The 57,671-nt window shown below is 39.1% G+C and carries 44 protein-coding genes and 1 CRISPR repeat array (1 of these 45 running past the window's edge); of the genes, 11 read left to right on the top strand and 33 right to left on the bottom strand.

Going from position 1 to position 57,671, the window contains the following annotated elements:
* The first annotated feature begins 165 nt into the window (after positions 1-165).
* From SPD53_RS08525 to queF, 4 genes are all read left to right on the top strand, one after another.
* Complete coding sequence (locus tag SPD53_RS08525; protein ID WP_156855114.1) at positions 166-855, top strand: SDR family oxidoreductase; 690 nt, start codon at positions 166-168, stop codon at positions 853-855.
* A gap of 431 nt (positions 856-1,286) precedes the next feature.
* Entirely contained in the window at positions 1,287-1,946 is a 660-nt protein-coding gene (queC, locus tag SPD53_RS08530) for a 7-cyano-7-deazaguanine synthase QueC (RefSeq protein ID WP_336252274.1), read from the top strand.
* Positions 1,946-2,539: a VUT family protein gene (locus tag SPD53_RS08535; protein WP_156855250.1), complete on the top strand. Its 594-nt coding sequence runs from the start codon at positions 1,946-1,948 to the stop codon at positions 2,537-2,539. The genes queC and SPD53_RS08535 overlap by 1 nt, the downstream gene beginning before the upstream one ends.
* On the top strand, positions 2,512-3,000 hold the full coding sequence (queF, locus tag SPD53_RS08540) for a preQ(1) synthase (RefSeq protein WP_188856202.1): 489 nt from the start codon (positions 2,512-2,514) through the stop codon (positions 2,998-3,000). The genes SPD53_RS08535 and queF overlap by 28 nt, the downstream gene beginning before the upstream one ends.
* Before the next feature lie 185 nt (positions 3,001-3,185).
* On the opposite strand, the gene SPD53_RS08545 is transcribed toward queF, so the two are convergent.
* The 5 genes from SPD53_RS08545 to SPD53_RS08565 form a co-directional block, all read right to left on the bottom strand.
* The gene (locus SPD53_RS08545) at positions 3,186-4,127 is read right to left on the bottom strand and encodes an ABC transporter ATP-binding protein (RefSeq protein WP_156855120.1); all 942 of its coding nucleotides are present in this window, start codon (positions 4,125-4,127) and stop codon (positions 3,186-3,188) included.
* A 1-nt stretch (position 4,128) separates the two neighbouring features.
* Complete coding sequence (locus tag SPD53_RS08550; RefSeq protein ID WP_156855122.1) at positions 4,129-5,187, bottom strand: ABC transporter ATP-binding protein; 1,059 nt, start codon at positions 5,185-5,187, stop codon at positions 4,129-4,131.
* Between the two features lie 18 nt (positions 5,188-5,205).
* Complete coding sequence (gene opp3C, locus SPD53_RS08555; RefSeq protein WP_156855124.1) at positions 5,206-6,225, bottom strand: oligopeptide ABC transporter permease; 1,020 nt, start codon at positions 6,223-6,225, stop codon at positions 5,206-5,208.
* Positions 6,222-7,154: an oligopeptide ABC transporter permease gene (gene opp3b, locus SPD53_RS08560; protein WP_188856203.1), complete on the bottom strand. Its 933-nt coding sequence runs from the start codon at positions 7,152-7,154 to the stop codon at positions 6,222-6,224. Before opp3b ends, opp3C begins: the two co-directional genes overlap by 4 nt.
* A gap of 129 nt (positions 7,155-7,283) precedes the next feature.
* Entirely contained in the window at positions 7,284-9,017 is a 1,734-nt protein-coding gene (locus SPD53_RS08565) for a peptide ABC transporter substrate-binding protein (RefSeq protein WP_188856204.1), read from the bottom strand.
* A 740-nt stretch (positions 9,018-9,757) separates the two neighbouring features.
* Here SPD53_RS08565 and SPD53_RS08570 point away from each other — a divergent pair.
* Both SPD53_RS08570 and SPD53_RS08575 read left to right on the top strand, forming a co-directional pair.
* A complete protein-coding gene (locus SPD53_RS08570; protein WP_188857727.1) occupies positions 9,758-10,087 on the top strand; it encodes a DUF3899 domain-containing protein in 330 nt (109 codons plus the stop codon).
* A gap of 979 nt (positions 10,088-11,066) precedes the next feature.
* A complete protein-coding gene (locus SPD53_RS08575; RefSeq protein WP_336252275.1) occupies positions 11,067-12,860 on the top strand; it encodes a zinc ribbon domain-containing protein in 1,794 nt (597 codons plus the stop codon).
* Positions 12,861-12,918: 58 nt separating this feature from the next.
* On the opposite strand, the gene ald is transcribed toward SPD53_RS08575, so the two are convergent.
* From ald to cudC, 10 genes are all read right to left on the bottom strand, one after another.
* Positions 12,919-14,049 (bottom strand): alanine dehydrogenase, encoded by a 1,131-nt coding sequence (gene ald, locus SPD53_RS08580; RefSeq protein WP_336252276.1) that lies wholly within the window; start codon positions 14,047-14,049, stop codon positions 12,919-12,921.
* A gap of 301 nt (positions 14,050-14,350) precedes the next feature.
* A complete protein-coding gene (nhaC, locus tag SPD53_RS08585) occupies positions 14,351-15,793 on the bottom strand; it encodes a Na+/H+ antiporter NhaC (protein WP_156855136.1) in 1,443 nt (480 codons plus the stop codon).
* A gap of 202 nt (positions 15,794-15,995) precedes the next feature.
* Positions 15,996-16,646, bottom strand: coding sequence for a GNAT family N-acetyltransferase (locus tag SPD53_RS08590; RefSeq protein ID WP_229782700.1), 651 nt, complete (start codon positions 16,644-16,646; stop codon positions 15,996-15,998).
* A gap of 23 nt (positions 16,647-16,669) precedes the next feature.
* On the bottom strand, positions 16,670-18,091 hold the full coding sequence (locus SPD53_RS08595; protein WP_336252277.1) for an NAD-dependent succinate-semialdehyde dehydrogenase: 1,422 nt from the start codon (positions 18,089-18,091) through the stop codon (positions 16,670-16,672).
* Entirely contained in the window at positions 18,078-19,190 is a 1,113-nt protein-coding gene (locus tag SPD53_RS08600; protein ID WP_188857719.1) for a C45 family autoproteolytic acyltransferase/hydolase, read from the bottom strand. Before SPD53_RS08600 ends, SPD53_RS08595 begins: the two co-directional genes overlap by 14 nt.
* Positions 19,191-19,502: 312 nt before the next feature.
* Entirely contained in the window at positions 19,503-20,870 is a 1,368-nt protein-coding gene (locus SPD53_RS08605) for an aminotransferase family protein (protein ID WP_336252278.1), read from the bottom strand.
* 227 nt (positions 20,871-21,097) lie between these two features.
* Positions 21,098-23,161 carry a sigma 54-interacting transcriptional regulator gene (locus SPD53_RS08610; protein ID WP_336252303.1) on the bottom strand — a complete coding sequence of 688 codons (2,064 nt, stop codon included), beginning with the start codon at positions 23,159-23,161 and terminating at the stop codon, positions 21,098-21,100.
* A gap of 175 nt (positions 23,162-23,336) precedes the next feature.
* Positions 23,337-24,140, bottom strand: a complete 804-nt coding sequence (locus tag SPD53_RS08615) for an APC family permease (protein ID WP_188857717.1) — start codon at positions 24,138-24,140, stop codon at positions 23,337-23,339.
* Between the two features lie 711 nt (positions 24,141-24,851).
* Positions 24,852-25,757, bottom strand: a complete 906-nt coding sequence (locus SPD53_RS08620; protein WP_336252279.1) for a glycine betaine ABC transporter substrate-binding protein — start codon at positions 25,755-25,757, stop codon at positions 24,852-24,854.
* A gap of 24 nt (positions 25,758-25,781) precedes the next feature.
* Positions 25,782-26,339, bottom strand: coding sequence for a choline uptake/conversion transcriptional regulator CudC (cudC, locus tag SPD53_RS08625; RefSeq protein ID WP_156855152.1), 558 nt, complete (start codon positions 26,337-26,339; stop codon positions 25,782-25,784).
* A gap of 290 nt (positions 26,340-26,629) precedes the next feature.
* On the opposite strand from cudC, the gene betB reads away from it, so the two are divergent.
* Positions 26,630-28,099: a betaine-aldehyde dehydrogenase gene (gene betB, locus SPD53_RS08630; RefSeq protein ID WP_188857712.1), complete on the top strand. Its 1,470-nt coding sequence runs from the start codon at positions 26,630-26,632 to the stop codon at positions 28,097-28,099.
* 207 nt (positions 28,100-28,306) lie between these two features.
* Positions 28,307-29,515 carry an iron-containing alcohol dehydrogenase gene (locus SPD53_RS08635; protein WP_188857709.1) on the top strand — a complete coding sequence of 403 codons (1,209 nt, stop codon included), beginning with the start codon at positions 28,307-28,309 and terminating at the stop codon, positions 29,513-29,515.
* Positions 29,516-29,767: 252 nt separating this feature from the next.
* On the opposite strand, the gene SPD53_RS08640 is transcribed toward SPD53_RS08635, so the two are convergent.
* From SPD53_RS08640 to SPD53_RS08650, 3 genes are all read right to left on the bottom strand, one after another.
* Positions 29,768-30,166 (bottom strand): hypothetical protein, encoded by a 399-nt coding sequence (locus tag SPD53_RS08640; protein ID WP_188857707.1) that lies wholly within the window; start codon positions 30,164-30,166, stop codon positions 29,768-29,770.
* 147 nt (positions 30,167-30,313) lie between these two features.
* The gene (gene blaI, locus SPD53_RS08645; RefSeq protein WP_156855162.1) at positions 30,314-30,694 is read right to left on the bottom strand and encodes a penicillinase repressor BlaI; all 381 of its coding nucleotides are present in this window, start codon (positions 30,692-30,694) and stop codon (positions 30,314-30,316) included.
* Positions 30,695-30,748: 54 nt separating this feature from the next.
* On the bottom strand, positions 30,749-32,539 hold the full coding sequence (locus SPD53_RS08650; protein ID WP_188857704.1) for a BlaR1 family beta-lactam sensor/signal transducer: 1,791 nt from the start codon (positions 32,537-32,539) through the stop codon (positions 30,749-30,751).
* A gap of 395 nt (positions 32,540-32,934) precedes the next feature.
* On the opposite strand from SPD53_RS08650, the gene bla reads away from it, so the two are divergent.
* Both bla and SPD53_RS08660 read left to right on the top strand, forming a co-directional pair.
* Positions 32,935-33,804: a class A beta-lactamase gene (bla, locus tag SPD53_RS08655; RefSeq protein ID WP_336252304.1), complete on the top strand. Its 870-nt coding sequence runs from the start codon at positions 32,935-32,937 to the stop codon at positions 33,802-33,804.
* A gap of 543 nt (positions 33,805-34,347) precedes the next feature.
* Positions 34,348-36,426, top strand: a complete 2,079-nt coding sequence (locus SPD53_RS08660) for a methyl-accepting chemotaxis protein (RefSeq protein ID WP_336252280.1) — start codon at positions 34,348-34,350, stop codon at positions 36,424-36,426.
* Positions 36,427-36,432: 6 nt separating this feature from the next.
* A CRISPR array of direct repeats spans positions 36,433-37,941; the repeat unit is 33 nt; unit sequence ATTTCAATCCACGCTCCCCATACAGGGAGCGAC.
* Between the two features lie 159 nt (positions 37,942-38,100).
* Here SPD53_RS08660 and cas2 read toward each other — a convergent pair.
* The 15 genes from cas2 to SPD53_RS08735 all read right to left on the bottom strand — a co-directional run bounded on the left by cas2 (position 38,101) and on the right by SPD53_RS08735 (position 56,043).
* Complete coding sequence (cas2, locus tag SPD53_RS08665; RefSeq protein ID WP_156855253.1) at positions 38,101-38,391, bottom strand: CRISPR-associated endonuclease Cas2; 291 nt, start codon at positions 38,389-38,391, stop codon at positions 38,101-38,103.
* 9 nt (positions 38,392-38,400) lie between these two features.
* The gene (gene cas1c / locus SPD53_RS08670; RefSeq protein ID WP_336252281.1) at positions 38,401-39,432 is read right to left on the bottom strand and encodes a type I-C CRISPR-associated endonuclease Cas1c; all 1,032 of its coding nucleotides are present in this window, start codon (positions 39,430-39,432) and stop codon (positions 38,401-38,403) included.
* Positions 39,429-40,088: a CRISPR-associated protein Cas4 gene (gene cas4, locus SPD53_RS08675; RefSeq protein WP_156855254.1), complete on the bottom strand. Its 660-nt coding sequence runs from the start codon at positions 40,086-40,088 to the stop codon at positions 39,429-39,431. The genes cas1c and cas4 overlap by 4 nt, the downstream gene beginning before the upstream one ends.
* On the bottom strand, positions 40,075-40,950 hold the full coding sequence (cas7c, locus tag SPD53_RS08680; RefSeq protein WP_336252282.1) for a type I-C CRISPR-associated protein Cas7/Csd2: 876 nt from the start codon (positions 40,948-40,950) through the stop codon (positions 40,075-40,077). Before cas7c ends, cas4 begins: the two co-directional genes overlap by 14 nt.
* Positions 40,931-42,829: a type I-C CRISPR-associated protein Cas8c/Csd1 gene (gene cas8c / locus SPD53_RS08685; protein WP_336252283.1), complete on the bottom strand. Its 1,899-nt coding sequence runs from the start codon at positions 42,827-42,829 to the stop codon at positions 40,931-40,933. The genes cas7c and cas8c overlap by 20 nt, the downstream gene beginning before the upstream one ends.
* A 2-nt stretch (positions 42,830-42,831) precedes the next feature.
* Positions 42,832-43,551, bottom strand: coding sequence for a type I-C CRISPR-associated protein Cas5c (gene cas5c / locus SPD53_RS08690; RefSeq protein WP_156855174.1), 720 nt, complete (start codon positions 43,549-43,551; stop codon positions 42,832-42,834).
* Between the two features lie 13 nt (positions 43,552-43,564).
* On the bottom strand, positions 43,565-45,925 hold the full coding sequence (gene cas3 / locus SPD53_RS08695) for a CRISPR-associated helicase Cas3' (RefSeq protein WP_336252284.1): 2,361 nt from the start codon (positions 45,923-45,925) through the stop codon (positions 43,565-43,567).
* 1,358 nt (positions 45,926-47,283) lie between these two features.
* Positions 47,284-47,826, bottom strand: a complete 543-nt coding sequence (locus tag SPD53_RS08700; protein ID WP_336252285.1) for a GNAT family N-acetyltransferase — start codon at positions 47,824-47,826, stop codon at positions 47,284-47,286.
* The gene (locus tag SPD53_RS08705; RefSeq protein ID WP_336252286.1) at positions 47,810-47,989 is read right to left on the bottom strand and encodes a type II toxin -antitoxin system TacA 1-like antitoxin; all 180 of its coding nucleotides are present in this window, start codon (positions 47,987-47,989) and stop codon (positions 47,810-47,812) included. Before SPD53_RS08705 ends, SPD53_RS08700 begins: the two co-directional genes overlap by 17 nt.
* 345 nt (positions 47,990-48,334) lie before the next feature.
* Positions 48,335-50,935, bottom strand: coding sequence for a DUF3945 domain-containing protein (locus SPD53_RS08710; protein WP_336252287.1), 2,601 nt, complete (start codon positions 50,933-50,935; stop codon positions 48,335-48,337).
* Positions 50,936-51,187: 252 nt separating this feature from the next.
* Complete coding sequence (locus SPD53_RS08715; protein WP_188857687.1) at positions 51,188-52,351, bottom strand: RNA-guided endonuclease InsQ/TnpB family protein; 1,164 nt, start codon at positions 52,349-52,351, stop codon at positions 51,188-51,190.
* Between the two features lie 179 nt (positions 52,352-52,530).
* Positions 52,531-53,337, bottom strand: coding sequence for a phosphonate ABC transporter, permease protein PhnE (gene phnE, locus SPD53_RS08720; protein ID WP_188857686.1), 807 nt, complete (start codon positions 53,335-53,337; stop codon positions 52,531-52,533).
* A gap of 14 nt (positions 53,338-53,351) precedes the next feature.
* Positions 53,352-54,164 carry a phosphonate ABC transporter, permease protein PhnE gene (phnE, locus tag SPD53_RS08725; RefSeq protein ID WP_336252288.1) on the bottom strand — a complete coding sequence of 271 codons (813 nt, stop codon included), beginning with the start codon at positions 54,162-54,164 and terminating at the stop codon, positions 53,352-53,354.
* Positions 54,157-54,939, bottom strand: coding sequence for a phosphonate ABC transporter ATP-binding protein (gene phnC, locus SPD53_RS08730; protein WP_336252289.1), 783 nt, complete (start codon positions 54,937-54,939; stop codon positions 54,157-54,159). Before phnC ends, phnE (SPD53_RS08725) begins: the two co-directional genes overlap by 8 nt.
* Before the next feature lie 84 nt (positions 54,940-55,023).
* Positions 55,024-56,043, bottom strand: coding sequence for a phosphate/phosphite/phosphonate ABC transporter substrate-binding protein (locus tag SPD53_RS08735; protein WP_156855256.1), 1,020 nt, complete (start codon positions 56,041-56,043; stop codon positions 55,024-55,026).
* Between the two features lie 547 nt (positions 56,044-56,590).
* On the opposite strand from SPD53_RS08735, the gene SPD53_RS08740 reads away from it, so the two are divergent.
* Positions 56,591-57,671, top strand: the 5' portion of a protein-coding gene (locus tag SPD53_RS08740) for a bifunctional metallophosphatase/5'-nucleotidase (RefSeq protein ID WP_336252290.1). 494 nt of this gene lie beyond the right edge of the window; only the first 1,081 of its 1,575 coding nucleotides appear in the window; it begins with the start codon at positions 56,591-56,593; its stop codon lies beyond the right edge, outside the window.

Consider the following 57,671-nt stretch of genomic DNA (forward strand, 5'->3'; position numbering starts at 1 on the left):
AAATAATTATAAACAATTACATTAGAGAGTTGAAATCAAATTAGAAGTATTTTATCATATATGTGTAAAGGGTTACACATTATTCTATTTTGACATAGGCTAGCGTTTAAAAACAAACGTATATTACTTAAAATACTTTATTCACAAAGGAGAATGAATGTAAAGATGAGGAAAAAGAATGTGATCATAACAGGTGCAGGAAGCGGACTAGGTGCCTCTTTAGCAATAAAATATTCGAAATTAGGGTTTCATGTTGTTTTATTAGGACGCACGAAACAGAAGCTTCTTAAGGTTTCAGAGTCACTCGTATCAGATTATACAATTTACGAGCTTGACGTTTCCTCTAAAACAGAGGTAGTAAATGTCTTTAATTCCATTAAGCGTGAAGTCGGTACCATAGATCTGTTAATAAATAATGCTGGGCTAGGTGTATTTGATCTCGCTGAAAATATCGAAGAAACCCATATAAACCAAATGATTGATATTAATTTGAAAGGAACCATCTTTTGTACGCAAGAAGCCCTAAAAGAGATGAAAGCAAGGAACCAAGGAAGAATTATTAACGTTGTCTCAACAGCAGGAAAGACTGGTAAAATAAACGAATCGGTATACTGTGCTAGCAAATTTGGAGTACGAGGATTTACAGAGAGCCTAGTAGCCGAATTAAAAAATACGAATATTCATGTTTATGCTGCATACATGGGAGGCATGAAAACTGAATTTTGGGATGGGATTTATACGGAAGAAGAAACAAAACACTTAATGAATCCGGACGACGTAGCAGAAATTATTATGAACAATGTTGAACCGCGTGATAATTTGACTGTAACGGAGATCACAATTACTAACAAATAGTAGTAGTGGACAGTGTTGTATTTATAAGTTTTTAAAGGAATAGGATTTAATGTTTTAGGAAGGGTTTACTGAACAATCCTTAATTATATAACCAGTACGGATAACTGCGAGATGGTTATCCATACTGAAAAAACGAAAAGAGAATGCTAGGGTTCGGGGCAGACGCAGAAGGTTTGAGTTAGAAATTTAACTTACGACAGCGTCCTCGATAATTCAGTACACCCAACCCCAGAATTAACACAACTGCATACAATTTTTTACTACTATTGCGTTTCCACTTTTCTTTCCTTATAATGGTGAATATAAAAATTTGGTTACTTTATTATCCATCCTATAAAGGAAACGGTTAGAATAGGAAGACCAACAATAATGGATATCTCGTTCTAAATACTCATAGAGGGTTCGAAACCATCCCCTCTTAAATAAAAACTATGGAGGAATGTACAATGGAAAAGGCAATGGTTGTATTTAGTGGCGGACAGGATTCGACCACATGCTTGTTATGGGCATTGGAAGAATTCGATCAAGTGGAAACCGTCACTTTTTTGTATGGGCAAAGACATGAATCGGAGGTCGAATGCGCGAAGAAAATAGCAAAGGATCTCGGTGTCAATCAGAAAATTATTCAGATGGATCTACTGAATCAATTAACTGAAAATTCCTTAACGAGAAAAGATATGGAAATAGAAGAAGGAACAATACCAAATACATATGTAGAAGGAAGAAATCATATCTTCCTTTCATTTGCTGCCATTTATGCAAAATCAATGGGCATAAAAAATATTATCACCGGGGTCAGTGAAACAGAGTCCAGCGGATATCCGGATTGTCGAAATGTTTTTATTCAATCACTCAACACGTCGTTAAATCTTGCAATGGATTTTCCTTTTAAATTAATCACCCCTCTCATGTGGAAAGATAAATCAGAGGTTTGGAAAATGGCAGATCGGATGGATCGCCTAGCGTATATTAGGGAAAACACGTTGACATGCTATAACGGGATTATCGGGGATGGTTGTGGTGAATGCCCTGCTTGTAAACTAAGAAATGATGGGTTAGAAACCTATCTACAAGGGCGACATGTAGTATGATTCGAATAGCTATCTACCTATTATCTATCATTTTAGCCAATGTCATTACTGCAAGATTCGCTCCCTTGGAACTAGGTCCACTCATCATCCCGTATGGTACCTTGCTGATCGGATTAACCCTTGTCATGAGAGATATGGTGCAAAATAGATTCGGCAGATTACGGACCTATCTGCTCATTGGGCTAGCCCTGTTACTCTCAGCTCTTTCAAGCTATTTAATAGGGGATCCATTATGGGTCGTTTTTGCAAGTACATTAAGCTTCATTATTTCCGAGACAGCCGACACCGAAATTTATACACGGTTTAAATTACCATTTGTAAAAAGGGTCATGTATTCAGGTATCGTTGCAGGATTTTTGGATTCAGCAATCTTTGTCATTATCGGTATTGGACCGCTTGGACTGGAATTCGTTCCGTGGAATCTAGTGCCCTATGCCATATTAGGTCAATGGGTTGCCAAGGTTGTGATGCAATTAGTAGTTGCTGGTGGAATTAGGAAAGTCGTTATAAAAATGGATCTGTATGAACCGAATATTACGGATAGGAAATTAGAGGAGGATAAAGCATGCGAAAAAGTGACACAAACGATTTAACATTACTAGGAAATCAAAATACGGAATACAATTACAAATACAATCCCGACATTTTGGAAACATTTGAAAATCAACATAGAGAAAATGATTATTTCGTTAAATTCAATATCCCTGAATTTACAAGCCTTTGTCCGATGACAGGACAGCCGGATTATGCCACGATTTACCTTTCGTATATGCCTGATGTTAAGATGGTGGAAAGCAAATCACTGAAACTGTATATGGTCAGTTTCAGGAACCAACCAGGATTTCATGAAGACTGTGCAAATATAATCATGAAAGACTTGATTAAATTATTAGATCCGAAGTATATCGAAGTCTGGGCAAAATTCACCCCACGCGGCGGGATCTCCATTGATCCGTATTGCAATTACGGAAAGCCCAATACGATATATGAAGAAATGGCAAGAGAACGAATGTTTAAGCATGATATGTATCCGGAGAAAGTAGATAATAGATGAAGTGAAATCCCCATTTATTATTCTACATGCAGTTAGATATAGAATCTGCTTAAATATAAAATACCCCCATCATCCCGCTGATGGAGGTATTTTATATTTAGCGAATTAACTTCAAAGAATCTAGCTAACAATCTAGTATACTAAAATGTGACGTGGATCATAGTGGATACCACGCTCAAAGCTTATTAAATTTTATAGTCTTTCTGGATCTGTTCAAATTCTTTTTCCGAACAATTGACAAAGTGTCCTGGAGCAACCTCTCGCATGGTCACTTCTTCACCTTCAGCGTACTGATGAATTGCAGGATTGTATGATTGCCGTTTACGGGTGCGTTCATAGTCCGGATCCGGTAACGGGATTGCGGAAAGTAATGACTGTGTATATGGATGCATCGGATTGCGGTATAAATCCTCGGCAGGCGCAAGTTCGACTAATTTACCAAAATACATCACACCGATTCGATCACTAATATATTTCACCATCGATAAATCGTGGGCAATGAATAAATAAGTTAGTCCTTTTTCCCTTTGTAGTTTTTTGAGTAAGTTAACTACCTGGGCTTGGATTGATACATCCAAAGCCGAAATGGGTTCATCCGCGATAATAAATTCCGGTTCCACTGCTAATGCCCGCGCAATACCTATTCTTTGCCTTTGTCCCCCGGAGAACTCATGCGGGAAACGGTTCGCGTGTTCTCGATTTAAACCAACTGTTTCCAAAAGCGAATGAACTTTTTCCATACGCTCTTTAGGCGATTTGGCTAGACGATGGATATCAATCCCCTCAGCGATCAGGTCTGATACCTTCATCCTTGGATTTAATGAGGCGTAAGGATCCTGGAAAATCATCTGCATTTTACGGTTGAATTCCTTCATTTCCGAATTTGACTTTTTCCCATGTACATTTTTGCCTCTATAAAGCACTTCACCGTCTGTTGCGTCATACAAACGGATAATGGTCCTTCCAGTAGTTGATTTGCCACATCCTGATTCGCCAACAAGTCCTAATGTTTCTCCTTTATATATATCAAAAGTGACATCGTCCACTGCTCTGACTTCACTTGGTTTGCCAACGTTAAAGTGTCGCTTAAGATTTTTAACTTCTAACAACTTTTCTGATTCCGCCACTTCACTGTCCCCCCTTTAAAGAAGCCGCTTGTTTCGCTTGGTATATAGCCTTTCTTTCTTTGACTGCTGCTGGAGGGTCTACTTTAGGTGCATCGGGATGAAGCAACCAGGTAGCAGCAAAATGGGTATCCGAAACTTGAAACATTGGCGGTTCTTCCTCCAAGTCTATTTTCATAGCATATGGATTTCTTGGAGCAAACGCATCTCCCTTTGGCGGATGCAGTAAATCTGGTGGTGTACCAGGGATTACAAATAACTCCTCATCTCCTGAATCCAAGCTTGGCATGGAACTTATTAACCCCCATGTATAAGGATGTTGTGGATTATAAAATATCTCATCTACGGTGCCAATTTCTACAATCTTACCCCCGTACATGACAGCTACACGATCAGCAACATTAGCAACAACACCTAAATCATGTGTGATAAAAATAATCGATGTTTCGATTTGTTTTTGCAATTCTTTCATTAAATCTAATATCTGCGCCTGAATGGTAACATCTAAGGCCGTTGTTGGCTCATCCGCAATCAACACTTTCGGAGCACAAGCAAGTGCAATCGCAATTACAACACGCTGTCTCATTCCACCTGAGAATTGGTGCGGGTATTGTTTAATACGAATTTCCGGTTTTGGAATACCTACAAGATCAAGCAGTTTCAAAGCCCGTTCCCTTGCCTTGTCTTTACTCAACTTTTGATGCTTTAAAAGTGGTTCCATAATCTGCTTTCCAATTGTCATCGTTGGATTTAACGAGGTCATGGGATCCTGAAAGATCATTGAAATATCTTTTCCACGAATTTTTTGCATCTGTTTTTCCGTTGCTTGAGCAATATCTGTATCTTTAAAAAGAATTTTTCCTTTTTTTATTTCCGAGTTGTCAGGTGGTAACAATCGCATGATCGACTTCGTTGTTACCGATTTTCCAGATCCAGACTCTCCAACTATAGCAAGTGTTTCTCCTTCAAAAAGATCAAAGTTCACGCCACGGATGGCCTGCACTTCCCCTGCGAATGTATGGAAAGAAATATGCAGATCTGAAACTTCCAATATCTTTTTCATGTCGTTTCACCTCATTTATTAATCACGCATTTTTGGATCAAACGCGTCACGAAGTCCATCTCCCATTAAATTACAAGCTATTAAGATAATACAAATAACAATACACGGAATAACCATTAAATGAGGTAAGAACTGAAATGTTTTATATCCATCCTCAATTAGTGTACCAAGAGATGCCTCTGGTGCTTGTAAACCAATTCCGATAAAGCTTAGGAAGGCTTCAAAAAAGATGGCACTAGGAATCGTGAACATGGTATTAATGATAATAACCCCGGATAAATTGGGTAGTAAATGTTTGAATAATAATCTGAAGTTACTTGCTCCGAGTGTCCTTGAGGCAAGTATATACTCCTGATTCCTCAACTTAAGCACTTGTCCCCTTACAACCCTTGCCATACCTATCCAGCCGGTGATAACCAAAGCTATTGTAATCGACATAATACCTGGCTTTAAGATTAAAAGCATTAATATGACGACAATTAGGTTAGGAATACCAGATATTACCTCCAGGATACGTTGCATCACGTTATCAACTCTGCCGCCTTTGAAACCGGAGATTAATCCGTAGACAACACCAATTACCATGTCAATTACTGCCGCTAAAAGGGCAATATAAAGTGACACCCTTGTTCCTACCCAGACACGGGAGAACAGGTCACGTCCCAGACTGTCCGTTCCAAACCAATAATACTCTTCTATACCAAGTTCTTCATATTTATTTGTTTCTACACCGCCGATTTTTTGACTGCCATCAAATATCCCAATATCCTCTAAAACAGGCACACGAGGAGGAAGATTCCCATGGGCAACGTTTTGCGCATAGGGGTCAAATTTTGAAAGGGACGGTCCAATAATTGCCATCACAACTATAAGCAATAATAAGACTGCACTAACAATTGCTGCTTTATTTTTCCGGACCCGTAGCCATGCATCTTTACCGAATGAAAGTTGTGGTTTCTCAATCTTTTCTAAATCAGAATGATCCTTTGGAGCGGGATCAAATCGATGTTTTTCAATTTTTTCCGGAACATTCATCATGATTTATCCCCTCCTTGTAAACGAATCCTTGGATCAATAATTCCATATAATATGTCCACGATTAAAATAATCACTGTCAACAAGAAGGCAAAAAAGATGGTTGTTCCCATGATAATTGGAAAATCATTTGTCATAATTGATTTTACAAACTGTTCTCCGATTCCCGGAATCGCAAATATCTTTTCTACGACCATCGACCCCGTCATCAATCCTACAGCCATAGGTCCAAGTACGGTTACAAGAGGAATTAATCCGTTGCGGATAGCATGTTTGAAGGATACTTCCATTCTTGAGTTCCCTTTTGCTTTTGCGAGAGTAATATAATCCGAGCTAAAGACCTCAATCAGCTCTGTTCTCATAAAACGGGCCGCGGTTGCAATAGGGAATATCGCCAGAGCAATCGTTGGCATAATTGACGAAGCAAATCCATTCCAGGATGCAACAGGCAGCCATCCGAGCTTAACTCCGATTACATACTGCAAGAGTGCTGCAAATACGAAAGAGGGAATTGATTTCCCTAAGACTGCTAAAAATGTACTGCCATAATCAATCCATGTATTTTGAAACATAGCAGCTAAAACGCCAAGTAATATACCAATAATGGTTCCAATAAACATCGCCTGAAAACCAAGCTGTAAGGATGGCCCCATACGATTCTTTAAAAGTTTTGTCACGGGTTGATTGTCGAACTGAAACGACACACCTAAGTCACCCTTCACAACATTCATCATATAATTGGCGTATTGCACAGGAATCGGCTTATCTAGCCCATACTTCTCATCTAAGATTACTCGCTGATCTTCCGTGAGCTTTTCTTCATTTTGGAATGGGCTACCAGGCAAGAACTTCATTAAAAAGAATGTTAATGAAGCTATAATAAACAGCGTAATAACCAAATAAATTATACGCTTTATGAGATACTTCGCCATTGGTGTTTCCTCCTATATGCTAATAAATAGAAATTTTCTAATAAAAAAGGTGCATACATGAGGAAAAGAGAGTATCTTTACGGAATACTCTCTTTTCCTTTAACCGTTGCTGTTCACTTGATAGCAAAATTAGTTTTCCATATACACGTTCTTCAATGTATAGTCCGGTCCGAATAAATGCTCTTCAAAACCTTTTACATTTGGTTTAATAAGAACAAGTCGTCCTCTTTGATAGATTGGAGCCACTACAGTATCCTCTTGAATCAATAGCTTTTCAGCTTCTAACATTGCTTCCCAACGTTTTTCAGGGTCATTCGCATATTTCACTTTCGCGTCTTCAATTAATTGATCATATTCTTCATTTGAATAACCAGTATTGTTGTTCGTTCCATCTGTAACGTATAGATCAAGGAATGTCATTGGGTCTAAGTAGTCTGGTCCCCAACCATGCATGACAATGTCATAGTCCTGATTGGTCGTATCTTGCAGACGCACTTTAAATGGTACGTTTCTTAACTCAAGTTTCAAACCTTCTAGATTTGTTTCGAGTTGGCTCTGGAAATATTCACTTGTTTTCTTAGCGTTTTCTGTATCATCACTTAAATAATCAAGCGTAATTTCTTCCACTCCTAACTCTTCTAAACCTTTTTCCCAATACTCTTGTGCTTTTTCTAGGTCAAATCCAATCAAGTCGCCGCTTTCTTCACGGAAATCTTCGCCAGTTTCAGGATTTTTCGCCAAACCTCTTGGTACATATCCATCACTTGGAACAGAACCGTTTGCTAAAACTGTTGTTGTATATGCTTCTTTGTCAAACGCCATTGCTATTGCTTTACGAATATTCTCATTCGCTAATGGAGTTTCTTCGCCATCACGTACCTGGTTGAACTTCAAATACCAAGAACTACCTTCTTCAAATGTAGAAGCATTCTCATCATTTTGATATTGTTGTGCATATTCAGCGCTTAAAGCAGCTGTACGATCTGCTTCGCCTGTTTCAAATAAATTGACCGCTGTACTTGGTTCTTTTACAACTTGTACGTTAACTTCATCTAAAGCAACGTTTTCTTTATCATAATAATGGTCATTTCTCACATACTTCCAAGTTAGACCGCTTCCGTCCCACTCTGTTAGTACGAATGGTCCGTTTGCAAGCATCGTGTCACTATTTGTTCCAAAGCTGTCACCTTGCTCCTCAACAAACTCTTCATTAAGAGGTAAGTATGTTCCAAATGCCAATAGGGAATCCAAATATTCAACAGGTTGTTCCAATGTTACTTCTAGCGTGTAATCATCAATAGCTTCGACTTTTAACTCTTCTGGATCTTTATCCCCATTCATAATTTCTGTTGCATTTTCAATAATTCCGGAGAACATATATGCATACTCTGATCCAGTCTCAGGATTTACTGCTCTTTGCCAAGAATATACAAAGTCATTGGCAGTGACAGGGTCACCATTAGACCACTCAGCATCTTCTCGTAATTTAAATGTATAGACCTTACCATCTTCACTTATCTCTGGTTCGCCATCTGCAATCGCAGGGACAGGTGTATCATTCTCATCTAAAACATAAAGACCTTCCATTGTTTGCCCAAACACGATAAAGCTAGCTGCGTCTGTAGCAAGTGACGGGTCACCCGTAGGAATCTCAGCTGTTTCAATCATATTAAACACTTGCTCACCTGTGGCTTCTCCACCATCTGAACCTTCATCAGTTTCCTCGCTACTTGTGTCCGAGCTTGAATCCGGCTCTGATCCTGAATCTGCACCTGAGTCTGAGTCAGAACCGCTACAAGCTGAAAGAGCGAGTACCAGCATCAAGGCTAGTACAATAAAAAGATAATATTTTGACTTTTTCATTCGTAAACCCACCCTTTTCTTTATATAGTTTCAGGATATATTATACTACAATTTAAATAATTGTACATTACTTTTTTTACAAATTATTGCAAAGTTCTTTATCGGAATTGAGCAATTATTCTTATAAAACCCTCTCCTTCTATGTAGATAGTATGAACGAAATCAATGGCTTCCCTTCTATAAAACCAGACCTTTCACCTATACTTCTGTCTCCTCCTTACTTTTTAGTATATTGCTTTCATGCAGGTTCGTAATCTCCAAGTTAATTGCATACGTAGCCGATCAGGAATAAATTGGCATAAAGAATTATCCAATGATAAGCTGATATTGCAGGCATAACTTTAAGATGTTCAGATAAGAGGAGTTAAATAACCCTGTTTTTGGGGTTAGCCACTATAATTGATTATCGTTTTTTATGCTACCTTTCAGTTTAATTCTTGCATGAATGCGTTTTCATAATATAATATACCAGTAGATTTATAATTCGGCAAGACTTTTTTAAAGATAAGAAAGTATTAAATAAAAATACTATGGTAACTTAGGTATCCAGGACTAGCCAAGTCCGCTCTGCGTCCAGAAACACAGTTTGTACGTTGCTGCGACTACTGGATGTGCTAGTACAAACGCCCTTTAGCGGGACGATCTCTGTCCCAGGTGTTGCGAAGATGATCGCGTTTTTTACCTGCAAGGGCGCTTGCCTTTGTTCTCGTATCCATTTTTTATAAAGGATGTTAACCTACATGCTCAAGAAAATTTTGATTTGGAATAGTATAACTCAATTACTTGTGTTACTGCTTGCTATGATTTTTTACAAACGTGCGGACCTATTAGCCTATATTAATGTATCTTTTATTATTGGCACTGCACTAATCCTCATAGCGATGGCTGGTTATGTAATAAAAGGACGTTTCTTTGATATCATTTTTTATAGTTTTCAGCACACATTTAGTAACGTGACTGAAAAAGACCGGAGACCACTATCACGTCTTGTTCCCCAAAATTACCAACTTCCGCTCATAACGGGGATGGTAACTATTTTGCTCATGCTTTTAGCCTTATCTTTATATTAAAACCGAAACAGCGACTCCCATTGCGTGAGCGAACTTAATCGAGGCTGGGACATAACTTCTTAGTATGGTTATAAATCCGAACAAATGATAAGAAAGAGCATCAACAACCGCTCCGGGAATATACTACGCTTTCCGCAGGCGGCTGGTGAGCCTCGACGCATAGGATGTGCTAATGCAGACGTTGCCACAGGACGTGGCGTTCTTAGTCTGCCTCGGGCTGCCGCCCTGCGGGGTCTCCCCGATGCCGGCCGACGAACAGGAGGTTCTAGTGCCGGCGTTGGTCACAGGACGTGACCGTACTTAGCCGGCCTCCTGCTGGAGTCTCCGTATATTCCCGGAGCTAGTTAGCAGTTTTGTTCGGATTTAATTCATATTAGAATAGTTATGTCCCAGCCTCATTAAAGGAAACTTAGGCGAAGAGAGTAAGTTGATACCAGCTTTCACTACTCGGCTATAAGAGGACTAGGCCTTATACAAAACGGCTAAGTCTTCCACTTTATTATATAAAAGCTAAATTAATTTTTATGTATAATGGTTTGACCCGTACACATCCGAGACATACCACTTATCACCATATTGCATAACTTCCACTGTTACCAATTCCCAATCATCATCTTCATCATCTATAAGCATTATTTACCTAACCGAAATAATGCTACACATTACTAGGTCTTTTGCGAAGGGTATAAGGATATACTCTTTTCATTCCTTTCTGATATTGAACCGGTCATCATAATGATTGTTTTTATTAATCTAATACTAGTGCAAACATTTATATATGAATCTACTAAAGTATATAATTATTCATATTCATTAAATAACGAAAAGGCTTAACAAATTTAATAGAATAGTCTATACTACTTATGATTGAATGGATGAAGAAAATTTATTTCTTAAATACTAGAGTGTGAATAATTAAGATCGTTATCTGACGATGGTGATTTTGAAGAAATAATTAACATAAAGGGGTCTATCAAACATGGATAAGTACTGTACGGAATGCGGGGAAGCAATAGATGAATCCTTGAATTTTTGTCAGAATTGTGGGCATAAATTACATGCCTCTTCAGAACAGGACGGAAATACAGTTATCCCTCCTAAAAAGCAGCCAAAAAATTATACAAAGAAACAAAAAATAATCATGGGTGCAGTAGCCGCTCTATTAGTTTTCATGATTGGCGGCTATACGTGGGGAAAATCATATTTCTCTCCAGAAAAAACGGCAGAACGATTCATCACAGCAATCATTGAAGAAGATTATGGAAAAGTTCAGGATTTGACAATGATGCAAGGTGAATCGATATCACAGGCAGAGGCAGAAGCACTTGTCACTCTAGCAAAAGAAGAGGCACATTATATCAATATTGAAACGACAAATTTAGAGGATTTTACTAATCAGAATGACCTTATGAAACTAACAGATAACGGGAAGCATTTATTTATTTTTCCCAAGTATCAATTTTCTTTAGTGCCACAATATGCGGACTTGGATCTTCCTTTTAAAGATATAGAAACAACATTTAATGAGGAAACATTTCCTGCTAAAAAGAACGATGAACGAAATATTGTTTACGGGCCACTCGCACCCGGTAAGTATAAAATAAATAGTAGTTACAGCGGGGAATTAACGGAAGCTGAGTCCGATGATGTAATAATCCTCGGAGACAGCTATAGTGATACGGTTTACCATGATGTTCAACTGAATGCAGAATCGACAACATTCCATTTATATAATTCGAATGACAGTCCGATTAAAAATGCGTACATAGAAGTGAATGAACAGCAAATTCCTTTCGATGAGAGTATGAATATTGACGCGTTTGGTCCGCTGAATCTGGATGGCTCTGTCACTGCAACTCCGATTATTGAAACAGAATGGGGTAAGGTGACATTAGAGGATATCAAGATTGAAGAAGATTACTACGAGCTAACATTGAACACTGTAAGCAAGGAACTGATGGATAATTTATCAGAAGTTATTTTATTGTATGGGGAAGAATATGTAGAGGCCCATGCAGCGAATGATGCCACAATCTATACAGCTGTTACGGAAAACTTAAGAGAAAATTTCCAAGACGACTTTTCCTATAATATCGACTATGGAAAAAATTTCACTGGACAATTAGATAAAATTGAAATAAATTATGATGAGCTAACTTTCTATGAAAAAAATGAAGTTGCCATCCCAGCGAATTTCCATTTTACAGCATCCACTCACGATAGTGACGAGCAGCCTGATTTAGAAGAACGAATTGATACGGTAACACTTCTAATGGTGTTCGATCCGGATGAAGAAAAATGGCTGATCGATGAAGCAAGTTCGTATGGACTATTTAGCAGTAATGATTTTAAAGCTACGGCAACATTGGAAGGGTCGCAAGAATTACATAAGGCTACCAAGTCAGCTTCAGCACCTGCAAGCAAAGACTCAGATGAACAAATAGAGGAAACCACTTTAAATTATATATATAGTCTTGTTGAAGCGATTAATGCGGGTGATTATGAGCTAGTTCGCCCTTATATCAAAGATGACAGCCCGCTCCATGGCATGCAGGTAGATTTAGTAAATCGCTTGGTGGAAAAAGGTATGAAGCAAGAAGTCATCGATGCAACCGTAACGAATATTGAAGAAGACGGCGATTCATGGATTGTAACGACAGACGAAACCATTAAGATAATTTATAGCAGCGGTAAAGAGGAAACTAGTGATTATAGTTGGAATTACACCGTAGAGTCGGATGGCAATGGGGTATCATTAACAAATATAGATTAAAAAAATATAATTAACGAGAAATACCCTTCTAAACAAATCAGAAGGGTATTTTCTATCATTATACATTTGCCGTTTCAATCAGTGCTTCTTCAGGTGGAGTATAACGATAACCAAGATCATCCGCCACCGTTTGAATGGTTACTTTTCCATTAATTGTATTAACACCAGAGCGTATCGCTGGATTATCTTGAATAAGCTTGGCGATTCCATGTGAGCCAAGCTGTGCTGCATAAGGGATGGTCACGTTTGTTAAACCAACTGTTGCGGTACGTGGTACAGCACCAGGGATATTTGCAACTGCATAATGCACGACACCATGTTTCATAACAGTTGGGTTATCATGGGTCGTTGGCGTGCTAATCGTTTCAAAGTTCCCGCCTTGATCAATCGCAACGTCTACGATAACAGAACCAGGCTCCATCGATTTAATCATCTCTTCACTCACAAGTTTTGGTGCTTTCGCGCCTGGAATAAGAACAGAACCGATGACTAAATCGGAGTTCTTGACGGCTTCTGCAATATTATAAGGATTAGAGATTAAAGTTTGTACCGTTGAACCAAAGATGTCGCTTAGCTCACGTAATCGGACCGGATTCAAGTCAATAATAGTAACCTTGGCTCCAATTCCCGCTGCGATTTTAGCTGCATTCGTACCAACGACACCGCCTCCAATAATTGTAACATTTCCTTGATTCACACCAGGAATGCCACTTAGCAGAATGCCTTTACCGCCTTTTGATTGCTCTAAAAATTGTGTTCCAATCTGTGTTGCCATCCGGCCTGCGACTTCACTCATTGGTGTAAGGAGCGGTAGTGTATTGTTGACAGTAATTGTTTCGTAAGCGATGGCTGTTACTTTATTGTCAACTAATGCTTGGGTCAGTTCCGGCTCTGCAGCTAAGTGAAGATAGGCAAATAAGATTAACCCTTCGCGGAAATATTTGTATTCCGATTCTATCGGTTCTTTTACCTTCAAGATCATTTCTGACCTTTTCCAAACCTCGGAAGCATCCTCTATGATTTCCGCTCCAGCTGCTGCATATTCTTTATCTGTAAAGCTGCTGCCAGTCCCAGCATCTTTTTCGATAAAAATAGTATGTCCTGCTTTCGTTAAATTGGTGACTCCAGCTGGCGTAATAGCGACACGCTTTTCATTATTTTTAATTTCCTTTGGTACTCCGATAATCATGTGATTCTCTCCATTCTGTGATTTATTATTAGCTAATTTTTTCTTCTAGTATTCTCTCTACTATGAAAGGTAAATCGTTGCTCCAAATCTACTAGAAACAATCCTATGCCGTATTTATCACGTATTAACGGTCTGTAATACCCCTACCCCTAAACAGAAAGGAAACCCAATATGTGAAGGGTGGGGGTAAACAATCCGTAAATACCTGATTCTGTTCAACTAACATTCAGTGGGGAGGGAAGGATTTCCCCACTGAATGAAGTTTCACTTTAAACGAGGAGTGCAAGTAGTTTAGATTTTTTTACTTCACCATTTCCTTTAACATCGGCGGATCTGCTTCCTGTTTATAACCTTCTTTATATTCTACTTTAAACCCTGTAAAGCCATAGATAATAGCAATTAAAGGGCTAATTAAACATAGAAATGCAAATGGTAAATAGCTTAGTGTCGATACACCTAATGTGGTCGCCATGAATGCTCCACAAGTATTCCATGGTACAAGAGGTGAAGTCATCGTTCCTGCATCCTCCAATGTCCGGGATAGGTTTTTCGACTTCAGTCCTCTCTTATCATATTCTTCCGCATACATTCGGCCTGGAACAATAATGGACATATATTGGTCACATCCGACAATGTTCGAGGAAATACATGTAACTACTGTTGCCGTTATCAGGCTGCCAGTTTTTTGGGCAAATTTAATAATCTCCTCAACTAGCACTTCAAATATTTTTGTTAATTCAAGAACACCACCAAAACACATTGCAATAATAATCAATGAAACCGTATACAATACGGACTCTATTCCACCATTATTTAATAGATTATCAACTACTTGGTTTCCCGACTCGATGGAATACCCATAATATAATATATTAATCGCATCACCTACTGGTACTTTTTGTACAACAATTGAGCAGATTGTACCTAGTATGGAACCGATAACTAAACCTGGTAGTGCCGGGATTTTAAAGATCATCATGATAATGATGAATAACGGTACTAACAGCAGCCATGGTGAAATGCTATAGATCTCATTCAATTGAGTTTGCAAAACCTGTACTTCGGAAATACTTGCACCTTCACCAGAATATCTAAAATCAAGAATTGAAAACAGTATTAACGAAATGACGAGACCTGGTATCGTTGTATAAAGCATATGTTTAATATGCTCAAACAACTCTCCACCGACAATGCCTGGAGCAAGATTCGTTGTTTCAGAAAGTGGTGAGATTTTATCCCCAAAATAAACACCTGAAATAACAGCTCCCGCAACCATAGCCGGGTTGATGCCAAGTCCATGTCCAATACCCATTATTGCAATTCCAATTGTTCCTGCCGCTGTCCAGGCATTTCCAGAAGCGATAGATACAACACATGATATTAAACAAGCTGCCACAAGGAAGAAGCTTGGCGAAAGTATATTGAGTCCGTAATAAATCATTGTTGGTACAATACCACCTGCTATCCAAGAACCAATTATCGTTCCGATCACTAAAAGAATAACAATCGCTTGAAGAGCAAGACGAACGGCATCCAACATTCCTTTTTCAACTTCGAACCATTTAAACCCAAGTCTAAATGCAACTATGGCGGCGACTCCAGCACTTAGCAATAATGGAATATGCGGATCTGTATCATATACAAAAATGCCAATTACTAAAGCGACAATCATGAATATAATCGGAATCAAAGCTTCGAATAATGTTGGTTTTCTAATTCCTAACTGCTTGTTTTCCTTACTCATTTACACCTCTCCTTGTTTCACTTTAGTTAAATCGACCTTCCTTCCCACAAGCAAGATAATTCTCAAGACAGATACAGTAAATCAACGAAACCACTTACCATAGTAAATACTCATGGAACCATAAAAGAGCGGCCCCATGTCAACAGTGAAATCAGGAGACTCTTTTTGTTCATTTAGTTTGATTTAAAATCCTGTAATCCAATTATTCTTCCCTATAATCCGGATTATGCCATTCCATTAATGTAGCATTTGTAAGCGATTCTTTATCTCCCATTAAATAGCCTCGCATTACCTTTCTTAATTTAAAGCCATTTTTAAGCTGAAATGTAAGAACGGAATCATAAATATTTTCTTTTTTTACTTCCTCTACGTATTCTTCAGGTGTTAATCGAGCCGCATATTTATAATAGTTCGGGATACGCCCACCTATAATAATACTTTTCAACCCTAGATTTTTACATATCTCTCTGCGGGCCTGATATAAATACTTCCCTATCTTCATTTTTCTGAATTCTGGATGAACACCTACTTCTATTCCATAAAGATTACTGCCATTCGGATTATGATTTCGAATATAACCATCATCAGAAATCATCGTATAGGAATGTTCTTCACCATAATCATCAAAGTCAACAATTAAACTACACGCTGAACCTACTATTTTTCCTTCATATTGCAAGCAGACCTGACCTTCTGGAAAAATCTCTATTTGACTTGCCAAGTTCGCACGTGTTAGGGACATGTCCGGCCCAAAACATGTATAAGATAGCTCTGCCACTTCATCAAGATCTTCCTGTTGAATCTTTCGGATTGTCATATTTTCACCGAGCTGGATTGATTTTGTTTCCGGCATTTTTTTAACTCCTTTCCTATTCATTATTTTGTACTAATAGAGACAAACTTTTCTTCCAGGTATTCTTCCAATCCGTATTTTCCACCTTCTTTACCCATTCCACTTTCCTTCACGCCGCCAAATGGCGCCTGAACTACAATTGGCAACGAATCATTAATACCTACTATTCCAAAGTCAAGTTCCTTCATCATACGTAATCCACGTCCCAAATCTTTTGTATAACAATATGCAGCTAGTCCGTATGATGAGCCATTTGCCCGTTCCACGACTTCCTCTTCCTCTTTAAACGTAAAGATCGGTGCAACCGGGCCAAAGGTTTCTTCTGTTGCGATTTTCATATTTTCATTAGCGTATTGAATAACAGTTGGTTCATAAAAATAACCGTTTAAGTCATTTTCTTTGTATACATTTCCGCCACAAAGCACTTTTGCATTATTTTCTACCGCATCTTCAACTTGAGCTTTTACTTTCTTCAATGAATCTTCATTAATTAGTGGTCCAACGTCGACGTCAGCGTTCATTCCATTTCCTACTTTTAGTTGCGCTGTTTGTTCCGCTAACATTTCTCCAAATTGTTCCGCTATACTTTCTGACACATAAATACGGTTTGTACTGATACATGTTTGCCCGGTATTTTTAAATTTGGATAGCATCACTCCACGAACGGCCTCGTCTAGATCCGCATCTTCAAAGATGATAAATGGGGCATGACCGCCAAGCTCCATCGATACTTTTTTAACAGTCGCAGCAGAATCACGAAGAAGCATTTTACCAACAGCGGTTGAGCCTGTAAATGTAATCTTTCGTACATCTGAACTGCTAGTCATTTCGCTTCCTATTTCTTCCGCCGGTCCAATTAAAAGATTTACAACGCCATGAGGGATTTCGGCTTCATGAAAACATTCAAAAACTTTTATTGCAGATAAAGGTGTAGCAGGAGCGGGTTTTAATACAACCGTACACCCTGCAGCCAGCGCTGGAGCTAGCTTTCTTGTAATCATTGAGAGCGGGAAGTTCCACGGAGTAATAGCAGCACATACACCGATAGGCTGTCTAATTACCATGAGGTGTTTTTCCTGCTGTGATGCTGGTAAAGTTTCACCATAAACTCGTTTCGCTTCCTCGGCATACCACTCCAAATAAGCTATCGCACCGGCTACTTCGCTTTTCGCATCTTTTAATGACTTTCCATTTTCCTTCGTAATCGTTTCCGCTAATTCTGTTGATTTTTCCCTCATTAATTGAACCACTTTTTGTAAATAGGCACTTCGTTCATTACCAGTTGTTTTTTTCCATTGCTTAAATGCTTCTTTTGCATCTGCAATTGCTTTTTTCGTTTCCGCTCTCCCACCTGTTGAAACGGTTTCAATTATTTCACCTGTTGCGGGGTTTACGACTTTTATTTTTTCATCTGTTTGTATCCATTCACCATTAATATATAGCATTCGAATTCCTCCAGCTGATTTCTTCGTATTTATTGTTATCAAGAGATTTTCCGACCCGAAGATATGCTTTTCTTTTTGATAGATTCATTACGATAGAAAAAACAGTCTCCATTCTCCGGTGTTCTGGTGCTCTCTCGTTTTCAAAGTGGTTAATAGAATTTGGTGCATTAAATTCATCTGAAAGCCATGTTTTGAATGTTTCTTCGTCTATTGGCTCTTTATTTGCAATGGTTGTATTTATAAGCTGTTCCGCTCTCTTTTTACGAAGCATCGAATCATCAAATCTGAATTCGTTCATATCTTTTAAATTCTGTTTAATGTTTTCGGATAGAAGATGGTTTGTATGTACTAATTTCCCGTCCTCTCCTCCAACATAATCAATGCCAAATGGAGACACCTCAGGATTAACAGCTATTCCATTTCCATTTCCTTCATCATAACCAATCAGGAAACTAGCAGCAGAAGCCATTTGCGTCCCTTTGATTTTTGAAATAGCTTCCGTTAAAGAATGAGAATTAAGGACTGCCCGTAACCCTAAATGGATCGGAACTTCATCTGACTTTTTATCAGTAATCAATGCGTTAAAGCATATCCCTACACCGGAAGAATTAAAACCAATTTTCCCGATCATTCCTCCCTCCGTCACCATCGTTATATCCGGCCTGCCTTCATGTTGTATATTCAGTAATAAAAGACTATTTATTTGCGAAGGCTTCCAGTCCCAATTTTGACCAATAATTGTTTCTGATATAGTTGGTTCGGTAACTGCTATTGCTGTACAGCCATCTGAAAATGATGTTCCTTTATATCCGGCCAGTGCAATTTCACTACGCGCATTAAGAGCTAATATATCTTCAAAATCTACCCCCGCACCTGCTGCAATCCCTTCCATTTCTTCAATCATGGTTACATCGTATTTTTCTATTGCATCAAGATGCGTAAGCGCACGCTCCCTTGCTTCTGACCAATCAATATGCTGATAGCCGTGAAATAATTTTTCATATGTTTCTAGACTTTGTAAAACTTCTTTTTTTCCATATGCACCATGCTTATATCCTATATCCCTCGCTGATCCGCTTAATACTAGTTTGTTAATCATTATCTTCCCTCGCTTATCATGCTTACTTTTCTGTCCATAATAGATTTGTAAGTTCAAAAAGTCTCCTGATAGATGTGGGGACTTTTTGAACCTGTATAAGAAACTATAAAATAAAATTACTGTAATAACTTAGGTATCCAACGCTAGCCACGTCCGGCTCCAGCGCCCAGCAACTAGCAAACTTCCCACTCCTCCAATCGATAAGTCAACATCAACTCACTATCGTTCGTTGTGTTTCCTTTATCTCATTCCGGAGTGCTCCAGTTTGTACGTTGCTAAACGGGCGCTTGCGCCTTTGTTCACTATGTATTACTAGATCGTCTTTTTAAAAGCGGTGATAGACTCATCAATAATGTCGATCATGTCATTAACTTCTTGTTTGTTAATAACGAGTGGTGGTGCGATTGCAACTCTGAAATCCCCAATAGCTCGGAGAATAAGCTTGCGATTAAAACATTCATCAACCACTTTCGTTGCAGCTTGTAAAGATGGATCGAAATGTTCACCAGTTGCAGGATTATATAGTTCAAATGCAGCAAGCAGTCCAATAGAGCGGCTATTTGTTATAATGTCGTGCTTTTCTTCCAGATATGCCAATCCTTTTTGCATTTCTTTTTCCATCGCCTTGGCATTTTCTACGATACCGTCACGTTCTATAATTTCAATGTTTTTCAGCGCTACTGCACATGCTGTAGGATGTCCGCTATAGGTAAAGCCATGAGCCATTACTCCTTCATAATTTACGATAGCTTCTCTTACTGTATCGCTAATCATTACGCCTCCCAGCTGCGAATAACCACTTGTAATCCCTTTAGCAATACACATTAAGTCAGGAACTACTTCCCAATTTTCAACACCAAACATTTTTCCTGTGCGGCCAAATCCACAAATCACTTCGTCCGCGATAAATAAAATATTGAACTCATCACAAAGTTTTCTAACGGCTTGTAAATAACCTTCAGGTGGAATGTTTACCCCGCCTGCCCCTTGAACCGGTTCGATAATTACCGCTGCAATTGTATCTGCTCCTTCTTTCTCAATAAGATATCGAATAGACTGTTCATAATTTGGATCATTTTTATCGCCCAATTCACAATTTGTTAAGTGCGGTGTTGCATGGTAAAACCCTTCCACACTAGCTCCCGCAAATTCGTGTGTTGTTGGAATCCCAGTAGCACTCTGCGCAGCCTGTGTTACACCATGATATCCGTCTCTCATTGCAATAATTTTCTTTTTTTCATGTTTTCCTTTTAATGACCAATAAAATCTCGATAGCTTGAAAGCGGTGTCATTTGATTCAGAACCACCCGAAGTATAAAAAACTGAATTTAAATCACCTGGAGCGATAGATGCTAATTTTTCAGCAAGTTTAATAGCTGGCACATTCGAAAAGCCCTTAAATGCCGAAGAGTAAGCAATTTTTAACATTTGTTCATGCGCAGCTTCTGCAAGTTCTTTTTGACCATGACCGATATTCACATTCCAAAGCATTGACATCCCGTCAATATAAGCTTCACCTTCTAAATTATTAGCAAAAATACCTTGACCATCAGAAAAAATAATATCCGGTCCATCTTGAGCACCTTTTTTAGGTGCTGAAGTAGGATGGATAAAGTGTTTTTTATCTAATTCAGCTAGTTCATCAGTTTTCGACTTTAAGACAGAGACTTCTTTAACCATAATTAAAACCTCCAATTTTAGTATTCAAATAATATAAAGCAAAATTCATGCCAACTTTTATTTTCATTGTAAAAAATCGCGTAATATATGGTGATCTGGCTTTTACATTACTAAACTTTAATTCTATTAAGATTTTTACATCGGTTTATTTATGCATTAACAGATAACATTATGCAATAATGCATAAAAACCAACTTTTTTATGAAAGTTGGTTTTTACTTATACCGTTAATTTTCCCTTTGTAAAATTTGCTGGTATTTTCGACTAACTGCAGATTGGCTAATCCCAAGCGCTTCAGCAGCCTTTATTGTTGTTTTATGTTTTTTCATTGCTAATATAATTAACTGCTCCTCTATTTCTTCCTTTGCTTGTTTTAGGGGAACAATCCCATTAATTAAAGGGAACGGCTTATGAACTGTTTCATGTGACAAAAAGTGTTCTACTAATTCAGCCGTTATTACTTCCTCATCAGCGGTTACAAATAGTCGTTCAATTAAGTTTTGTAGTTCGCGGATGTTGCCAGGCCATGAATAGCTTTCTAATAAATTTAATGCTTCTGGTGAAAGGTAGCAATTTTTATCATATCTGTGGTTTAACTTTTCAAGGGTATGATAAGCTAATAACGGAATATCTTCCGGTCTCTCTCCAAGGGGCGGAACATGGATTGGAATAACATTAATCCGGTAATATAAATCCTCTCGGAAACTTCCATCTTCCACCAGCTTTTTTAAGTCTTTATTCGTCGCGGCAACAATCTGGACATCAATAGGAATTGGTGTAACACTCCCGATAGGAACAACTTCGTCCTCTTGTAATACCCTCAACAATTTCACTTGTAACGACATTGGCATATCGCCAATCTCATCAAGAAACAACAACCCGCCATTTGCCTGTTCAAAATACCCTTTTTTCCCTTGAGAATCAGCCCCGGTAAACGAGCCTTTCGTATATCCAAAGAGTTCGCTCTCCAGTAAATTCTCTGGGATAGAGCCGCAATTTATTGTTAGAAATGGCTTATCTGATCGGTTACTCTTCGTGTGTATTGCACGTGCGATTAATTCTTTCCCTACTCCCGATTCACCTTGGATTAATACAGTAGAAGAAAAGTTTGCTATCTTCTCAATTTGATTAACAACTTTTTGCATCTTTAAGCTGCCATAAATAATATCTTTTGAGGGATCCTCCTTGTTTTTTAGGCGATTCAGTTCTTGCTCATACTTTTTCGTCATTTCCTTCGTTTGTTTTAGTTCGGATCTTAGTTTCGTATTTTCTGTAATATCTCTCGAAGCCACAACTATTCTTTGTAAATCCCCTGCACTATTAAAAATAGGATTCCCTACAGCTAATATCTTTTTTCCGTTTATTGTTTCTTGAACGACGGAAACCTTTTCTTTCTTCTCTAAGACCAACCTTATTACAGAGGGAGAAAAAACACCTTCATTCTCTAACTCCAAAATATTTTCACCAATCAGCTCTTTAAGGGGCCTCGGCCAAAAATCTTTGATGTAATTCTCGCTATGTCGTATAAGAGTTCCTTTGTTATCAATAACTAAAAGTTCATCATAGATGGTAGACAGAATGGCATTCATATCCCTGTTTAAATCTTTGACTGCTTCCATTTCAAGTGCCATTTCCCCCACTTTTGGAAGATCCTGCACAATAATGATAGCGCCTTCAACATTTCCCTCTGCCGACTCAATTGGACTATAATCAACCAATACGCCCATTTCATTTATAAAATGAATTTCATTTAACAGAATTGCCCCTGTCGAGAACACGTTATTCAACTTTTCCTGATTGAAAATCTGACCTGCATCGCTTCCCATTACTTCACTGCTTGCGGATTGGATCATATTTAGACCAGTTTCATTGCAATTAATAATTTTTTGATTGTGGTCAACTACAAAAACACCCATCGGTATTGAACCCAAGAGTAACTTAAGTATATTAATATTTTTCTCTTTACGAAACAAACCAATCAGCATGTCTTCTCGGGTAATATATCCCATTAATTCATCTTCATTGTTCTTAACTAAAACAATCGGGTTTCCAAGCACTTTGAATACAAACGACATGGTAATTTCCTTACCCGGCTTGAATATCTCTATATTTTTTATCGATATTGCATTGGAACGTATTTGTTCTACACATAAATCTTCGTTCTTCTTTCCTGATGTTTTCAAATCTCTTAAATCCACGTATGCACTTAATTCGTTATTCTTCGTTAAAAATACATAAGGATCCATGCGATTTGCTATTTGCTCTGAAAAACATACTTGATCAATGTCCATTGAAACTGCAAATATAGGTTTTAATTTACTAGAAATTGTCTGATTCAATATAAGCACCCCTTTTACAGATCAATTCACATTGTATCACGGTATTCGAAATAATCATAATACTATTTCTGTTTTATTCAACTAGTAAAATCGTGTCAGTATTCATTATCGCGCGGATATTATTATTTTACACAGCCTTATCTTTATCCTTTTCCATCTCCGGAAGCTTCTGTCTAAATCCTTTTGTTAAAAATATCAAATATAACACACCAAGCCCGAACCAAATACTTCCCAATATTTTAGAATAACTATCTAAGTTGAATAGGAGTACAACATTTAACAAACATCCTACTGAAGGAATAATAAAGTACTTCATAACCCCGCGAAGAGAGCGCTTTCTTTTTTTACCAAAGTATAAAACAATAACCGAAATATTTACAAAAGCAAAAGCAATTAATGCTCCAAAATTAATAAAGGAAGCAACCAAGGTTAGACTTAAGAATAAAGCTGATAAAGATAATAAACTAATCAGCAAAATATTATTGACTGGAACTTTTGTTTTCTTACTCAGTTTCCCAAAGAAACTTTTCGGAAGTTGCCCGTCCCTCCCCATGGCATATAAAACACGAGAAGCACTTGCTTGTGCTGCAGAGGCAGAACCAAATACAACAATTGCAGTTACAGCTAAAAATGCTGATTCTAAAGCGCTTCCTCCGACACGCGCCATGATTTCATAAGATGCAGCATCAGCATCTTTAAAACTATTATAGTCGGGCCAAACATTATGAGCGAGATAGGAGACAATAATAAATATTATCCCTCCGATAATAGTTACGATAAGAATGGCACGCGGTATATTTTTCTTTGGATTTTTCACTTCTTCTGAAAAAGTTGAAACGGCATCAAATCCAAGAAAGGAGAAACAAAGCAGCGCGGCTCCTGCGACTATTTGCGGAAAAGAATATCCATCGTAAATAAAATTGTTATGCAATACCGCATAATTTTATATTCTTATTCATAAACTTTTAACTATTTAGGTTATGAGCGCATAACCGTGGAGTCTGTATGTAAGGTTTCAACTTTCGCAGCTGAAACAGTAAACTACTCTCTGGTATAATTAGTGAAACCAGCAATTCATTATAGTTATGGACACGATTCCAAAACTTCAATTGAGACATTAGAGGGTTCTAATGTCTCGTTTGAAGGTGATTCCAGATCATTCGAGTGAATAGCGGGGCTCTAATCGATCGAATGAACTAGATTCCAGTCCGTTCGAGTGAATAGCGGGGCTCTAATTGATCGAATGAAGCAGACTCCAGATCATTCGAGTGAATAGAAAGGTTCTAATCGATCGAACGAAGCAGATTCCAGTCCGTTCGGGTAAATAGAGGAGTCTCATTCCCATTTGAACAAGATTCTAGTTCACTCAGGCTGAAAAATCTTATCAACATCTGAAAACACTTACCTTGCTTGAATTCGCTACTGAAGCTGTCCGTTTATTATATTGAGCTAGTCAACTGTACTATGTAAAGTCTTCTCGGTACAGTGATGTAGAGCAATTTTATCACGCATTAACGGTCTGTAATACCCCCACTAATGAAGTTTCACTTTATAATCTTCCAAACAATAAAAAAAGAACGAACCCACTCTCCATCAACATAGGAGAGGAGAGGAGAGGAGATTACGTTCCCTTTATTTCTACTTATTCACTTAACCATTCGTTAATCAAATCTTGATTGTCTTCAACCCATTTTTCTGCACCAACAATCGGTTCTTCTCCAGCCTCTTCCGCTTCAGCTACATAGCTCATTAATTCCCCAATGGAATCATCATCCATTTTCCAGTTCTTTAACCATTGATTAACTTCTGGGAAATCGTCAGCAAAACCTAATCTTTTCGCGTGATGAATTTTTTCCGTTTCCCCGAACATGTTTTTAGGATCGTCTAGATATTTTAAGTCCATTTCCGAAAACACACGATGTGGGTTCCATAATGGCGCGACAATTGGGGTCTCTTCACGGATTGCTTCCTCAATTGCCGTAAGCATCGCTGGTTCGGAACTTGGTACAAGCTCAAAGTCCAACTCGTATTCTGCAATCATTTCCTCGGTAGTATCCATTGTTCCGGCACCAGGATCAAATCCAGTAATCTGGCTCTCAAACAGTTCTTTGTTCTCATTTAAATCTTCAATACTATTGATATCTTCCATATATGCTGGTACAACTAATCCAACTTTAGCATTGTCATACCAAACCTCTTCTGAAAAATCGATTTGCTCTTGATATTGCTCGAGATAGTTCTTATCTTGAACCGGCAGCCAAAATTCCAAGTTGACATCCAATTCATCATTTGCGAGTGCTGCCATTTGTGTCCCCATATCTAATAAGTGAAACTCAACATCATATCCTTCTTCCTCAAGAATGACTTTCCACATATTTGTGACAGCAATGTTTTCTGCCCAACTAATTTGTCCAATATCGATCGTCTCATCCGCACTTTCTGCAGCGCTTTCTGACGATGCACCTTCTGCATCTCCATTGCCGCATGCCGCAAGAACACCTATCATCAAAAAAGTAAAGACAAATAATATTCCCCTTCTCAAACTCATGAATTAGATTGCCTCCCGTAAAATTTAAGTTTCTTCATTTTCCTTTGGTAAAAATTCAAATATTTCTCCTGAACGAATACTTGCTACTAATTTTCTTAACCAATGATAATATACTTTCGATTCATTCAACATGTCGTAATGCTCTTTCGCTTCTTCTTTTATTTCATCTGCTATTGACTCATCATTAATAATTTCTGCTAATTCCTTTTCAGCAAGTTGAACTGCATCCAAGTTCATACTTACTTCTCGCTCCCATTGTTGACAGTAGAAGGACATAAAGGTATTAAAGAAATTCTTTTCCGCTGTATAAGTATGTTTTCTTGAGCCCCTCGTATAAACACGCTTTACATAACCGATGTTCTGCAATTTACGCACACTTGTGCTCATACTTGCTTTAGTCATCCCGATTTCTTCAAGCATCTCATCCAAATTCATTTTATCTTCAAAATACATCGTGGCGTACAACCTACCGGCGGCTGGCGTCACTCCGTATAAATCCATCGTTTCTGCGATAGCACCAATGACTTGATCCTTGGCAAAGTCCAATTTTTCTCTCGCTTCTTTATCATTTAAGCTTCCCAATGACTTACTCTCCTTGCCTATTGTTCATTTTGTTAAATTTTTTCTTAACAAACTTAATACTACTCTTTCTAAAATAAATGTCAAGTGGATGAAAACATGTCAAACCGCTTCGTTACCTATATATATTAATTTATAAAACTATTTTTTCCTAGCATACATGTGTTAAAAAATGACTAAATCTCTTTGACACACACTTTTTTATGTGTTAGATTAAATTTGTTCAAAACGTTAAATTTTTTCTTAACAAACTTAACAACAAAGCAACGTAACAAAATGAGGAGGTTTCGGTATTGGACATAAAAAAACAATACATAAATGGCCAGTGGGTTGAAGCAATCTCCGGAAATACAAGAGATATTATTAATCCGTATAACCAAGAGGTCATTGCGGTTGTTGCTGATGGAAACGCACAGGATTCCGAAAAAGCAATCGCTGCAGCAAGAGAAGCTTTCGATCAAGGCGATTGGCCGAATACGCCAGCTACAGAACGTGCCAAGATCGTTAAAAAAATCGCGGACCTGATTGACCGTGATCAAGAAGAACTTGCAAAACTTGAATCATTAGATACCGGAAAAACACTAGAAGAAAGCCGGTGGGATATGGAAGATATTGCCGGTGTCTTCCGTTACTATGCCGAGCTTGCCGATAAAGATGGAGGCGAAATAATAAACTCTCCCATCCCGAATTCGATCAGCAAAGTAGTGAAAGAACCTGTTGGTGTCTGTGGGCAAATTACTCCTTGGAATTACCCACTACTTCAAGCTTCTTGGAAACTAGCTCCAGCTCTCGTCACTGGAAACACACTCATCATCAAGCCGAGTGAAATTACGCCACTTACACATATTAAAATCTTTGAATTAATCGAAGAATCCGGTGTACCTAAAGGTGTTGCCAACCTTGTACTTGGCCCTGGAAACACAGTTGGCGCAGAGCTTTCGAGTCACAAAAATGTAGATTTAATTTCCTTTACCGGCGGAATCGAAACAGGAAAAACCATTATGCAGGCTGCAAGTCACAACATGAAAAAAATCGCACTCGAACTCGGTGGCAAGAACCCGAATGTTATTTTTGCCGATGCCAATTTAGAAGTAGCAATCGATCAAGCCTTAAACGCTGTATATTTTCATGCTGGACAAATCTGTTCAGCCGGAACGAGAATCATCGTCGAGGAAAGCATCCATGATACATTTGTCGACGCACTGACCCAGCGAGTGAAAAAGATTAAACTCGGTAATGGCTTTGATGAAACAACACAGATGGGACCACTTATTTCTGAAGAGCATTTAAAAAAGGTCGAAAGGTATGTTGAAAAAGGAATTAAAGAAGGAGCAACTGTCGCAGTCGGAGGCAAACGTCCAGATGATGCAGAACTCCAAAATGGTTTTTTCTATCTGCCTACCATTTTGACGAATTGCACGACCGACATGAGTGTTGTTCAAGACGAAGCTTTCGGTCCTGTAATTACAGTGGAGAAATTCAAAACCGAAGAAGAAGCAATCAAACTAGCAAATGATTCCATTTACGGACTATCCGGCGGTGTATGGACAAAAGATATCGTAAAAGCAGAACGCTGTGTTGCAAAAATGCGCATGGGTACCGTATGGATTAATGATTTTAATATCTACTTCCCACACGCTCCATGGGGAGGCTATAAGCAATCTGGAATTGGCCGCGAACTAGGAGGCATGGGACTGGAAGAATACCAAGAAACAAAACATATATTCCATAATTTGAAACCGGAAACAATGAACTGGTTTTAATATCAAAAGCGGAGGCGCCCTTGCAGGCTCAGTTCGCGATTCGTTTCGCGGGCGCCTGGGACAGCGCCGCATTGCTCGTCCCATCAAAAGATCTGCTAGTTGCTTGGCGCAGAGTGGACGCGGCTGATGCAGTAAATACAAATAATCTACAGCCATGAAATCTTATAAATGTCTAAACACTTAAAAGTACTTAGGAGGTATTTATTAATGAGTTTAAATATGAAAGTTGAACAAATGTATAATTTTCACCAATTCGAACTACCAACAGCGATTAAACACGGGATTGGATCTATCAAGCATATTGGAGAAGAAGTTAAAAACCTTGGCGTTACAAAAGCACTATTAGTTACCGACCCGGGAATCTATGAAGCTGGTGTAACAAAGCCAATTGAGAACTATTTAAAAGAAGCTGGAATCGAGATTTCTTTATTTAATAAAGTAGAACCAAACCCGCCGGTACGTCTTATTGCAGAAGGAAGCAAACAATACAAAGAAGATAACTGTGATGGGCTTGTTGCTGTAGGAGGAGGAAGCTCCATGGACACAGCAAAAGCAATTGGTGTTGAAATAGCTCATAATGCTTCCGTTTTAGAGTATGAAGCAGCGGAAGGCAAAAAGCCGCTTGAGAACCGAATTCCAGCACTAACAACAATCCCTACCACCGCTGGAACTGGTTCAGAAGTAACACAATGGGCAGTGATTACAGATGAGGAACGTGAATTCAAATTTAATACAGGCGGACCACTTATCGCTGCGCACTTAACGATTATTGATCCGGAATTACATGTTTCCATGCCTCCACACGTTACGGCAATGACAGGTATTGACGCACTTGCACATGCCATCGAATGCTACACGATGCATTATGCCCAACCGGTTACAGATGCAGTCGCACTACTTGCAATCGAATATGTTGGAAAATATATTCGTCGTGCTTACGCAGATGGCGGTGACATTGAAGCAAGATACGGAATGGCTCAAGCTGCCATGCTTGCAGGTTTATCTTACGGAAGTGAATCAGCAGGAGCAGCGCACGCAATGTCTCAAACACTCGGTGGTATTATCCCGGTTGCACATGGTCAGTGTGTTGCAACGATGATGGGCCCTGTCATGGAATATAACTGGAAAGGTCATCCAGCTAAATTTGCTCGAATCGCACAAGCGCTCGGCGTGAATACATTCAATATGACAACAGACGAAGCAGCAAAAGCAGCGGTTAATGAAGTTTATAAACTTGCAGAAGACTTGGATATTCCAAATTTAGAAGAACAAGGTGTATCCCCTGACATGATTGATAGGCTTGCAAAAGAAGCAATGAAAGATCCACAAACAGTAGGTAACCCACGCGACTTGACGGAAGAAGATTATAAGTGGATTTACAAACGTTGCTTTAACTTGGTTCCTAAAACTCTCTAATTTTATTTCAGGCAGCAAAACAGCTCCGGTCATTATTATAATGAACGGAGCTATTTTTATTTAGACTGCGGGACAGGTTCGTTATCCGATTACGTCAACAGTACAGTCATAGAGGAGGTACTCTGAATATACCCTTAGTAAATGACCAGAACAAATTCGCTAATACAAAAGAGAAACTACAAACACCTAACAATCACGCTGTATATAATAGTAATATAGAGTTCTTAAATTTGCATCATTTCATACGAAAAACTATCTCCGTTTTTTCTTTTTAAATGTCTTAAATAGGAAATAAACGAGTATTGCTATTACAGCATAAACCAGAAAGAATACTATAAATCCCCACAACCCCATCACTGCATCAGCAAATTCCATATTCCCCCTGTTCGTAATTGCTTGCTGCAGTTCGATAGCAAAGACAAGGACAACCATTACCGTAAACGTATAAACAAAGGAAAGAATAGTCGTACTCCATTTCATCTTTTCAATAATTTTAAAGAAGAAATGCACCATGAAGAATGTAACCATTCCAATAATACCAATTATCCAGAAATGAAGCTGTTTATCTGTCATATGTAAACCGAACATATCGGTCAATAGATCATGGATGTCATTCACTATTTCTGCCAATGTAATAATTATTTCTTTCACTGGAAGCCTCCTAAAACTGCTTTGGATGAATAAAAGAATAGCTTTAGTTTACTATAAATCTATGATAATAAACATAGGGAAGGTTCTGTATTGTTTCAATGTTGCAAGGTAAAAGAACGGGTACCTGTGCCCTCCCACCTTAAAACATTACTTTTTCTGATTTTTATTTAGAATCGTACGTAACTCTTTAATATCCTCTTCAGACAAAGATTCCTCTTCCATAAACTGAACGAGCATGGATTTTACCGTTCCACCATAAATCCGTTTAATAAAGGATTTTGCCTCGGCACGCTGACATTCTTCCTGAGAGTATTTGGGATAGAAGGTATAGATCTTTTGATTTTTATTAATACCAACTACTTCTTTTTGTGCGAGGCGATCAAGAAGTGTGCGTACGGTTTTAGGCTTCCAGTCTGTTTTTTCCTGTAAAGAAGAAATTACTTCATTCGCTGTTTGCGGGGCTTTTTCCCAAAGAACGTTCATAACTTCCCATTCCGCTTCGGATATATTAGGTATATGTTTAGACACTGTTACCGACCTCCCGATTATATTTGCTGAAAAACATTTCACTTAGACACAATTTCATTCATCCTTAAAGATGCCTTTATCGTTTAAAATAGATAATGTAATATCTGCAGCTTTACTTCCAGACACATCGGTATCATTCTGTATATTTGTTGCAAAAAAGTATATGTTTGCTCCATTTTCTACGTAACCAATAAACCAGCCGTTAATATTTTCACCATTAACCATACCGGTACCGGTTTTCCCAGATAAATGGAAATCGTCTAATTCCTTAATTCGCAACGAATCTTTAACGGCTTGCACATTCTTCTCTTCAAAGCCAAATTCATTGAAATAAAATGCTTTTAACAATTGCACCTGTTCAACTGGAGATATTTTTAAGGATGACTCCATCCAATAACGCTCTTTTCCAGCAGAAACGTCGTAATTGCCATAATGAATTCCTTTTAAATTTTCTTGGATCTTATCAAGTGACATTGATTTATCTAATTCCTGAAAATACCAGTTTACCGAATTCGCCATTGCTGTATATAAATTATGATCTCTATTCCAGGAATCAAAAGGATAATTCTCACCATCCCATTTGATAGTGGAGTTTTCACTTGTTATCGTATTTGCCTCCATACCAAATAATGCACTATAAATTTTGTAAGTTGAATTCGGTGAAACCCTTAATGTACTTTGATTTTTATTATAAATCCTATAACTATCAGCCTGTGCATCATATAATACAAAACTACCTTCATCATCCTTGAAATACGTACTAAGATCCTCGTAAGTCACGCGCTCATGATTAAATTTGTATTGATCATTGCCACTTGCCATAGCGGAAACAAATGGTAATTGACAAGATAAGATTATCCCAACCATGAGAAAAATGAGTATACTTTTTAGTTTCAGCAGCTTAGATTCTTGTGTGAAACCGGCAATATTGATGATACGTTTCTTAATATGCTTCTTTGAACCATTCAAGTGGTTTGCCAAAGCAAGGTTTTTTAATTTTGACGTTTTCCCAGCAAAATTTAAGATGGTATTTCCGTAATCGACAGCACAATCCCCACCCATTGAATTTAACACCGCAGTGTCACAAGCAATCTCGCGATCCAACCTCATTTCTCTTAAAGAAAACCAAACTAGTGGATGATACCAGTATAGAATTTGGAAAATAATAACAAAGTAATTGGTCAGGACATCTTTGTTTTTTAAATGATGTAATTCGTGCAGCAGAATATATTTGATCTCTTCCGTAGTAAGCCATTGATCTAAATTTGTTGGTAATACGATATAGGGCTTAAATAAACCAAAAGCCAGCGGAGACTTTATTACTGGCGACTCTCTTACGCTTACATTAAAGGTAAAAGGCTTAGTTAGCTTTAATTGCTGCTTACATTGTTCAAATAGCAATAGCAATTCTTTATTTTGGATGAGCTGTGTTGTTTTTTTGATAGTTTTTAGCTTATACCAGGATTTTATGGTCAAGATGCCCATAAATAGCATTCCTGCCATCCACAAACTTACAAAGAAATTGATTAAGAAATCAGGGCTTGAACGATTGACGGATACTGAAAAATCCTTCATCCAATTTTCACGTTCTCCTTCCACTTCTCCTGAATCAATAGTGTAACGATTTTCGTTACTCTCAATGGAATCCAGAGCAATAAAATGACCATCAAAAGGAAGGAGCTCTTCCGGTAAAAATGGAATAGCCAACGCAAATAATAACAAAAACCATAGATTATAATGCCATTTTGCTGATAGCTGTTTCTGGAATATCTTTTTAATCAGCAAAATTACTATAATTGTAAAGGTAGGTAAGAGTAAACTGATTACAAAATTAGTAAAAAACATAGCTTTCGACCTCAATTCTGTCGGTTACCAGTAAATTTATCACGTATTAACGCTCTGTAATACCCCCACCTCTAAACAAGAGGGAAAACCAAAACCTGATTCTGTTCAACTAACATTCAGTTGGGGAGGTAAGGAACCCCCCACTGAATGAAGTTTCACTTTATCAAGTATGTGGGAAACATGTCTACTTACCATGTCTATCTCAATATTACAATTGTAATATAACATGCTAGCATGGTTTGTTCAATGCAAAAAATATAAAAAAAGTAATTGACAACTACAGACTACAACTGTAATATTGTATTACGCTTGTAGTCTACAAGTTAAATTTTTAGGGAGGGTTTATTTTGAAGAAGATATTCAGCACGAGAAAGTTCATACTAGCAATTTGCTTTATGGCAGTCATTGGATTGATTGGATGTACAAAAGAAAAGGATTCGAGCGAGTCCGTATCTAACTCAAGTAACGAAGAATCCAATCAGACGATAGACAACCATTTCGCCCAATTAGAGAAAGAGTTTGATGCTAAACTTGGTGTTTATGCGATTGACACTGGTTCTGGAAAAATAATTGATTATCAAGCTGATGAACGATTCGCCTTTACCTCTACGGTAAAAGCATTAGCAGTTGGAGCGGTTCTACAACAGAACACAATGGAAGAATTAAACGAAACGGTTACTTATACGAAAGATGATTTGGTCACCTATTCCCCGATTACAGAGAAACATGTAGATACTGGAATGACCTTATTGGAAATAAGCGAAGCAGCTATTCGTTACAGCGATAATACTGCGGGTAATTTATTGTTTAATGAATTAGGTGGTCCGGATGGTTTGGAGAAAGCAATGAGGGATATAGGAGATACCGTTTTACATTCTAATCGGACAGAACCAAATTTAAATGAAGCTCAACCAGGAGACATTCGTGACACAAGCACTCCAAAAGCACTTGCTACAAGTTTGCAAGCTTTCGCGCTTGATGATCATTTACTATCTAAGCCCAAGCAAGATATGCTATTAGAGTGGCTTCAAACGAATACTACCGGGGACACATTAATCCGCGCCGGCGTGCCTGAAGAATGGACAGTTGGCGATAAAAGCGGCGCAGGTGGTTACGGAACACGAAATGATATTGGGATTGTGTGGCCACCTGATCAAGAACCTATTGTCATTGCAATTCTTTCAAGCCGAGATACAGAAGACGCATCATATAATGATGATTTGATAAAACAAGCAACCGAAATAACAGTAGATGCGCTTAAATAGTCTTTTTAACAAGTTATGGAAAAGGTTGACAACTGATAACTAAAGAAATGCGGACTCAACGTTACTATACTATCACTTAAAATAAACAAGTTCATTCAATCAAAGGAATGGACTTGTTTATTTCATGATTCTTCCGCAAGTTTTTCAACATATAAATTAAATTCCTTATCATAACTCTTACGCTTTGTTCTTTAATACACTTCGATCTATTTCTTTGCTATTATCCAATCCCAATTTGGTGTGTCTAATTTTAGTCTAACATCGCCTTTATCCCAATAATTCAACTATTAACTCTTTTAAGGGATCCCTTTACTAAATATACAAATGCCCGATATAGGTAGTATATACCAATCCTTTTAACTCTTAATCATTGTTTCTCTATCTTTATTTTTAAGTTAAAGCGCTGATCTGGTTGGTTGAAGTAAAAATAACAATTCGTAGTATTTTCTATTACATTTGTCGTAGAAATGCTTAAATTTATATCAACATAAGATAGAGATTAACCAAACTTAGATAATTCAAATGGAAGGGGAAATAGAAAAAATGAAAAATGATAAAACAGCTAATGGGAAGGATAAGAGGGTTACAAATAAAGCCTCTAGGAGAAATGGTTTTTTCACGAAAAATTTACAACGTCAAATTATCATTCCCTTTTTAATTCTACTGATTTTAGCTGTAGGAGCGGTGGCTTTTGTAAGCTATCAATCTAGTGCAAGGAATACAACGGAGGAACTTACGAAAAACGTAGAAAACCAGATGACCGGGATGAATGATACGTTTGAAATCTTCTTTAAAAATATAATTAATACAATAGACCGCTTTACTTCCAGTGAACTTCTTTCCAACTATGACAATGATAATAAAGAGCAGATTTTGGAAGACTTAGCTGCAATGAAAGATTCGGATGATACCATTTTCGGTATTTATATTGGTATTGAGGAAACAGAAGAGTATATTGGTGTTGAGGAAACAGCAGAGATAATCGATCCTCATGATGACTCAGATTCAAGTTACAATCCTACCGAGCGACCATGGTATCAAGATGCTGTAGAGGCAGAAGGAGAAACAATCTGGACAGAACCTTATAAATCGGATGGCTCAGATTATACGGTAGTCACTGCAGCTCGTGCTTACTATGATACGAGCGGACTTGTTGGTGTGTTTGCCCTCGATGTATCTGTTGATACACTGTTAGAAATGGTTAACGACATAAAAATCGGTGATTCTGGTTATGCTATAATGTTAGATAGTACTGGCAAATACATTACACATCCAGATGAGCAATATATTGGAGAAGATGGGTCCCAGAGTGAGTTCTATCAAGCGATAGAAAAAGTTGGAGACCAAGGGATTGTTGACTATCAATTCGAGGGGAAAGACAAGATCATGGCGTTCACCAAAAACCCAACTACAGGGTGGATTCTTGGTGGTACAGTTTATGTTGAAGAGTTCCAAGAAAAGGCACGATCTATTCTAACTCCAATTGCCATCACCCTAATTCTAGCACTATTTGTGGCGATCATCGTATCGTATTTCACAACAAAAAGAATTACGACTCGAATTCAAATGGTCATGGATAGAATGAAGGAAATTGCAAATGGGGATTTAAGCAAAGAACCAATTGAAGTGAAATTAGAGGATGAAATTGGACAACTAAGTGTTGCGACAAATGAAATGAATAAAAATATGCGAGATTTGTTACAACAAATTAATGTCGTGTCTGAAACCGTGGCAAGCCATAGTGAAGAGCTTACCCAATCTTCTAATGAAGTAATGACTGGTACGGAACAAGTTGCATCAACCATGCAAGAAATCGCAGCAGGTTCTGAATCACAAGCAAATAATGCAAGTGAGCTTGCTTCCAAGATGAATGTATTCACTACAAAAGTGCAAGAGACAAGTGAAAATAGTGAACACATCCAACAATCTTCAGATGAGGTGTTACATATGACCGGCGAAGGAGCCGAGTTAATGAAATCCTCTACCGAGCAAATGGCTGTTATTGACAATATTGTCCACCATGCGGTTGAAAGAGTAGAAGGATTAGACACGCACGCACAAGAGATATCAGAGTTGGTTTCAGTTATTCAAGATATTGCTGATCAAACAAATTTACTAGCACTAAACGCAGCTATCGAGGCTGCCCGAGCCGGTGAACAAGGAAAAGGATTCGCTGTTGTTGCCGATGAGGTGAGAAAGCTTGCCGAACAATCTTCTAACTCTGTAACAAACATTACAGATATTGTAAATAGCATTCAAAATGAATCTAGTATGGTTGTCACCTCCTTGAAAGAAGGATATACAGACGTAGTGCGAGGCACGGAGCAAATAAAAACGACTGGTGAAACATTCGAGAATATTCGTACAGCAGTTGTAGATATGGGAAATAAAATTAACGTTGCATCCGAAAACCTTATGGAAATCGCAGCAAATAACCAAGCGATGAATACATCCATCCAAGAAATTGCAGCTATCTCAGAAGAATCAGCAGCAGGTGTGGAGCAAACTTCTGCCTCAACTCAGCAAACAAGCTCTGCGATGGAAGAGGTTACCGCTAGTTCGGATGAGCTTGCAAAGTTAGCAGAAGAATTAAACCGGTTAGTAAATGAATTTAAATTATAGACATTTATTTCAATCCACGCTCCCCATACAGGGAGCGACATCATCTATGCAGCGGCGAATTCCGACCATGAAGTATTTCAATCCACGCTCCCCATACAGGGAGCGACCTTAAATACGACAATCGTACATTTGACATCATTATTTCAATCCACGCTCCCCATACAGGGAGCGACGACTTACACCTAATTAGGTGTTACAATATAATTAATTTCAATCCACGCTCCCCATACAGGGAGCGACTTTTAATTCGTTAACTGTTGTTCTTCCTGGTTTATTTCAATCCACGCTCCCCATACAGGGAGCGACACAGAGTATGTGTTGGTGGTCTTGACTATGCACATTTCAATCCACGCTCCCCATACAGGGAGCGACTATTGTTAGTAAATCCATACCAAAAATTAGTGGGATTTCAATCCACGCTCCCCATACAGGGAGCGACGTTAGTGTCAATAGATTTTCGTAAAAAAAATATCTTATTTCAATCCACGCTCCCCATACAGGGAGCGACAGGACTATGCAGACAGGGTATCAGAACAATATGCGATTTCAATCCACGCTCCCCATACAGGGAGCGACGAGATGTTCGCTAAAGCGTTTATCCGCAAATGTGATATTTCAATCCACGCTCCCCATACAGGGAGCGACGTACGACGAATACGGCAATTTAAACCACTTAATTATTTCAATCCACGCTCCCCATACAGGGAGCGACTAATAACGGGCGCACTAAAGCGGTGGCTCCAGGTATTTCAATCCACGCTCCCCATACAGGGAGCGACGTTACTAATCCTGAAGATAAGCGGTTTTTTCAAAATTTCAATCCACGCTCCCCATACAGGGAGCGACGCGACCATCTTCGCTAAAGCGTCAGATACACTGGAATTTCAATCCACGCTCCCCATACAGGGAGCGACTGTTGATAAGCAATTAATTTATGACGATGAGGAATTTCAATCCACGCTCCCCATACAGGGAGCGACGAAGCAAAACGATGCACCTCGCTTCAAGTCCAAAAAATTTCAATCCACGCTCCCCATACAGGGAGCGACGACGGGAGATAATATCAAGCGTTGTTTCAATCTCATTTCAATCCACGCTCCCCATACAGGGAGCGACAATTTGTCGTCCGGTGGAGCGAGTGATTTCAGTGATTTCAATCCACGCTCCCCATACAGGGAGCGACCGGAAGTTATCTATTTCGTTTCGAGATATGATGTCATTTCAATCCACGCTCCCCATACAGGGAGCGACCTTTCCACTGTCCACCTACAGCGTTCGGGAAATATTTCAATCCACGCTCCCCATACAGGGAGCGACAAAATTTCGCGGGCATTGCAGGGGCGGCAAAAATTTCAATCCACGCTCCCCATACAGGGAGCGACTTTCAAGAAGTTTTTTATTTATTTTTGCAAAAAATTTCAATCCACGCTCCCCATACAGGGAGCGACACAACAAATCCGTCAGAAAAAACTTTAATTCTTTATTTCAATCCACGCTCCCCATACAGGGAGCGACTGCGAGATATTGACAAATCCAACATCTCGCCTCTACATATAGTAGTCTATCCATTACTTCTCACTAATTCAACCAAAATTCCTTCTATTTCCTCTAAAGTAAGCACGCATATTCTGCGCGAACCTCCCCGGAAAATCATGTTCACTTCGGGTTCGCGCATTAAAAAATCAGTGGCTTTTCTACTTCAAGCGACGGTTTAGCACCTATATGCTTCACCTTATTTTCATAATTGTTCCCTAAGCGATAGAACCGAAGACTATCAACAGATGGATCGATGATTGATTCTAAGCTTAGTTCCAACTGGCGTAATTGCGTACTGTCCACCACACACTCAAATACAGAATTCTGCACTCGGACCCCGTATTCCTCACACTTCTTAGCTACTTTTCTCAATCTCTTTTGGCCACTTGCAGACACCGTCTGAACATCATAGGTTACTAGTATTAACACTTTCTTCACCTACCTGAGTAAAATTGGAGGATATGCGTCAAGGTCTCCCCTTAAAAATCTGGCTAATAATAATGCCTGCACATGCGGAATTAATCCCCAGGAGATTTTTTCTTTTAAATACGGGTGAGTAATTTCAGACTCCTTGTTTTCCTGCCATAGCTGCAGAAATTTCCTTCTCGCATCATCTTTGAGAATGACAGCGCCATTTTCTTTAATAACAAAATCCTTAGCATGAATCTGCTTTCTATTAACTATCTTTAAAACAAATCGGTCTGCAATCAATGGTCGCAACTCTTCCATGACATCTAAAGCAAGTGAAGTTCTTCCCGGCCGGTCACGATGCAAAAATCCTACATACGAATCTAGCCCGACTCCTTCTAAAGCAGCTGCTGTTTCGGATGCCAGTAGAGAATACGAAAAAGATAGTAAGGCGTTTATTCGGTCTAATGGTGGTCTCCGGTTACGATGCGAGAATGTAAAATCTTCTTTATTCTGCAGAATGCATTCGTCAAAAACGCTATAATAAACACTTGCGGCGTTTCCTTCAATTCCTCTTAAATCTTCTAAATTGGTGCATGTAAGTATGTGCTGTCGGGCTTTTGCAAGACTACTGATCGCATGTTTAATCCGCTCTGAATCCACGCGCAGTCCATGGTCTCTCCACGTACGATTTAACAGTTGCTCACTGTTAAAGATTTTCCCAACGATCATATGTCTAGCTACCCGCAAACTTTCATCTTCTGAGTCGGAAATTCTATATTGTCTTTTCCGCAACAAAACGTTGCCATTCGACTCTCCCGTTAGCCGCCCGCGAAATCTACCTGAGCTTGTGAAAAAGGTGAGACTAATATTTTGGTCCATGCATTCAGCCATTAGTGCCGGGCTTGCCCCCTGATGTCCAAAGGTGCAAATCGCCTGGATATTGTGAAGCGGGACACGTGCAATTGATTCATCTTCTTTTATAAGGTTTAGATTTTTTCCTTTAAGAGCCAAATAGATATCGGGCTGAGAAACGTAAACAGTATTAAGTAATTTTTTCATTCCGCCAACATCCTATTCATGTACGCAGATACTTTTTCTCTTTCCAGCATTTCCGGCAAACAGATATCCCGTAATGAGCATCTTAAGCAATGTTTTCCAGTTTTTACCCTTGGAGTGTGCTTTCTACCATAGTAATGATGCATTTCTTTTAACATTTCTTTTGCTCTATTCCTGAGATTATTTGTGATAGGGACTGGTTCCCTTCGTTTGATTTCATGGTAGTAGAGTGCAGCCTCCTCAATCACTGTTCCGAGCATTTCCTCGAGACACAGGGACTGAGCAGCTAGCTGCAAAATATCGGCATCATGCTTTTTGGGTTTGCCCTTTTTATATTCTATTGGTTTTACAGAATACAGCCCTTCCTCTTTGTCTAAAGGAATACCGTCTTCATCTCTTGTAAATTCCACCATATCGCAGATGCCACTGATGCCAAGCGAGCTTGAATGAACAGGCAGCGCGCGGACAAAAATGGTATCTCCCCTTTTTTCGCGTATGAAAGGGTCGTCAGCCTTCTCATGGAGGGCATTTCCTTCTACCGTCAATACATTCTCAGCCCACTCCTGCTCCACATGAATAAGCGCCCACTGCCGCTTGCAGAATACAAAATGCTGGATCCCTGAAAGCATCAGATAATCTTGTTCATTATAGCCCGTCATGTTCTTCAACTGGCAGTCCTTCCAGCTCATCTACTGTAATCTTGTAATTTTCAATAGAATGAGGAAGATTGTCTTCTACCTTTTTCACGTGTACGGTCCGATGAACTTTAGCAGAAGAATAATTTCCTAATTTCGAATCATGCTCCCACCAGAATACTTTATTTACCTCCATACTACCGTCTGGTCGTGCGGAAGATGCATCGTTTGCGAACAATGTTTTTAACGCTTCTTTCAGTTTTTGTGCATCTTCATAAGTAAATCCAGTACGTTCAGCGAGCTGCGGATTAATGCTTCCGTAAAATACATATACACCAAAATCTACTCGATGTTTCATCCCCATCGTGTCGGATGTTTTTTGACCCGGATCTTTTGTATTTGTGATCGAGTTAACACTCTTTGTAATCTGCATACTAGATATATCTACCGGCTCCACACTTGTTGCAGTATGAATAGATACCGGACCGCGGACACTAATTGACTTATCTTCCCCTCCAGTAAATGCAAACACTTGACCAAATGCGCGAACATCATACCACGTTTCACATGCGATTAATTCAGCACTTATCTCTTCTTTTCCTGTCTTTGATTTTTTCAATAATTTCTTGAGTTCTTCAACTGAATTCACTCTGTCTCTTATACTACGAAATTCATCAGTTCTTCTATCATCTGCTTGCACTAAAATAGGTTCTTCATTGTCTTGTAACCTATTACGAAGTTTTCTCTTAATCGCGACATCTGAAACTTCACCGTACCCTAGGAAATCCTGTCTTGGGCGGTTTCCATTTAATGGATCCCCATTTGGATTTGCTTTATCGACTGTAAATACTACTGCAAAGTCAATTTTATTCTGCAACGCTGTCATTTTCATTTTCCTCCTTTTTTGTATATAAATGTTGGATTTGACTGCTGTACCCCAATAGGAAAACTGGACTGAGCGGGGCGTCGGTCATATTTTCCACTGTCAATCTATCTTCTATCTGTTGGATGAGCTTCGCATAATCTCTTCTTTGTTCCTTGGGCCTCTGAAAATAAGGGTTAAGCTGCTTCCGGATAACCATCCAGGTGCGGGCAGGATGCTGAGAAAAGGCATTAAAATATCTTGTAGCATTCGTTGCCCTGTCTTCTTCTCTTTCTCTCAGCTGTCCTCGCTCCATCACTTCCGCAATACCTAATAATCTTCCGAACAAATAATCTCTTGATGAATTCTCTTCCTGTAACGCCACGGTAAATCCCTCCTTTTCGTATTGCTTATTAATCAGTGCGCATGCAATGTTTATAACAGAATTCCACTGTCCCAATCCCTCAAAGCTAAATGGATTTTTTACCCTATTAAACAACGTCTGAACGATATCTTTCGGGATTGCCTTCTTTTCTGTAATACTCGGGAGCAACCTTGTATATAACTCTTTCTTCATCCTTGGATCTCCATTCCTCCCATAGACAGCTTCTACAATCTGATAGGTGGAAGGAGCACCATGATATGAAATCCATTTATTTTCATTTTTAAAACTCATAAGCCAGTAACATGTACGATGCCAATGGGCTAGTGCTTCATAATATAAATCCGCATTTTGTTCCTGATAGTACACAATAGCAAGCCTGCCTGGCGTTGCAGCATCCACGGACATAACGATAATATTTTCCAACATATCTTTTTTCAGCTCATGCCTTTTTCCTTGCAGCGCCTTATTTAATTCCTTCGCTACAATTTCTTCTGTATAAATGTGCGTTTTAGTATCTTCATCCATTTCCGCAGAGAAGAAATCGAATAAATGATTTGCTGTTCCTTCAAGCGGATCAGCCACCTCTACTTCCTCCACACCAAATGAAACAAAGTAGCGCGAATCAACATAAGTCCCCTGTCTTTGTAAGAGCCAACGCAGTGCATGATGTGCTTTTTGAGAGACATCGTAGCCGATTTGTACTGCTTCGGTTGGTTTTGCGAATCTTCCGCGGTATGTGTAACCGCTGTTGTCATTGGCAGAAATCAACTTCGACATGTCACCGGCGTTTCGAATCCGCGAGCCATGCTGTGTGGTCAGTATCGTTTCCTTTCCCGTAACATAGCAGTAGCCTTTTTCCATCTCTGCAATTGTTTCCTGGTATTCGATATAGTCATCAAATAATTGTTTATCTTCCCAGATAAAAGGATCATCTGCTCTTTCGTGAAGCACATCAAATCGAACAAATGCAGATAGAATGTCACCAGGTACCACTTTATAAATCAATGGCTTTTCCTCGGATGAAGTCCACTTGGTGATTACTTCATTGTTGCTGTCTACCGGGATTACTTTTTCATTAATTAGGTCCTCTATCACATTTCCTTTTTTGACATATTGATAGATTGCTTTCACTTTTTTTGGTGCGTTTGGAAATTCAGCCCATTCTTTCATTTGCCCTAGGTAATCCTGATGATGTTTTTCACGCTTATTCTCCCCGGTATAAGCTACGTAGTCGCCGGCAACGTAAAACAATTTGTCATGGATATAGTGGGGCGCACTCGAATTACTGCGGTTTGCTGATGCGGAGGTAGCAGGCACAATCGTCCGCGCATTCTCTTTCTCAATAACTTTCGCACTCACAAATTCTCCATCTCTATTAATCAAAATTTCAATTTGTGCACTCTGCATAACGTGAGAAACAGGGAGCAACGTTATCCGCTGATTCTGCCTTTCCTCAAACTCTCCAACATGGTCCATATTATTTTCATACACTTTGCTTAACTGCTGCATCCAGCTCATTTTCACACCTCCTTAAACATCTCTTCGTATTCTTGATCCACATCGGTGAAGTTTTCTCCTTTGGTAAATTGTTTCATGGAGCCTTTCCGGACGTCCCGGATGATTTCACATTCCTCCGGGCGCTTGAATCGGATAATTCCGTTTTTCATCGTAGGTACCCAAATTCGTGCCTGGAGCGTTTCCTGATCTCCCTCATCCGGATAAGTAAACCCGTGGAACATCGGACCAAAACTTACTTCACCATAATCATCATAAAAACTTTCGCCTTCACCAAACGCGCAATCTTCTACATACCCCTGACATTCACGTGTTCCGAGAAATACATCACGCCGACCGCCTTTTTTCACCGCTCGCTTGGCGATATTGTGATGTTTGTGCTCGTTTCTGTCATAAGCAAGATCGGGTCTGTTTTCATTGAATTCAAAATGGGCCCGTACTTGGTAGACAGGCTCACGTAAGTAGGTGTAGTACATTAAATCATTGGAATTGCTTTGATATTTGATCGGACGAACTCCCTTAACCTCTGTCTGGATTGGGTTCATGACACGTACCTCATCGATATACCAAGTCAGCGTTGGCTTCCAGTACACCGATTCTACGATTCCCTTTAAAGCTTGGTATGTGGGGATTTGGTATGTAAATTTCTCCCCGCCAATCCGAGTCACGGGATCGGTGAACAAGGCATATTTGCCATGAACAACAAATTCAATCTGGTTCCTCATTGGTATCACCTCCTTAAAAGTTATAATCCATCATCGAACCTTCTCCATCTATCGTGACGCCGAAATCTTCATCATACGCCCGCTCCGTGAGACAATAAATCGAATTGTCGTAAAGGGGTACGAGCAAGTTATTTTGACTGAGTTTCTGTATTTCATAGTCAAAGAGATTTACGGAATATTGCTGTGCCTGTTTCATAATGTTGCTGAATTCTTTGATGTCGAGGTCTTGGTTGAGTGAAGCAATAATATCTTCGCCTCTCGCGTAAGGAACGATCACAGATGTTGTAGGCGATTCAATTGCTTCAAAATGCTTTTCTACTGTCTTAAACATCCCTTTAGAGATGGTGCTTGCTTTTCCCGCGTTAGGATGTCTCCCGTTCAGGTGACTAATAAGAGGGCAATCCAACGGTGGTGGCACTACTTTTATCACACGTCCAGCCTGGGCATCGAAATGTCTGAAATAAGTCTGGATTGCCAAAGGACTTAAATAATTGCCGTCAAAGTCTTCATTATTCAAGATATAATTTGCCAGCACTTCTCCGCCGATTCGGATTTCGGGCAGTCTTGAAAGATTTTCTTCTGCGGAGCGAATGATATAAACTTTCCCTTCTTCTCGCTCCCCATTTCGGTTGCAGCGACCAGCCGCTTGAGCAATCGAATCGAGTCCCGCCTGAGAGCGGATCACGGATTCAAAGCTAATATCGACACCAGCTTCAATCAATTGTGTACTGACACATATGATTCGTTCTTTACCCAATTTGTCCCGTATCTTATCCAGCTTCTCCATTCGGTGCGCCGGGCACATTGAGGTGCTGAGATGATAAACTTCCGCTATATTCAATTCTTCCAGCAGCTTATAAAGCCTCCGGACTTCTGACTTTGTATTTAAAATGATCAAAAGTGATTGGTTTTCTGACATGACTTCTTCTGTGAATGATGCTATTTTTTCGAGATTCCAACCGCCCTTGTCCACTTTATTGATGATTGATACTCTTTTAAACGCGTCGACAGTCTTCACAAGGTCTGGTACAATTTCCGCATTTTTCCCCAGGTGTATTTTATACTTCATTTCAGCTACTTCCGGCTGTGTTGCTGTACAAAGCAAGATGCTGCTATTTCCGACCATTTGGAGAAAATTCATTGCTGTATTAAACAGATGGAAATGTTTGTAAGGAACAGACTGTACTTCATCCACGATAATTACGCTATTCGTGAGATGATGGAGACGCCGGCTTTTTCTCGTTCCTTTTTGGAAAAAGGCATCCAGAAACTGCACCATTGTCGTAAAGATAATCGGATAGTCCCAATTATCACGCCCGAGCTGCAACTGTTTATGATATGCCTCCTGATAATAGTCCGGTTCATCATCCAAACCGCTGTCATCAATGACATTCGCATGATGTTCAAGGACAGCTTCTGGCTGTTTGATAATATCGCGGACGGCCGTAGCATTTTGTTCCAGAATGGTTGTGTAAGGAACTACATAAATAATCCGTTCTTTTTTGTACTGCATCGCATGTTTTAAGGCGTAACGGAGGCTTGCAAAGGTTTTCCCGCCCCCGGTCGGGATGGATAAAGTCATGATAGATGAGGCTTCATCCGCTTTTCTATCACAACTCTCGGACATCTCGTTCCGCAGTTTATAAATGGGTTGAACCGCCTCTCCCCATTCGTTCACTTGATTCATCAGGTTTTTATATCCTTCTTCAAAAACAGCCGAATGATCTGAGAGCGTTACTTCCGTATCCTCTTCAAAACAGCGAGTATCAGTACGGTCCGCATCGATCAAGCAACTAAACACGAGTTTTTGCATATAATTTAAATGAATGGTTCGTTCTTTTCCATTTAGGTGCTTAATCCGCTCCATAAATTCCTCGACTTCTTTTTTAGCTTCTTCGATCAATTGAGTTACCTTTTCCACGTTTCCAGAAACAGCCTCAAAGTTGGCTACTACCTCTTGATAGTGTGGTAAATCAACATTTGTCACACGGCGGATATAATCCGATTGACTCGTATCGGGCTGGATAAAATTCTGCAGGCCGGAGTGGTGAGATAAAATAGCCATCCCTACCGTTTCTACTACGAGATTTTGCAAGGGATCCTTCCCATAATAATTTTCATATAAATATTTTGCTCCTGCGGTGGAGTGATCAATCTTAGTGCTCGCCACATCATCATAAAGCACCGCGTTTCTTATGTAGGTCGTAAAAGCTTCCGTGTATTTACCCATATCGTGGAGTAAACCAGATAACTCTGTGTGAGCAGCTAGCGCTATCGATTTACCATATCTCCGCGCTAGCCAGGCAACCCCTTCAAGGTGGTCTTGAACCGTTTGGATTACATGATCACTTTTGCGAATATGAGCTATAAACAAAGGACACCCTCCTCTAAATTTATTAATTTTCCATATCTTTATTATGAAATAAAGCGCTTGCAGAGATTTGTATACCTTGGAGGTTATTCTAAATAATTTGCTAGATTCCCAGATATAAAGAACTAAAATCTACATTACATTCAAGTATACCTTAAGTCCCGAGTAATTTCTACCAATATTTGGTTTTACACCTTTTTCATGCCTGGAAGGACTCAGAATTTGTCATATTTTTGTTGGCTTGAAGCAGGAATAAGCCTTCACTAGATTGAATACATCTTTAGTAAAGGCTAACAGATTAAGTTCTCTAATATTTAGTTACTACCCTTATTGACGCATTAACATCTGATATTTTTGAAGTTCATGCTTTTAAATCTTCTTATTTTTGGATTTGAATGGGCTGCACTTAGACTATACATCTATTATAACTATGATATGAAAATAATTTAATTGAAAACTATGAACAAAATGCCCGTACCTGAAGCGCACTTGAATTCCCCGGTAGATTCGCACATAAAATCCAATATTAAGACGGATACTTTCCGATTAATACCTTGTTTTATAGATAGTGAAAGTGATACGATACTACATATAGTAAGATAGAAATATTTTTATCAATATCCCGCTGTCACTCCCTGTATTGGGAGTGCGGATTGAAATCGCATAATGACCGCTTGTTTTGGTCTTTAAGCAGTCACTCCCTGTATTTACTTATTGAACGGCTCCATATAAAAAACTTTTACACAATTTCGGAGATCAGGCTATTCTAGGGTTCTTCTAATAAAATATAAGAAGCCTTCAAGATTAGAACGTGAAATATTATTGTAATGCGAGGTCATCTGGGGCTGGTACGCTTTGCTTGGTTAGTGTGCGAAATCGTAAAGGATGGTGCGCACTTGCACCAAGTCATATCATCGCCTTCATAGTCCGACCCCGGATAGCTCAACCTTTTAGCTCAAAACACTCTAATTTAAAGGTATTATTCATACCATCGAAATCTAAAGATATTCATATAATTGAGTATAGTATTTTCTAAAACGCTTGTTCCTTCCCATTTACTAACTAAAATAAACAAAAAACTTCAATAAAAATTAGCTAGAATCGGCGTCGGTTTACCCTTAGTCAATTCTAGCTAATATTAGTTAATAATTGCATTGGATTTTCTATAAACATCTTAAAATTTTCATCTCCGCCACACAAAATATTTTTTGGAAATCACGCGTATGTTAAACGATTCACTGTTCTTTTTAACTGATGAATGAATTTAAAAATACCGTAATATAACGTTTAGCTTTTTTCATAATGCTCTTAAATTAGTAACAGGCATCTACCATAATTTGAGTTAAGTAGTTACCAATCTGCTATTTCACTAGATCTAATATTCCTTTTGTGTTTATCCCCATTAAGTTAAAGTTTCCCTCTGTTCTAATATGGACAAAGCCATATTTTTCATAAAATCCTATTGCATTTTTAGTTGACTCTACAGTAATAAGCGAACAGCCTGATAATTGAGCAATTTTAGCACAGTTAACTAACACCGATGTCATGAGGTTATCTCCATGCCCTTGACGTCTATACTTATTATCTACTCCAATATAATGAAGCCTAATTGCTGGTATTTCTTTGACTTCATAAGGAAGATATATGCTAAGCTCTTCTCTCTTCCCTTTATTGGCTTTTATTGTATTGTTAAATAATGAATAAAAACCAATCAAATTCCTATATTCATCGAAAAATAATCGTGTTCTGACTAAATTTCGTTCTAGCAAGTCTAATGCTTCCTCTTGTAAGAACAATTGTACCTGATTATCACCTTTTTCATCAATACAACTAAAACCATTTATCGCAGAATAGTGATTTTTATTTATCCATTCTTCTTTTAATGGATTATTTATTACTGTCATCCTTCTTCTCTCTTTGGCTTTGATATTGTTTAATAAGTCTCTTTACACGTTGATTAGGCTCTGGAGGATTATTTATTAATTTAACAAAATCATCATACTCTTTCTCAGATTTAAATTCAATCTCAGTGGATTTAACTTGCATACGTTCTGTCGTTGTCCCCATGTCTTTTTCCTCCTTGTTTACGCACACATACGTCACGTCCTTTTTAGCTAGTATATGTGCAGTCTCACCTTTAAGTACTTTAAGTATACCATATGACTTGACAATATTAAACAAGTAGATGAGTTAAGCGAGCATTCAGAAGTAAATCCAATCCATCTGGGAAAGTTTATATAATGCTCTCCTTTCCATAACAAGATATACTAAAGTAAAAAGAAGCTCGGCTGAAGTACCTAGCTTCTTTTTCATTTTTCTATTAGCATGTTTTATTACATATCCTGCAATGCCAGTATCATTTCATGAAAGGTGCAGCGAACCAAACATTAAGTTTTTATTCCCAGTATTCACCTACCGCATCTCCACCGGCATTTCCCAATAATCAATATACCCCTGCTCTATTTTCTTACCCGATTGCGCTCTAATCTGATTAACCAATGCATTCCATTTCCCATTTCTCGCTTGTTCATTTTTAGCAGTTTGAACATCCATAGCTTTCTTCAATAACCGTTTTTCCATTTTTTCATCGAGATAACCTTGATCTTCTCCTAATTCCACTAATTCATCCAGTTCAGATAGGGAGAGAATTGCTTCTACAGGAAACACTTCTTCCGTGACATGCCCTGCCTCATCACGTGCAATAATTTTTATTTCATAATTTCCAGGTGTATAATCTAGAGGCTCAATCGAAATATCATTTTCCATTGTATTGTCTTCCATCTCAATAATGACCTGAGCTAAATCTCCATCTTCATCATACACATCAACCGGAATTTGATAAGATTCCGTAATATCAAATGTCGTGAAATCTGGAATAGGGTTAATGATTGGGGCAGAACCAGAATCTGCCGTCTTCTGGATATGGTCTTCATCCACTACTAATAATTGATACGTATCTTGAAAAATCGAAGCGATACCAGATACCGAAACTTTTTCTCCCTCTTCATAATTGCTTACAAACGCTTCATAGGATATATTCGTTCGGTCATCGACTCGCACTCTCGTCAAATTTTCACCGTTTCTTACATCAAATTCAAATGCATTCCAGTGGGACACGATATTTTCAATTTCACCCTGAATCGTAACACGCTGCCCTTGGTTGGCATCGTCTATTTTGTCGACCGCTACAAATTCTGGGAGTTCACTTTCTCCTATAACTTCAATTAGCTCAAGATCTGAAATTTGCTTTAACCCTTGATGTGTCGAGACGACTCCTTCAAGTTTCACTTTATCTCCAGGACGAAACGCCTCATTATGTTGAAACACATAAATGCCTGCCGTTTCATCTTGTAAATAAAAACCTTGCCCACCTAATAGTCCTGGTTTTGTCGTAATAACGCCCTCTACTTCTACAGGTTTACCATCCGCTAAAGCACGAGCTTCCTGAATTGAAAGTTTTACAGTTTCTTCCGCTTCTCTAATCAGCGCGGGATTTGTAAGGACGTTTGTTGAACCTTTACGCAAGCGTACATTCGCATTTCCATCCGCATTTTTATCAAGCTGTACGTTTAAGGTTTGCTTTGCAATACCGTCACTATTTGCTGTAAGTGAAAATTGTTCACTATAACCATAATCAGAAGGCCAGCTTCCATCAGCATTCTGAACTTTGGCTACTTGCTTTCCACCATCTAAATAAACACCAAGGTTATACCCCGTAATCGTTTGCCCGGGATTTAAACCTTCTGCCACAACTTCAATGGTAAAGAGCTCGTTTTTTGGTAAAACAGATGGATAACTCAAGGATAGTTCCGGTTCCGCAACCGGATCTTCAGGTGAACCAAAAGAGCCTGGTGCGAATGTTGCTGGATCAAACCAATCATAAGATTCTAACGGTGTAGACCAAGGTTCCTCCTCGGGTTCTGTTGAATTTTCCGGTATTTCCTTGTCCAAGAAGGGCGAAGGTTCATCTAACGGGATACCTACCTCGGCAAAGTTCTCATAGGATTCATCCTCCGCTAGCCAATCAATCATATTTAATAGTAATTCTCCGTTGTCAGCATCTTTAAATCCATCATACGTTGTTTTCTTTGCACCGGTTTCTTCATTTCGGTATTTCGGTGTCGCATCTTCTACAGGAGAGGAGTCGCCAATAAAGGCAGCTTTACCTTCCTTCAATTTGGAAATAGCGGCATATGGACCTTCTTCTACTCCACCACCATGATAAATTCCTTCATCCACTGCTGGTCCCCATTTATCGCTTTCATCAAGACCTTCTGGCAAGTACAGAATTCCTTTTGCTATTTCTGGATCTGTTATAGCTAGTGTCGAACCAGCATGCATCGTTACTTCGCTCACACCTTGTGTAATCCCAAATGTTTCTGCTGGGTCCACTACTTGATCTGCTATTACTGTCCCCGCGGCATTGTACCTGAAACGGATACCAAAGTTATCACTTAGCCAATCGGACCCTTCCACGCCTTGCATGGCTTCAGAGTTCTTTTCTTCCTCTGACATTCCTTTTGTTGGATCATCATGTGCTCCGCGACGGTATCCATTCATCACTTCCGAAGAATCCCAGCGATTTTTATTGCGATCCGCATTATAATGATCGGAAATAAAGAATATACTTCCACCATTTTCAACATACGTAATCATCGCATCCTGTTCTTCTTTCTTGAACGGAATATTTGCCTCTGGGATGACAAACACATCATAATCCTCCAAGTCCTCTACAGCTAGCGGACCGTTTTTCCGAAACTCTTCCACATAATACCCATTGTCGGCTATCCCTTCCGCAAAATCGGAGAAAGCCCCATCAATCACCCAATCTGCTTGTCCAGCCGTTTGTGCGTGGGTATTATCAAATAATACTTTCTTTCCATTTGGGGTTTCCGGCTGAATGATTGGAGCTGGGTCATCCATTGTCTCCGCCTGAAATGGCATTGGTAAAACGGTAATACTTACGATTAGCGTGAGCAGCAACATCCATAAAGCATAAGCATTTCTTTTCACTTTTACCCTCCTAGTCAGATCATTTATTTTTTCATATCCACTCTATCAAATCATTGTTGTATTCCTAATGAACCTCCCTCCACTTAAAGATGAACATCTTTTGAAATGGGGGTTTCTTATCTTAAAGAAAAAGAGTTCCCGTGCGCATCGGTTAGGAGACGCTCCACCTGATGGTGGTGGGTGTTCTTTATCTCATAATAAGCAACACATCAATCCATGTGGGCGGGAACACGCCATTTACTACTCATTGTTTTATGCAACTCGTAGATACGTTATCTTCTTGCTTGTCGGTACCGGCAGCATCTTTTTGTATTTGGATTTCGTTAAGATGTTCGCTGCACCATGCAAATCACGATGCGCCTCGTAACCACAAGAACAAGTATAGGTTCTTCCGGATGGTTTTCGTCTGTTTTGACAAACAGGACATGTTTGTGTGGTGTAGGATTCATCTACTAATACGACCTGGATACCTGTTGCCTCCGCCTTATAGACGAGGTAACCTAGTAGCTGTCCTACATTCCAATTCGACATTTTTTGTCGATTGGTTCTGTTCAATCGTTTTCTCTTTTTCGTATGTTTACTGACATTTCGTGCGTCACCAACATGTAACGTGTGGACCGATTCTTCCACCGCCCACTCCATGAAATTTCTCGTAATTTTATGACTCGCATCACGTAATTGTTTATCACTTTTTGACAGGATGTACTTTTTAGCACGCTGGTATTTTTTCCATTGGTTCGAGCCTTTTTTACATTTACTCATTTTGCGTTGCAGTTCTTTTAGCTTTTGATTGCGGAAACGGTGAATACTTCGCAGCTTCCGGCCAGACAGAATCACACCTTCCCCATTTTCAGCGATCGAAGCGAAGGAATGGATTTCTCCCATATCGACACCCGCCTCTTGGGTTCCTACTCGCTCTTCTGGAAGCTGGCCATCATCAAAGGAAACGGACAAATATAAGCCGTTGTCATAACAAAGCTCGATTTCTTTGATATCGCCAGATGGTAAATCCGAGACGAAGACAACAATCGGTTTACGTTTAGCCCCCATGGATAAGGTGATTTTGTTTCCCTCTATTTTGAAGGCTTTGTCCACCCACTTCGTATTATAATGGCGTTTTTTCTTGTAGGGATAGCGGGCAGTAGAAATCCCTTTTTCTCTGGCTTTCTTCGTGCTATCTCTGGCATCCAAGTAATTATGTGCCACTGCTTGGATACTTTGACTGTGAAGAGGGACCATTTTCTTGATTGCTTGTTGTAAATGGGTTCGATTGATCCACTTACCTGCTTGCAGATGATGGTTTTTAGCAACTTCTAAACAAGCATTCCACACATAAGCGGACAGACGATTGCATGCAAACAAGCGATCGATTGCTTCCTTCGATGCATGAAAAGAAACTCGCTTTCCACGATACATGATACTCACCCCTCGATCGGAACGTTTGTTCTATTGTAACCGAAAAGAAAATAACTATCAATAATTTCTGACAAAACAAACGATTCATCTCCCACCACACCATGCTAATAGGAGGGAGACTTCTCGTTTTAATTAGTTAAAAATCTGTAAATTATAGTTTATACAACAAAATGGATATCCTACCCCCGTACGAGTTTGTTCCGAATTCGATTAGAGAAAAATTCGACCAATAATATTAGCACAACTAAACCAATAAGAATCGAACCAACCTCAGACCACCGGTAAGCATTCATCGCAAAGATTAGTGGCGCACCAATTCCCCCTGCCCCTACAATTCCAAGAATCGATGCTTCTCTTAAGTTCATATCGAAACGGTAAATGATGATGGAAAGAAACATGGAAAAAAGCTGTGGCCATATACCGTAACGGATTTTCTCAAATGTATTGCAGCCAATCGAGTCAAGAGATTCCAAGATATTTGTATCGAGCTCTTCAATCACATCGACGAATAATTTGGCGAGCATCCCGATTGATGCAAGTGAAATGGTCAACACACCGGCAAATGGACCTGGCCCTGTGACGCGAATAAACATTAATCCATAAACAAGGGCTGGAATCGTACGAATGATAATTAATAAAAGTCTCGTAACACTCGCAACAGGTTTTGGTACAATCTTAGAGGCGGATAGAAACGCAAGCGGAATCGCCAATATCGAACCCATAATCGTACCGAGAAAAGCAATTGCTATCGTTTCAATAAGTAAATACAACACACCCTGGGATGTAAAACTAAATAATAAATCTAAATCCGGATTCAGAATCCCTCCAATAATCCCTGCAGCAATCCCCAACCCGCTTTCAGATACATTATCTAGATTCACAGTAGTGAGCGACCAAATAAATAAAAGCAGGATGAGTATGGCTATGGTAAAGATATAGCGTAAATTTCGCGGTGAAGCATGAAGCTGTTTTTCGATTGCATCCATATGAATATACTCCTTTAGATTAACTTTTTGCGAAAATGCTCGCTGACTTTTTCAATGAGATATACCGTAATAATCAGCATGAGCAATATCATCCCAACACTTGAATAATCGCGCCAGCCAAGTGATTCATCTAGCAATAGTCCAATCCCGCCAGCACCGACATACCCTAAAATTGCGGCATACCTGACGTTTCCTTCAAAGGAAAATAGCGAGGTTGACAAGTAGTTAGGCAAGACTTGGGGGAAAATCGCATAACGGAACGCTTGCAGACGGCCCATTCCAATTGATTCCATCGCCTCAAAAGATCCCATGTGGGCATTTTCAATTTGTTCATATAGCAATTTCCCAACATAAGCAATCGTAAATAGAAAAATCGCTACCGTACCTGCCAGTGTCCCGAGGCCGAATATAAAAGTAGCAATCAATGCCGTAACAAGCGTCGGCAATGTGCGGAGAATACTTAGGAAAAACTTTGCCACCGCAGCTACCGGCTTACTTACGATATTAGAAGATGCGAAATATGCCGCTGGAACGGCAGCAATCGAGCCGAGAATTGAACCCAATAATGACATCTTAATGGTATCGAGGAGCGGCTTCCAAATATTATTTAAATAATCCCATTTTGGTGGAATCATTTGACCGATTATCACAAAAAATTCATGCCCTCGCTTAAACAATGTATTCAAATCAAAATTTGTAAACCGGACCGAAATAATCGTAGCGAGCACAAGCAGTACGAGAATGATCGGTGCCCGCGACTTTTTCTCATAAACGATCTTTCCATTTGGGAGTGTAATTTTAGCTGGGGGGAAAATTCTATCATACATCCGTTTTCCCCTCCATTTCATTTGATTGCAATTCTTCTGTCTGCCCTTTATATATGTAATTAAGATTTTCCTCTGTTAAATCCTCCGCTTTTCCATCATAAACAATTTTTCCTTTTCTAATCCCGATAATCCGGTCCGCATATTCAAGCGCTATTTCGACATGGTGGATGTTGATAATGACAGAAATATTCGTTTCCCGATTTATTTTTGTGAAATCATCCATTACCTGTTTAGCTGTCACAGGGTCGAGGGATGCAATCGGCTCATCAGCTAGAATAATGTCGGGGTTCTGCGCAAGTGTTCGTGCTAGTGCCACACGTTGCTGTTGTCCACCAGACAATTGATCAACTCGGACATACGCTTTGTCCAAAATTCCAACTTGGTCAAGTGCCGTCAACGCCTTCACTTTATGCTCTTTCGTATACAGCCCGAGCACTTTTCTCCAATAGGGAAGCTTTGGAGCGAAGGACACGAGGACATTTTTTATAACAGAGATTCTTGTAACAAGATTATACGATTGAAAAATCATGCCAATACGCTGCCTGAATTTGCGAATCTCTTTTCCTTTCAATGAGTTTACTTCCACTCCGTCAACAATTAATTTTCCCTCAGATATATCATGCATTCGGTTGATACAACGAAGCAATGTAGATTTCCCAGCACCTGAAGGACCGATAACCGCAACGAATTCACCTTTTTCAATCCGCAAATTAATATCTTCCAGTGCTTTCATGTTATTCGAATAAGTTTTTTCAACGTCGATAAATTCTATCATCTCTTACTCTCCAATCTTGAAAAATGAGAACATCAACAAGTGATGCTCTCATTTAACTAGCATTCTATTGAATGATGCGTTTGATTAGTTCAGACTTTGAACCATTTCCTGTGCATCTCTTTCAGTGTCATAATCGGCTGGATCAGCTTCTTGGTATCCTTCGTGGTTGTAGATAGAAATGACTTCTTGTCCTTCTTCTGACTCACCAATATTGATAAAGGCTTGCTGAATGGCTGCTTTCAAGTCATCATCCATAATTTCAGAATTCTTACTGACACTAACCGTGTCATTATAAATAGCAGGAGTTACACCAATGACATTCGTTTCATCCCAGATCGTTCCTTCTCCGCCGAATTCATCTTGCCACTGGTCTTCATTGTCACGTCTTGCATCTGCGTATGCTACCATGACGTCAATTTGACCTGCTGCAAGTCGCGCAAATGAACTTCCATAAGAATCAGATTTTACTACATTATCAAGGTCCGTAATCGTATTTCCATAGTTTTCATCCAACCATAAAGCAGGGTAAATATAGCCTGCCGGTGAAGAGGAAGACATCACAGCCCAAGATGCACTATTCACATCATCCCACGTTAACTCTTCGCCATTATTTACCTTTTCCGACAATTCCTGTCCTTTTGCAGACGGACCAGCGATAATCAAAGCACGGTAGCTTGTCGTCTGTTCATCGGAGTCTTCTGTCGGCTTATTATCATTCCACTCTTTTGCATCATCAGATTCAATACTTAATCCAGCACGTGTTGCTGTCAAAACGGCCTCTGCACCATCATCATATAGCACATATGTACCACCAGGAATAAGCCCAATATCCGTTGTCCCAGCTGAAAGTGCTTCACCAACCGCCTCGTAGTTTGTCCCTACTGTAATATCGATTTCACCTATTTCATAACCTTGAGCAGACATTTCCTCTTTCAATAAATCTTTCAAAGGTTCTGTTGCTGTGATAATTTCTTCTGGCTCTCTTGATGGAACAAACCCGATGGATAGCTTGTCAATCGACGTTTTCCCATCTTCTCCAGATGAAGATCCTCCTTCATCCTTTCCTCCACAAGCCGCTAATACAACAATAATTGCACTTACCATGAATAAATATAAGAATTTCTTCAAAGCAATCTTCCTCTCTTTATTTAATGGTGGTAAAGACTAGTTTATAAAATAAGTCTTAAATAACTATGAACGGCAGGTAAACATTTGTAAATTTTTATAAAAGTTTTTTTACGTTGAAACGTTTTCTTTTTCCATTATCATCATTATATGTAGCTGCTTCCCTCTCCCCTAACGCTTCGTAATTGCCCCCTTCTGTTTTAAGTGACGGGATTCCTAAATATAGAAACCTATTAATTTCTAATGGGTTAGCTCCACGAAAGTGCTTGCGGTTTATTCGCAATACTTTTACGAGATTTACTACTTGTGTTAAGGTTTAAACAAATGCTGCCCTTAGCACGCTTCCCATTTTTCTCAACCCATCACGTTTTAACGTTTGCTATTTTTAAGTATATTACTAATAGACAAACCCTACATTCTCATTATGTCTTATGTCACAGTTTTTGACAATATTTTATTATAAAAATATAGCTTTCTTTTGGTAAACTATTATTAGGAACACTTCTCCAGGAAAGGATGAACACACTTGACGGAACAAACGACTATTAAAGTGCTTTATACAAGCGATATTCACGGGAATATTCTCCCGATTAACTATGGAACAAACGAAAAGGCAGAGCTCGGTTTAGCAACATACGCTACACTTGCCCGGAAAAAACGCCAGGAAAATGAGCATCTGATTGTGCTCGATAATGGTGACCTTATTCAAGGGACGCCACTGATGTCCCATTACGTAAAAAATCATGCAGCAAAACCGAATCCAATGATTGCAATTATGAATCGAATCGGTCTTGATGCAGGTGTCCCCGGCAATCATGAATTTAATTTTGGTAAAACGATTTTACAGGACGCTGTCAATCAGTCAAACTACCCGTGGCTATCCGCTAATATATTGGATAAAAAAACGGGAGAACCTTATTTTGGTCCGTCCTACATCATTAAAACATTAAGTAATGGGATTAAAGTGGCGATAACCGGCGTGACAACGCATTATATTCCAAATTGGGAAGCACCGGAACATATTCAAGGGATACAATTTGCGGATGCCTTTTCCACTCTAAAAGATGTCGTAAAAGAAATACAATCTAACGAAGACTACGATCTCATCATCGCCCTCTATCACGGAGGATTCGAAAGGGATGTTGAAACAGGAGATATAACAGAAAATTTAACTGGTGAAAACCAAGGGTATGAAATGGCGGATAAAATAGACGGGATCGACATCCTTTTAACCGGCCATCAACACCGAACCTTAACTGGTACAATTCGTGATTGTCTTGTCATTCAGCCAGGAAATAATGGAGAGGCCTACGGAGAAATTGATGTAACATTCAAGCGGGATGAAGACAGCTGGGTCATAGCAAATAAGCAAGCAGACGTGAAAACGTTAGAAGGGATACAGGCGGATCCAGTTATTTTAGAAGAAATGGAAGAATTGGAGCAATCCACGCAAAATTGGCTGGATGAACCAATCGGAAAAATCGAAGGCAATATGATCATCAGGGACCCATTCAAGGCGAGAGTGAATAAGCATCCCTTCATTGAACTGGTGCAAAAGGTGCAAATGGAGGCGTCAGGTGCAAATATTTCAGTCACAGCTCTGCTGG

The sequence above is a fragment of the Oceanobacillus sp. MO10714A genome, from assembly GCF_037072045.1.
Classification (GTDB): domain Bacteria; phylum Bacillota; class Bacilli; order Bacillales; family Amphibacillaceae; genus Oceanobacillus; species Oceanobacillus indicireducens.

Bases quoted from the DNA above. Each gene is read 5' to 3' on its own strand.
- SPD53_RS08525 (WP_156855114.1), top strand. From the start codon at position 166: ATGAGGAAAAAGAATGTGATCATAACAGGTGCAGGAAGCGGACTAGGT.
- queC (WP_336252274.1), top strand. From the start codon at position 1,287: ATGGAGGAATGTACAATGGAAAAGGCAATGGTTGTATTTAGTGGCGGA.
- queF (WP_188856202.1), top strand. From the start codon at position 2,512: ATGCGAAAAAGTGACACAAACGATTTAACATTACTAGGAAATCAAAAT.
- SPD53_RS08550 (WP_156855122.1), bottom strand. From the start codon at position 5,187: ATGAAAAAGATATTGGAAGTTTCAGATCTGCATATTTCTTTCCATACA.
- opp3C (WP_156855124.1), bottom strand. From the start codon at position 6,225: ATGATGAATGTTCCGGAAAAAATTGAAAAACATCGATTTGATCCCGCT.
- opp3b (WP_188856203.1), bottom strand. From the start codon at position 7,154: ATGGCGAAGTATCTCATAAAGCGTATAATTTATTTGGTTATTACGCTG.
- SPD53_RS08565 (WP_188856204.1), bottom strand. From the start codon at position 9,017: ATGAAAAAGTCAAAATATTATCTTTTTATTGTACTAGCCTTGATGCTG.
- SPD53_RS08570 (WP_188857727.1), top strand. From the start codon at position 9,758: ATGCTCAAGAAAATTTTGATTTGGAATAGTATAACTCAATTACTTGTG.
- SPD53_RS08575 (WP_336252275.1), top strand. From the start codon at position 11,067: ATGGATAAGTACTGTACGGAATGCGGGGAAGCAATAGATGAATCCTTG.
- ald (WP_336252276.1), bottom strand. From the start codon at position 14,049: ATGATTATCGGAGTACCAAAGGAAATTAAAAATAATGAAAAGCGTGTC.
- nhaC (WP_156855136.1), bottom strand. From the start codon at position 15,793: ATGAGTAAGGAAAACAAGCAGTTAGGAATTAGAAAACCAACATTATTC.
- SPD53_RS08590 (WP_229782700.1), bottom strand. From the start codon at position 16,646: ATGCCGGAAACAAAATCAATCCAGCTCGGTGAAAATATGACAATCCGA.
- SPD53_RS08595 (WP_336252277.1), bottom strand. From the start codon at position 18,091: ATGCTATATATTAATGGTGAATGGATACAAACAGATGAAAAAATAAAA.
- SPD53_RS08600 (WP_188857719.1), bottom strand. From the start codon at position 19,190: ATGATTAACAAACTAGTATTAAGCGGATCAGCGAGGGATATAGGATAT.
- SPD53_RS08605 (WP_336252278.1), bottom strand. From the start codon at position 20,870: ATGGTTAAAGAAGTCTCTGTCTTAAAGTCGAAAACTGATGAACTAGCT.
- SPD53_RS08610 (WP_336252303.1), bottom strand. From the start codon at position 23,161: ATGGACATTGATCAAGTATGTTTTTCAGAGCAAATAGCAAATCGCATG.
- SPD53_RS08620 (WP_336252279.1), bottom strand. From the start codon at position 25,757: ATGAGTTTGAGAAGGGGAATATTATTTGTCTTTACTTTTTTGATGATA.
- SPD53_RS08635 (WP_188857709.1), top strand. From the start codon at position 28,307: ATGAGTTTAAATATGAAAGTTGAACAAATGTATAATTTTCACCAATTC.
- SPD53_RS08650 (WP_188857704.1), bottom strand. From the start codon at position 32,539: ATGTTTTTTACTAATTTTGTAATCAGTTTACTCTTACCTACCTTTACA.
- bla (WP_336252304.1), top strand. From the start codon at position 32,935: ATGGCAGTCATTGGATTGATTGGATGTACAAAAGAAAAGGATTCGAGC.
- SPD53_RS08660 (WP_336252280.1), top strand. From the start codon at position 34,348: ATGAAAAATGATAAAACAGCTAATGGGAAGGATAAGAGGGTTACAAAT.
- cas1c (WP_336252281.1), bottom strand. From the start codon at position 39,432: ATGAAAAAATTACTTAATACTGTTTACGTTTCTCAGCCCGATATCTAT.
- cas4 (WP_156855254.1), bottom strand. From the start codon at position 40,088: ATGACGGGCTATAATGAACAAGATTATCTGATGCTTTCAGGGATCCAG.
- cas7c (WP_336252282.1), bottom strand. From the start codon at position 40,950: ATGACAGCGTTGCAGAATAAAATTGACTTTGCAGTAGTATTTACAGTC.
- cas8c (WP_336252283.1), bottom strand. From the start codon at position 42,829: ATGAGCTGGATGCAGCAGTTAAGCAAAGTGTATGAAAATAATATGGAC.
- cas5c (WP_156855174.1), bottom strand. From the start codon at position 43,551: ATGAGGAACCAGATTGAATTTGTTGTTCATGGCAAATATGCCTTGTTC.
- SPD53_RS08700 (WP_336252285.1), bottom strand. From the start codon at position 47,826: ATGACAGTAATAAATAATCCATTAAAAGAAGAATGGATAAATAAAAAT.
- SPD53_RS08705 (WP_336252286.1), bottom strand. From the start codon at position 47,989: ATGGGGACAACGACAGAACGTATGCAAGTTAAATCCACTGAGATTGAA.
- SPD53_RS08715 (WP_188857687.1), bottom strand. From the start codon at position 52,351: ATGTATCGTGGAAAGCGAGTTTCTTTTCATGCATCGAAGGAAGCAATC.
- phnE (WP_188857686.1), bottom strand. From the start codon at position 53,337: ATGGATGCAATCGAAAAACAGCTTCATGCTTCACCGCGAAATTTACGC.
- phnE (WP_336252288.1), bottom strand. From the start codon at position 54,164: ATGTATGATAGAATTTTCCCCCCAGCTAAAATTACACTCCCAAATGGA.
- phnC (WP_336252289.1), bottom strand. From the start codon at position 54,939: ATGATAGAATTTATCGACGTTGAAAAAACTTATTCGAATAACATGAAA.
- SPD53_RS08735 (WP_156855256.1), bottom strand. From the start codon at position 56,043: ATGGTAAGTGCAATTATTGTTGTATTAGCGGCTTGTGGAGGAAAGGAT.